The sequence below is a fragment of the Streptomyces adelaidensis genome (assembly GCF_016598475.1).
GTDB lineage: Bacteria > Actinomycetota > Actinomycetes > Streptomycetales > Streptomycetaceae > Streptomyces > Streptomyces adelaidensis.
The window spans coordinates 1-57223 of record NZ_JAEMUX010000042.1; the positions used below are offsets into that span (position 1 = coordinate 1).

The following is a 57223-nucleotide window of genomic DNA, read 5'->3' on the forward strand; positions in this document are numbered from 1 at the left end:
CCAGGTCGGGGCGATCCAGGCAAACGCCGGGGCCCTGATGCTGCCCCAGGCTCATCACATACCGGTCGGTCACGAGCCCGTTCCCCGGATTCAGCGTGCCGGATGCGTGCTCCAGCCCACCAGACTCCGATGCAAGCCGGGCGCGCACGACTCCCTCGGGGGCGGTCCGAGCCGTGTCGTCCCGGGCACCGGGCGTGCCACACCGCACGACCACACCCTCATGGCGTCCCTTCTGAACGGGCGAGGACACCTGCACCGCTGTCCCCGCTGCTGAGGGGTGTGGTCCGGCGTGACCCGCTACGGACTGTCGTCCACGCGCCGTTCGTCTCGGCTCCCTGGACATCGCCGTCGCCCGCCTCGTCCTCGATCGCGGCCTGGACGAAGTACGCACTATTCCTGACTTCTTCTGGATCGGCCCGGCGTACAAGGAATTCACGGGCCGGGCACAGGTGAATCGGGCGGCATGGTGCTGTGTCTGTGATCACTCCGGATCGCCGTTTACATGTTCCGCCACCTGAATACTAATACGTTTACAAGAGCGAACGTTGTTCGAGGACCAGAACGGGGGCAGCGTGATATTCCGCTTACAGCTGCTGGGAAAACTCACCCTCAGCTACGACGGTGAAATCATCGACATCCCGGGGCGTCAGCTTCAGGTGCTGCTGGCACTGCTGGCGATCAACGCCAACCGGCCGGTGTCCAAGGGGTGGCTGACCGGCGAGATCTGGGACAACGCATGCGACGTCAGATCCAACGCACTGCACGCGCTCGTGTTCCGGTTGCGCAAGCTCCTCGCCGGTCGGATCAGCGAGGACTTCGCGGCCCGACGGCTCGTCACCTCCAACCGCGGCTACCAACTCTGCCTGGAGGAGGGAGAACTGGACATCACCACGTTCGAGACGCTGGTGAGCCGGGCGCAGCGCGACAAGGCCGTCGACCCCGTCCTCGCGCTGGCCCACGCACACGCCGCCCTGGACCTGTGGCACTCCCCGGCGCTGGAGGACCTGCGGGCCGGGGAGTGCCTGAGCGGGGTCGCGGCCCGGTTGGAGGAGCAGCACCTGTGGGCCCGTGAACTCCAGGTCGACCTGGCCATCGAAGCCGGGCGTTACGCGTCCGTCCGGGGCGTGCTGCGGGAGCTGACGCTGCGGTATCCGTTCAACGAGCGCTTCTCCGAGTGGTACATGCTCGCGCTGTACCACTCGGGCCGGCAGACCGAGGCACTGGGCGAGTTCCGCCGTATCAGCCGGGCGCTCCGCAGCGAGCTGGGCCTCGAACCGTGCCCGCCCCTCAGGGAGTTGCAACAGGCGGTGCTGCGGCACTCGGTGCCGGTCGCGTACCAGGGCTCGCTGGTGGAGGGTGGCACGGCTTGATCAGGTCGTGTCGAGCGACAGCGGCAGCTCCTGGCATCTGCGGAACGTGACACCGCGGACGGGCGGCAGCTCGACCTCGGTGCACCGGATGCGGGAGGACGCGCCCAGCAGCGCCTCCAGCGCGATCTCCACCTCGGCGGTGGCGAGCCGGCTGCCTGGGCAGCTGTGCCGCCCCCGTCCGAAGGAGAGACCGGCCCGCTCGGGGCGCCGGGGCACAAAGGCGTCCGGATCGGCGAAGACCTCCGGATCCCGGTTCGCCGCAGCGAAGTTGACCTGTACGGCGGCCCCTCGAGGGATCGGGACCGAACCGAGTTCGGTGTCCCGGACGGCGTAACGCAGCGTGAAGTGCAGCGGAGGTTCCCAGCGCAGCACCTCGCGCACGAAGTCGGCGACCGGGAGCGTCCCGGCCCGCAGGGCCGCCTCCTGCTCGGGAAACCGCAGCAGGCACAGCAGGGCGTTGGACAGCGTGCACACCGTCGTTTCCGTGCCGGCCGCCAGCAGCAGTGCGACGGTGCGGACAACCTCGTCCTCGCCGATCCCTTCCGGGGCTCGCGGGGTCGTACGGCCGAGCAGTCCGCCACGCGCCGGGCAGCCGCGGGCGGTGCGCACCTCCCGTACGTGGGCCTCCAGTTCCTCACGTGCGGCGAAGGCCGTGCTCAGCGGGGCGTCGACCCGGTCCAGATAGGCGATCACCGGCCGCATGAGCCTCGCCAGCCGGGCCCGGTCGGCCTGGTCGAGGCCGACCAGTTCGACCGCGACACGGAAGGGCAGTTCCATGGCGTAGTCGGCGACGAAGTCGGCCTGGCCCCGGCGGGCCAGGCCGGTCGCCAGGTCCTCCGCGACGGGACGGACCACGTGCTCGATCAGGTCCCGCACCCGGCGGCCGGTGAGGTCCTGGTTGACGAACGGGCGCAGCCGCGTGTGGTCCTCGCCGTCGCTGTCCACGAGCGTGGGACCCAGCACCTGCCGGCTGCGCCGGAAGAGATTCTCCACCGTGAAGTCCGGGCCCCTGAGCACCTCGTCGACCAAGGCGTGCGAGTGGACGAAGAAGCAGCGGCCCGGCTCGGACCAGCTCACCGGCCGATGGGCGCGGAACCAGTCGTAGTACTTCCAGGGGTCCTGCCGGTAGGCGGCCGGATCGAACTGCTCGGGCCCCGGCGGCCTGGGAGCACTGACCGCGGTCGCTCCCATCACACGTCCATTTTCAGCGGGCCGCGGCCGGCCAGATAGTCGTGCAGCCCGCAGGCCTCGCTGAGCCGGATCCCGCCGCGTACCGCGTCGCGCAGCTTCTCCTCCTGGCTGCGCAGCAGCCGGGCCGCGTTGAGGACCGGCGACACGCGGTCGGCGCGTACGGCCACCACGGCGTCGTCGTCACCGAACAGCCAGTCCCCGGGGGAGAGTTCCAGCGGGCGCGGGCCGTCCGCGCCGACGACCGGCACGGTGACGCTCATCGGCAGCTCGGCGGCGGGCACCTGTGCCGTCTTCGCCGAGATGATGTTGACCTCGGTCGAGAACACGGGGAGCCCCAGCTCCGCGATGAACCCCAGGTCGCGTACCGCCCCGTGGACGACCAGCCCGCCGAGCCCCTGGGCCACCGCGGCTGTGCTCAGCACATCTCCGGCGAGGGCCTCGGAGTACTCCGCGGTATTGGTGGCCAGCAGCACGTCCCCCGGCGCGGCGGCGTCGAGGGCTTGAAGGACGGGCAGCATGTCGTTGGCCGTGGCGACCGGGTAGACCGGGCCGGCCAGGTGCAGGCCGGGAGTCCGGCTGACCAGGGGCCAGGCGAGCACCTCGACGTAGTCGGGCGCGGCGTCCCGCAGCTGGGCGCAGCCCAGCTCGCGGAAGGTCTCACGGATGCGTGCGACGCGGGAGTCGGCCGGGGGTGCGGTGGTGGACGTCATGCTGCCTCTTTGGCGAAGTAGGAGTCGTAGATGCGTTCCATGGTGTGGAAGTTGCGCAGTGAGTCGGCGGTCAGCGTGATCTCCTGACCGGTCAGCTCCTCCAGGTGGATCAGCAGTTCCACCATGGCGAAGGAGTCGAGATGGCCGAGGTCCCAGAGGTTGTCGTCGGGCGCGGGGTCGGGGAATTCACGAGGGGCCCGGATGGTCCTCAGGATGCCGCTGAACGTTCGGTAGAAATCCTGGCGTTCCACGATGTGTCACTCCTCGTCCGTTTGGTCGTCGTGGGTGTCACCGAGCGATTCCAGGGCCTCGGTGAGCAGGTCCAGTGCCGAGGCGAGCTGCTCCGGCGGAATGGTCAGGGGTGGTGCCACCCGGATTCGCCGGCCGTCGTGGCCGCCGGTGAACACCAGGACGCCGCGCTCGACGCAGCGGTGCACCAGTTCGCCCGCCCGGTCATGGCCGAAGGACAGGGTCGGCCCGGTCAGATGGACGTCCCGCGTTCCATACAGGCCGGAGGTCTGCTTGGCGTACTTCTCCAGCGCCGTCGCGACGCCGTCGGTGAGTTGGGCCACCGGGGTCCGGTCCAGCCAGCGGCTCACCGCGGCGGCGGCCCGGTAGGCGGGCACCGAGGTCTGGAAGGTGTGGGCCAGTGCGAGGTCCTGCCCCACCGCCCGGTCGAACGCCTTGGGGTACACGACGGCCGACAGCGCCGCGAGCCCGTTGGTGAGGGACTTGCTGAAGAGATGGATGTCCGGCTCCAGGCCCGCCGCTCGGGACGGGCTGAGGGCGCCGTGCCGGTGGAAGCCCGCCTGGATCTCGTCGGCGATCACCACAACGCCCTGGGCCCGGGCGGCCCTGACGAGCCGCTCCAGCCACACCGGGTCCACCGGGACGTATCCGCCTGCTCCCTGGACCGGTTCGAACAGCAGGCAGGAGATGCCGTCCAGGTCGGGGACCGGCCCGCCGGGGGCGACGCGCTCGATCCAGCGGTCCGTCTCGGTGACCCAGGGCGTGTTGTGGAGAGCGAGCTGCCGGTGTGTGCTGGTGGCGGCGAGGGTGTCCACGCCCAGTCCGTGGAAGGCGCCGTCGAGGACGAGGATCCGGCCCTGCCGTACCCGCTGAGCCAGGGCGAGGGCGCTCGCCACCGCGAAACTGCCGCCGACCTGGTAGAGAACGTGGTGGTCGGGGGTGCCGAGCCGGTCGGTCAGCCAGGCGGCGACCTCGTACGCCTCCTCGGGATAGACCCCGCTGACGAGGTCGGCGTCGAGCCCCTGATGGGCCGTGATGTCCGGGTTGAGATGCCCGAAGTTCACCGCCCCGTAGGAGCTGGTCAGGTCCGTGTACCGGCGTGTGGTGCCGTCGTCGTCGAGCAGGAGGGTGGCGTTGCGGGCTTCCCGGACGATCAGCCGCCGGCCGAGAACGCGTGATTCGTCGAGGGGGCTGATGTGGCCGGCCAGGACACGGGAGCGACTCAACTGGTCTCCTTGGTGGTTGCCGGGAGCAGGGCCAGCCGCTTGCGGTCGACCTTGCCGTTGGCGGTGACGGGCAGGGAGGCGGTCGTGCGGATCTCGCCCGGGACCATGTACGACGGCAGCACGTCGGCACACCACCGGCGCAGTTCGGCCGGGTCGGGCCCGATCGTGCCGGGCACCGGTACGACCACCGCGCGCAGTTCCCGGAGTCCGGCCTCGCCCTGGACGGTGAGGGCCGCCTCGCTGATTCCCGGGTGGGCCGCGAGCCGGTGTTCCACCTCCTCCAGCTCCACCCGGTTGCCCCGGATCTTGACCTGGAGGTCGGCGCGTCCCCGGTAGCGCAGGAGCCCGTCCTCCCCGGTCTCGGCGAGGTCGCGGGAACGGAACACCAGCTCTCCGTCGTTCGGGCGCAGCGGATTGGGCACCAGGGCGGCCCTCGTCGCGACGGGGTCCCGCCAGTAGCCCGAGAACAGGTTGTCCGCCCGCAGGTACAGCTCGCCCACCTGACCCGGCCGGGTGACCGGCCGGCCGCTGTCGTCGACGAGCAGCAGCTGTGCTCCCGGGTGGCCCCAGGAGAAGGGCAGGGAGGCCAGGTCGTCAGGGAGCGGTGTCGGCAGGTCGTGGAACGAGCACGCCACCGACTCCGAGTGGCCGAAGCAGTTGATGACGCGCAGTCCCGGTACGGCCTCGGTCAGGCGGCGTAGTTGCTCCACGGGAAACGCCTCACCCGCGAAAAGCACGGTCCGCAGGCGGGTGGCGCGGGACAGTTCGCCGGGTGTGTGCCGCAGGACCGCGGACCAGATCGACGGGACGCCGTTCATCTGGGTCACCCCGTGCCGGCCCATGTGGTCGAGCATGCGGCGGGGCTGTTGGTAGAGGTACCGGGGGACCAGTACGACGGTGGTGCCCGAGCCGAGGGCCAGCCCGTAGTCGAGCAGCGAGAAGTCGAACTGGAGGGGGGAGATGCTGCCGACCCGCGCCTGCGGCCCGAGTGCGCAGTGCGCGACGAGCGCCCGCCAGAAGGCGAGTACCGCACGGTGGCTCATCATGATGCCCTTGGGTTCGCCCGTGGTGCCCGAGGTGAAGATGAGGTAGGCGAGGTCCCGCCCGATCGTGGCGAACCGGACGCCGGAGCCGTCCGGAGCGCGGAGCTTCGCAGGCAGCCGTAGGCCGTCGGGGGTCAGGGTGGCGTGGGGCACCTGGTCGGCCGGCGACGAGGTGGTCGTGTCGGCCGGCGATGTGGTCGTGTCGGCCGGTTCGTCGGCCCGGATCAGCAGGACGGCGTCGGTGCGCGCGGTGATGGCGGTGAGCCGGGACGGGGGGCAGTCGGGGGCCAGGGGGACGAACACCGCGCCGGTGAGCGAGCACGCGCACAGCAGGGCCAGCGCTTCCGGGGAGGGATCGAGCTGGAGCACGATCCGGTCGCCGTTGCCGACGCCCCAGTCGAGCAGTTGGTCCGCGTACACGTGGGCCAGTGCGGCGAGTTGGGCGTAGGTGAGGGTCGACCGTTCGCCGACGACCGCCGGGTGGTCGGGGCGGTCGGCGGCGTGGCGCAGCAGGAAGTGGTGGAGCAGGGTGTCGTCCGCTGCCGTGCCGGGCTGTGCACGGGAGGGCGGCGAACCGGGAGCCGGCGGGCCCGAGTTCATGCTGCGGCCTCCAGGACGGTGGCCCCCCATTGGCTGGGGCCGGCGCCGAGGAGCATCAGGAGTTCTCCGGCGCCGACGGGCTGGTCCCGGAGGGAGTCGACGAGATTGATGACGGGGTCCGAGGCCATGGCGTGCCCCAGGCGCGGGATATTGCCGACATGCACCTGCTCGAACTCGAATCCGGAAATTCTGGTGATGCCGCGATTGACCCGCAGGTTGTAGTTGTTCGACAGCACCCGCGATATCTGGGAAGCGGTCAGGCCGACATTCTTCAGGGCGAGCGTGGAGGTGGCGGAAATTCCTTTCGAGAATCCGGCCATGTACCGCATGAAGTTGTCCTGGGGGCGCAGTGCGGCGAGCTGGAGGTCGTTGGTGATCGAGGTGTGCAGGAACCTCAGCGCGACGGACGACGGTGACCTCGTGACCAGCAGGCTCGAAGCGGCGTCGCTGTGCACGGAGATGTCGCCCGTGACCAGCCGCGGGCTGCCCGGCTCGCACGTGTCGACGCAGACCACGAGGACGTCCTCCGCCTGGCCCGAGTGGATCAGGCCGGTCGCCAGCTGGACGGCGGCGTGCAGGTTCGCGCAGTAGAAGCGGGAGACGCCGAGGAGGGCGGCGTGGTCCACGCCCAGTCGACGTAGCATGGCGCCGAGTTCGGTGGCGGTGGTGTGGGCCGCGTCCCAGGTGTTGCTGGTGGTGTACAGCACGTGGCTCACGTGCCCCCGGCGATCCGGGACCGCGGCGAGGGTCCGGGCGGCGGCCTCCTCGGCGAGGGCGACGGACGCCCTCCTGGTCGAGCGGAAGGTCCTCAGCCCGACCTCGCGCAGATCCTGCCGCAGTTCCGGGGTCAGCGAGGGGAGTTCCTCCAGGGTCAGCTCTTCCTCTCCCAGCTCGTACGCGAATGCGTCGAGCCACACGGGCGGTGCGGACATGCGGAGACCTCCCTTTCCTGGATGGGTCGAGTAAATCCCCGGTATCCCGGAGCGTCTAGAAGGAATTTGTCCCGAATTGCCTCGTATCGATCTCTCGATGAGCTGCGTGAACGGGCCGCAGAATACTCGTGTAAGCGTCATGAAAGCGCTTTGGGAGACTATTGAAAGGCGAGCACATTATTTTTTTCTGCAACGACCTCCCGGGTTTTCCCGGACTGAATACGGGGGCGCCGGAACGGTTCGGGAACGTGTGTGAGAGGGAGGCTGTGGCCGGGTGGAACCAGGGAATGCGGTCCACGGAATTCTTGACGCGGCGGCCCGCCGGTTTCCGCAGGCCCCCGCGGTGCGCGACGCGCTCGGTGGCTGGACCTACGAGGAGCTGTCCCGGGCCGGCGCGGCGATCGCGGCCTGGCTGGGGCGCCGGGGTGTCCGGGCCGGTGACCGGATCGTCACGCTGCTGCCCGCCGGCCGTGAGTTCACCGCCCTGGTCTACGCGGCCTCCCGGGCCGGTGCCACCCTGGTCCCCCTCGCCCCGACCACGACCGCCTACCAGGTCACCCCGATCGTCACGGAGACCGAGGCCCGGCTGCTGATCGCCGAGGACGGGGCGGACGTACCGGAGTTCTGTGCGGTGGCCGACGCCGGGGAACTGTTCGAGGCGGCCCGGCCGGTGGGGGTGTCCGGCGGCTCCGAGACCGTCCACGGGACTCCGTCGGATCCGGACACCCCCCGAGCCCCGGCCCTGATCATCTACACCTCGGGCACCACCTCCCGCCCCAAGGGCATCGTCTGCCCGCACGACCGGGTGCTGTTCGCGGCTCGCGCCATCGCGGGACGCCTCGGTTACCGCCGCGACGACGTGGTCTTCTGCCGGCTGCCGCTCTCCTTCGACTACGGCCTCTACCAGCTGTTCCTGTGCGCCCTCGCCGGTGCCGAGCTGGTCCTGGCGGAGGACGGCAGCGATGTCACCGTGCTGCGGCAACTGCGCCGGTGCGGGGCGACGGTCGTCCCCCTGGTCCCCTCTCTGGCGTCGATGCTCGTCACGCTCGCGCGGCGGGAACACTCACCCGGCGGGGCCGGTCCTGTCGTACCCGCCGAGGTGCGCCTCTTCACCAACACCGGAGCGGAGCTCACGCCCCAGGCGGCCCACACCTTGCGCGAAGCGTTTCCCGGAGCCCAGGTCTGCCCGATGTACGGCATCTCCGAGTGCAAGCGGGTCTCCATCCTGCTGCCGGAGGAGGCCGCTGCCCGCCCGGGGTCGGTGGGCCGCCCCCTGCCCGGTACCACCGTGAGCGTGCTCGGACCCGACGGCACGGCTCTGCCGCCCCGCGCGGTGGGGGAGATCGTGGTCGACGGGCCGCACGTGATGGACGGCTACTGGCGCGACCCCGACCGGACCGCGCGGATGTTCCGGCCCGTGCCCGGCACCTCCCGGTACCGGCTGCACACCGGGGACCACGGCTACTTCGACGAGGAGGGATACCTCTACTTCTCCGGGCGGCGCGACGAGATCTTCAAGCGGCGGGGCGTCCGCATGAGCACCCTGGAGATCGAGGCCGCCGCCGAGTCGGTCGCGGGTGTGCGGGAAGCGGTGGTACTCGTCCCGCACGAAGAGCGCGACCTCGCGCTGTTCGTCACCGGCACCGCCCGGCCCACCGTCGTGCTCACCGAACTCGCGGCCCGGCTCGGTCCGGCCCGCACCCCTACTCGCTGCACGGTGCTCGACGCCCTGCCGCTGACCGCGAACGGAAAACCCGACAGGCAGGCCCTGCGCACCCTGCTCGACGCCGGAGCACCGCACGTCGGCTCGTCGTCACGTCCCGAAAGGTAAGGCCCTCATGCCCGAGTCGGCCACGTCGGCTGCCCCACTGTCCGGCGGTGACTTCGATGCCCTCGCCAAGGCGTACGGCACACCCGCCTACGTGTACGACCTGACCCGGACGGAACAGGCGTACACGGACCTTGCGGCGGCCCTCCCGGAGGGCTCCCGCATCTACTTCTCGCTGAAGGCCAACCCGCACCCCGCACTGGTCCGCCACCTCGGCGGTCTCGGCGCCTGTCCCGAGGTCAGCTCGGCCGGAGAGCTCGACGCCGTGCTGGCGGCCGGCCGGCCGGCCGGGGACGTGCTGTACACCGGGCCCGGCAAGACCTCCGCGGAACTCGACCGAGCGCTGTCGGCGGGCGTCCGGGTCCTGTCGGCGGAGTCCTTCGCCGACCTGGAGCGGATCGGAGCCGCCGCCGAGCGGCACGGCGTGGACGTGGACTGCCTGCTGCGGGTCAACGCGCCGGACGCGGCCGGCGGCAGCGGACTGCGCATGACCGGCACCTCCTCCCAGTTCGGCTTCGACTACGACCGGCTGGTGGAGGGCTGGCCCGCCTTCCGGCCGCCCGCCCGGGTCACCGTGCGGGGCTTCCACTTCTTCCCCCTGACCAACGCGCGCGACGAGACGACCCTGCTGGGTGAGATGGCCCAGAGCGTGCGCTGTGCGGCTGAGCTCTCGCGGCGGCTGGGCATCCCGCTGGAACTGCTCGACCTGGGCGGCGGGTTCGCCGCGCCGTACGCGGGCCCGGGCACCCGCCCCCGCTACCCGGCCCTGCGCGCCGGCCTGGAGCGGGTGCTCGACGAGCACCTGCCCGACACCGACCGGCGACCGGTCCTCGCCTTCGAGTCGGGGCGCTACCTGGTCGCCGACTGCGGCACCTTGCTGACCACCGTCGTCGACGTCAAGGAGAGCAAGGGCCGGATGTACGCCGTCCTCGATGCCGGCATCAACGCGCTCGGCGGACTGTCCGCCACCGGCCGGGTGCTGCCGGCCGACATCGGCCCGGATGTCACCGGCATGAGCGGACCCGAACGGACCGCCGACCTCGTCGGACCACTGTGCACGCCGCTGGACCGGCTGGCTCGGCGGGTACGCCTGGACGGCCTCGCCCCCGGCGACGTGCTCCGCGTCCCGAACACCGGTGCCTACGGCCTCACCGCCAGTCTGCTCGGTTTCCTCAGCCGGCCCGTCGCCGCCGAGGTGGTCACCGTGGCCGGCCACGTCGTGGAAGCAAGCCGCCTGACGCTCGTCCGCACGACCGAAGGAGAGATACAGCCATGACCGTCCCCTGGGACGAACGCTTCGAGAGCGTCGTACGCCCCAACCTGCCCCTGCTGGAGCCGGAGGCCCCGCTGGCACCGGACGCCGTCTTCGCCGCACTGGGGCTCGACTCCATGCAGACGGTGAGCCTGCTGGTCGAGGTGGAGGAGGCGTACGACATCGTCATGCCCGACGACGCGTTGGCTGTGGAGACCTTCGCCAACCCGCTCAGCCTGTGGCAGCAGGTCTCCGCCCTGCTGCCGGCCCCTGCCACCGGGGCCGACCAGTGAGTTCGGTGCCGGAGCGGCTGGCCGAGGTGCTGCCCGTGGTACGGGACCACGCCGACCGGTGCGATGCCGAGGCCCGGTTCCCGAGCGAGAGCGTCGACGCCTTGCGGGCCGCCGGGCTGATGGGCCTGCTGGTGCCGAAGGAACACGGCGGATTGGGCGCCGATCTGCGGACGTTCGCCGAGACCGCCCAGACACTGGCAGGTGCCTGTCTGTCCACGGCGATGATCTGGGCCATGCACGGGCAGCAGGTGGACGCCGTGGTTCGGCACGCCGGCCCGCGGCTGGCCGGGGAACTGCTGCCCCGCATCGCCCGGGGCGAGGTGTACCTGGCGTCGGTGACCACCGAGCCGGGCAAGGGCGGCCACCTGCTCAGCGCCGACGCCGCGCTCACCGCGGAGCGGCAACTGCTCCACTTCGACCGGACCGGCCCCGTGGTCACCGGCGCCGAACACGCGGACGGCTTCCTCATCACCCTGCGCGCGGCCCCGGACGCCCCTTCCAACCAGGTGTCCCTGGTCTACGCCGAACGGGAACAGACCGTCGTCGAACTCGTCGGCGACTGGAACCCGCTCGGTATGCGCGCCACCCAGAGCACCGGGATCCGGCTGAAGGGGACCGTGCCGGCCGACCGACTCGTAGGCGGCGCAGGTGAGTTCCGCACGGTGGCCATCGACAGCATGGTCCCGGTGGGTCATATCGCCTGGGCCTCCTGCTGGCTGGGTGCGGCCCGCTCCGGATACCAGCGGCTCGTGCGCCTGCTCACCTCGCGCGAACGGCCCCGTGGCATCGACCTCACCTCCCCGCTGACCACCGAACGACTGGCCCGCATCCGTACGGACCTGGAACTGGTCAGCGGCTATCTGCACGGAGTGATCGCCGAGATCGACCAGACGCGGGCCACCGGCGCCGACGCCGCGGATCCGGCCGTGCAGATCCACCTCAACACGCTGAAGATCGCCGCCTCCGAGCTGGCGTTCGGCGCCACCGACCGCATGGTGCAGCTGGCGGGCCTGACCCTCGGGTACCAGCGGGACTCGCCCCTGAGACTGGAGCGGCTCTTCCGCGATCTGCGGTCGGCGGCGCTCAACTACGCCAACGACCGGCTGTTGACCTCCAACGGCAGCCTGTGCCTGCTGGACCGGGGCGTCCGACTGCTGTCCGCGCCCCTCGGTGGCCTGACTTCCGAGCAAATGAGCCCATGACCGCCGACGCACCGGACACGAACCCGGAGCGGCCCACCGGGGACGCCACTGCCTCCTGGCGCCAGATCGCCCGCTGGGAGTGGCGGCTGCTGCGCCCCGAGCGGCGCCTCCTGCTCGGCTGGGTCGGCGGAGTCGCCGCGGCTGCCGTCCTGTCCGTGCTGTCGGCCCAGCGCACCGGCGACTTCATGAACGCCCTGGCCGACGGGGACGGCTTGCGGAGCACGCTGGAGACCGGCGCGGCCGTCGGGCTGCTCGCCGCCGCTGCCGTGCTCGCCCGCTGTCTGGCCGTGTTCTGCGTCGACCTGGCCATCGGCCGGAGCTGCGACGCCCTCGGCCTGACGGTCTTCGACGAACTCCAGCACAAGGACATCACCGCCTGCGAGGCCATGGGCTTCGACGAGCTGTACCACCGCCTCACCGACGGGACGGAGCGCATCAGGGAGGCGATGCGGCTGCTCCTGGCGGAGTTCACGTTCTACGCGCTCTCCGCCTGCCTGGCTCTCGTCGTCATGGTGCGTGTCGACCCCGTGCTGCCCCTGATCTGCCTCGCCGTGTACCTGCCGTACATCGGCTTCCGGCTGCGGTTGCTGCGCCGGTTCAACGAACGCTGGAACGGCCACCTCGCGGAGTACCCGGCGCTCTCCCGTGTGGTGCGCGAAGCGATCGAGGGTGTCCGGACCATCAAGATCTATTCGTCGGTGGAGCGCGAGACGGTACGTCTGGAAGGAGCACAGCGCCGGTATCTGGAGGCGTTCCGCAGTCATCAGCGGCTGCTGGGCTCGGGCAGTTTCCTCAACCACGTGATGTTCCTGCTGCCCGAGGGCCTGGTCTACCTCTACCTCGGCCGGCGCATCCTGGACGGGGCTGTGCCGCTGGGCGGGCTGTTCACGATGACGGTGCTCTTCCCGCTGCTGCGGCAGTTCGTCTGGCACGTGTCCCGGCTCGCGGCCCATCGGGGCGAGCACGGAATCCCGCTGGCACGGCTGGAGGAGGTGCGGGGCCTTCCCGAGGAGCCCTACGACGACAGCGTCGGCGGCGGGACCGGTGCGGCGGTGTCCGGGCGGCCCCGGGGGCGGATCGAGTTCCGCGACGTGTCCAAACACCTGGACGGGGTCCCCGTGCTCGACGGTCTGGACCTGACCATCGCCCCCGGCAGGAGGATCGGTGTCGTGGGGCTCAGCGGGGCCGGCAAGTCCACACTGGCCAACCTGCTCGTGGGACTGCTCGCCCCGGACAGCGGCGAGGTCCTCGTCGACGACCGGCCGTTGGCGCACTGGTCCATCTCCACGCTGCGGCGGGCGACCGCCTACGTCAGCCAGGACGCCTACCTGCTCAACGACACCGTGCGCGCCAACCTCGGCTACGGCATCGAACAGCCCCCGGAGGACCGGCTGTTGTGGGCCCTGGGCCAAGCGGACCTCGGTGACTTCGTGGCCGCTCTGCCCGAAGGACTCGACACCGTCGTCGGCGAACGTGGCATCCAGCTGTCCGGGGGCCAACGGCAGCGACTGTCCCTGGCACGGGCCTTCCTGCGCGAGCCGGCGATCCTCGTCCTCGACGAGACCACCAGCGCCCTCGACGCGGCGGCCGAGGCCCGGGTGCACCGGGCCCAGCAACGACTCGGCGAAGGAGTCACCACCCTGATCATCGCCCATCGCCTCGTGACCGTGCGCGACGCCGACGCCATCGTCGTCATCGACGAAGGCCGGGTACGGCAGCACGGAACCCACGCCGAACTGCTGCGCGACGACGGCCTCTACGCGAGGCTGCACCGTGCCGCTGCGGTGCCCACGGCCGGGGAGGTGTCGTGAGAAGCGTGCCGGAAGCCGTGGAGCGGACCCGCGCCGGTGACGTCCGTGCGGGAGAGGCCCGTATCGCCCATGGCAGCCCCGCCGCCATGTTCCTGCTGATGGCCCTGCACGAGTCGGCGGCGCTCGCCCTGCCGCTCGCGGCCGGGCAGGCCGTCGGGCGTCTGCTGGCACGGGACTGGGACGGGTTCCTGGTGTGGGCCCTGCTGATGATCGCCCTGCCGCTCGTCGAGGGGCTCCTGCTGTGGGCCTGGGAATGGACGCAGGGCTGCGGCGCCGAGGAGGCGGGCACCGCACTCCAACGCGGGGTGCTGGCGAGGATGCTGAGCACCTCCGTCGGCTGGTTCGTGCCACGCCAGACCGGCGTGCTCGTCACCCGGGCCACTCAGGACATCCGTTACCTCGTGGACCACGACCGGGTGCGGTGGCAGGCGGTCCGCTCGGTGTTCGCGCTCGCAGTGATCTGCGTGGTGCTCGCCCAGTACCACCCGTTGCTCACCCTCGCCGCACTGCTGGCGGCCGTGCCCCAACTGGTCCGACTGCGCTGGGCGGCCCATGACGCACGGCGGGTGGCCGCCGACGTGGTCGCCGGTACGGAGACCGTCAACGAGTACCTGCGGGAGCGCCTGGACTTCCTGCGGTTCACCAGGTCCAGTGGCGCCGGGGCGTGGGAGCACCACCAGTACGACCGGCTGCTGCGCCGGACCGTGGGACCGGCGCGGGAAGCCCGGGCCCGACTGGACGCACGTACCGCGGCGGTGAGCGGCGGACTGCAGACCTTCGGCACTCTCACCCTGATGGCCTCAGGCAGTTGGCTCGCCGCGCGAGGAGCCATCGGCGCCGACGGTTTCGTGGTGGCGTTCGGCTATCTGGCGCGAATCGGCGTCGCCGCCGCGGACTGGACCGCGTGGTTCCGGCGGGCCGCGCAGGCCGGACAGCGCCGGACCCGCATTGCCGAGATCATGGCAGCGCCACCGGAGCCGGCGGGCAGCGGGACGCCTCCGAGCCGGGTCGACCACATCGAGATCCATGACCTGACTTTTCATCACCCCGGCCGCCCGGAGGTGCTGTCCGGCATCAGCTGTACGCTGCGCCGGGGCGAGGTGACCGCCCTGGTGGGGGCGAGCGGCAGCGGCAAGAGCACGCTGTGCGACCTGCTGAGTGCCCTGACCCGCCCGGCCTCCGGCCGCATCCTGGTCAACGGGGACACCGACCTCGCCGACCTCGGTCCGCAACGCTGGCGCTCACGCGTCGTCTACGTCGCGCAGTTCCCGTACTTCTTCACCGGGCCGCTCGACGACAACCTTCACCTCGCCGATGTGGCGGACGCGGACATCGCCCGTTTCGTTCGCGTGCTCGGGCTGGAAGGTGTCATCGAGCGCATCCGGCGGCAACCTGGCGAAGAGCTCGTTCCCGGCAAGCTCTCCGGTGGCCAGCGGCAGCGGCTCGGGCTGCTGCGCGGCGCTGCCCGCGCCGCGGCGGATCGCCCGGTGCTGGCCGTCTTCGACGAGCCCACCTCGGCCGTCGACTCCCTCACCGAACAGCAGGCCATGCGCGTGGTGACCGAGCTGCGGGACGTGACCCCCGTCCTGCTCGTCGCCCACCGCATGTCCACGGTCCGCCACGCCGACCGGGTGCTGGTCCTCGACAACGGCCAGATCGTCGAGGACGGCCCGCCGGACGAACTGGCGGCCCGCGGTGGGGCCTTCGCCAGGTTGCGGGCGCAGGAGGAGACGGCCACGTAAGCCTTGGCGGCACGACGACGCAAGGGGACCAGCGGGTTGGAGAACGCCTTGGACAGGACATCGGGAAACGGTGCGACCGGTCGCTGTGGCCGGGGCGGCCGGATGCGGGGGCCGGCCTTACACGGTTCCTGTCGGACGGTCCGGTCCCGGTCCCGTGCCCGGTCCCGTGCCCGTGCCCGTGCGTACGGCGAGGAGCAGCCCGCTCGCCCAGTCCAGACGCACCGTGCGGAAGTCACGGCGGGTGGTGAGGGCCGCCAGCAGTCGCTCCACGGACGCTTCGTGGCCCTCGGGCCAGCCGGGCTGCGGGAGGAGATCGTCGATGAGGTAGGTCCCGCCGGGAGCCACCAGGCCCAGGGCGATGTCGAGGTGCGTGAACTTGCCGGGCCAGGTATCCGCGAAGACCAGGTCGAACGGCTCGCCGTCGTAGTTCTCCAGCCAGGTCCCCCCGTCCTCCGTGACGAAGGTGACCCGGTCGTCCGCGCCGGATCCGGTGCGGGCCACGGCCTGGAGAGCGCCGTCGAGCTCGACGGTGACGAGCTCTGCGGCGTCGTCCATCCCGCTGAGGAGCCAGGCGGTGCCCTCGCCGACACCGGTGCCGAGCTCCAGGATCCGCCGCGGACCTCCGGCGGCCAGGACGGCCAGGAGGCTGCCCGTCCGTTCGTCGCACGACATGGTGAACCCGGCCTCACGCGCGGCGATGCGCAGTTCGGGCAGGCGGGCGGGCAGCTGTTGAGGGGTGTCGTCGAACACGGATGTCTCCGTCCCTTCGAATAGGAGCAAAAATGGATAAAATGACGATTCACTTCGAGGGCAAGCGCGACGCGACCGCCCCCCTGGCGTGGGCCCAGCGGAGGACTTGGCGAGGTTCTCGCCTCAAGTACCGGCCGTTCGTACACGTCCAACCCATCCCGTCAGGGAAGGATATCCGTGACGTCGGCGACGTCGTCAAATGGGCGTACGAGGAGTTTGAGTCCCTTCGAACCATTTTCCCGCTGCATGCCAATGGTGACCCCTATCAAGAGGTCGATAAATGTGGATCGGTGGAGATCCCCATAATTTCGACCGGGGAATCCACCGTGGAAGCGGATATTCAGAGTGTCATGCAGCGCTTCAAGGGAGAATGCTTTGATACCGTAACCGAGTACGGGGCCTTGTTCGTCGTAATGACGTGCGTCGACGTGCCGACGCACCTTATCTGTCTGGTTTCCCATCTTGCGGTTGATGCTCATGGTTGCAGGGCACTCGGAACAGCCATCGATGGCCGCTTTTCAGGGGAAAGTGATGGGCTGTTTTCTCCTCCGATGCAGCCGGTGGACCGAGCGTACCTGGAGCAGTCGGCGAAGTGGCAGCAGAAAAGTGCCCGCTCCCTCGAATACTGGAAATCGGTTCTGGAAAAACTGCCGCAAGACGAAAGTCGGTCGGCGGTGATTGAATCCCGCGCGCTGACGGCTGCTATTTCAGTCATCTCGGAGAAGTGCGCGGTGAGTACATCCGTCGCCTACCTGGCTGCGGTTTCTGTGGTTACCGGTGCCCTCGTCGGGCGGAGCGAAGCCTCCTTTCTGTTGCCGGCCTCCAATCGTATGAACCTGGAAGAGCGTTCGTTCGTCGGGGAGCTTGTGCAATTTGCCCCCGGGGTGCTGGAATCGCTCGATACACCCTTCGGGGCAATCGTTCGTGATGCTTGGAAAGCGAGTGTCAACGGTTACAGATATAGTCTGTACGACGAGCAGGCCCTTCAAGTGATGCTCACCGACCTCGACGAAGGCAGGGAGTGCAAGAGAGCGTTCGACTTTTCATTCAATGACGTGCGGAATTCCGCAGGAGGTGAGGTCTTCTGTGGAGCGGCAGGGGACATTCGTCATCTCGCGAAACAGACGAAAATCGACTCGCGTGAGCGTGTATATCAAGGAGGGGCGCGTTTTCTGTCGTTCGCTCTCTGGGGCGACAGCAGTCAAATGCTCTCGATCAGTGTTCACGGATCGTATTTCCCGGAGGTTCCTGTCGAGCGCATCTTGCTGGCAATCGAGGCTCTGGCGGTCGGGGTGGCTATGGAGGATGCGGAGCCGCTTAATTTTCCCATGCGATTCGCGCATGCCCGGGTGCATGCTGATCAGGGTCGCCTGTGAGCTGTCCCGTGCAGAGTGGATCATCTCGGGGGTGTCGGAGCCGCGCGCGTGTCGAGCCGGGTCCGTGGGGCGTTGGTCGTCAGGCGTCGGCCCGGTGGGTGTCCGGTGTCGGGAAGGTGTTGGTGGCTGCCAGGACCTCTTGCGTCGTGATGCGGAGTAGGCCCGGGTCGGGGTGGTGGCCGTGGGGGTCACCGGCGGGGCCCGGGTGCCACAGGGTGCGGTGGCGGGGGGTTGCCGGGGGGCCCCAGCGGCTCGGGGGGACGGGGCCGAAGAGGGTGATCGATGTGGTGGCGTGGGCGACCGCCAGGTGGGCGATGCCCGTGTCGCCGCTGATGACCGCGTGGGCCTCGGCGACGAGTGCGGACAGTGACGAGAAGGGCAGGCCACCGGTGAACAGGTCGGTGTCCGGCAGTTCCGCGCGCTGCGCGAGTGAGGCCACCAGGTCGTCCTCCGCCGCTCCTCCGGTGACCACCACCCGGTGGCCGCGTTCCCGCAGGGCCGTCGCGACGGCCGCGTAACGGTCCACCGGCCAGCGGCGCGAGGGGGCCCCGGCTCCTGGGTGCAGTACGACGGCGCCGGGAGCGGGGGAGGGCTCGCGCGGGGGCGGCAGCAGCAGGTCGGCCGGGTCGGCGGGGATGCCGTAGGAGGTCAGCAGCCGGCACCAGCGGTGCCGTTCGTGTTCCTCGGCGCGCCACTCGGGGCCCTCGATCTCCGGCGTCTGCGGGTGGGCGAAGGCGAGCAGCCGCCCGGGGCGCAGTGCGCTCAGCAGCCGGTGGCTGGGCGGTCCGTCGCCGTGCAGGTCGACGGCGATGTCCGGCGGCGGGCCGTCCCAGTGGAGGGTGCGCGGTACGGCGCGGCCCGGGGCCGAGGCGGGCAGCAGCCGGTCCACGGCGCCCGTGGCCGCGGCGACCGGGGCCAGTTCGGCGGGGGCCGCCAGCACCAGTTCGTGCCCCGGGAAGGCACCGCGCAGCGCGCGCAGCGCGGGTACGCCGGCCAGCATGTCCCCGAGACCCAGCGCCCGCAGCACCAGCAGGCGGGGCGACCCGGCGGATCCGGAGGGCCGGGCGGATCCGGCGGACCCGGCGGATCCGGTCACCTGGTGTCTCCAGGGCCTGCCGCTCCTGCCGTGCCTGCCGCTCCTGCCGTGCCTGCCGCTCCTGCCGTGCCTGCCGTCGCCCGTGCCATCAGCGCCGTGGAGGAGCGTCCGTCCAAGTACGGCAGGAGCACCGCCTGTCCGCCCCACTCCTCCAGCAGCGCCGCCTCGGGCAGCTCCGCGCCGGTGTAGTCGCCGCCCTTGACCCATACGTCGGGGCGCAGCTCGGCGATGAGGCGTTGGGGGGTGTCCTCGTCGAACACGGCCACGGCGTCGACGCAGGCCAGCGCCCGCAGCACGCGGCGCCGGTCGGCGAGCGCGTTGACCGGGCGGCCTGCGCCCTTGCGGCGCCGCACCGACGCGTCGGAGTTGACGCAGACGATCAGGCAGTCGCCGAGTCGGCGGGCCGCCTGGAGCAGTCCGACGTGTCCGGCGTGCAGCAGATCGAAGCAGCCGCCCGCCGCGACGACGGTGCCGCCGCTGGCCCGGACACGGGTGACCAGGTCGGTCAGGTCGCCGTCGGGACGCGGCTCGTCACCGGCCGAGGGTGTGGGCGTAGAGGCACGCGCACCGGCACCGTCCGACACCGCCGGCGTCCAGGCCGGCGCCCCGGCCCCGCCCGCCGCGACGAAGGCGGTCGCCGCGGTGACGGCGCCCGCCACGGCCTCCTCGACCAGCGCGCCGTCGGCGAGCAGTCCGGCGGCCGTGGCGGCGAACCGGTCGCCGGCGCCGCAGGAGTCGCCGCCGTGGGCGGCGGGCGCGGGGACGAGCAGGGGATGGTCGCCGTACGACAGGAGGGCTCCGCCGGAGCCGAGGGTCACCGCGACGGAGGCGGCCCGCCAGTGCCGTACGAGCCGGGCGGCTTCGTGGGCGGCGTCCCGCAGGTCGTTGTCCTGGTGGTCCGGGTGGGGGTCTCCGTTCCCCGGGGCCCGGCCGTTCGTGGCGGGTTCGATCGCCGCCGCGAAGGTGCGGGCCTCCGACCGGGCGGGGGTGACCAGGCGGGTGCCCGGTACCGGGGGTCCGCCGCGTGGGTGGGGGTCCCAGACGAGGGGCCGCCGTTCGCCGAGGACGTCCCGGAGGGCATCGGCGGCGCCTCGGCCGTAGTCGGAGACCAGGACCGCCGGCGCGGAGCGGACGGCCGCGCGCGCCTCCCGCGTGGCCTCGCGGACGCGGCCGGTGCCGCGGTCCAGGCGGAGGACCGGTTGGCCCTGGGCCAGGACGCGGGTCTTCTCCGGCAGCGGGCCGGTCACCGGCAGCGCGACGATACGTATCCGTGGTTCCAGGAGCCGCCGCAGGGTGCGGGCGGCCGGGTCGTCGCCGAGACCGGTGATCAGGGTGACGTCGCGGCCGTCGAGGGCGGCGAGGTACGCGGTGAGCGCGGCGCCGCCCGGGCGCAGCCGTTCCGTGCAGTCGGCGACGACCGGGACGGGCGCGTCGGGCGCCAGCCGGTCGGCCCGGCCTGTCAGGTCGCGGTCGAGCAGGGCGTCGCCCACCACCACGAGGGGTCCTTTGCCGGCCATGTCACCTCCGGTTCCCTTCCGCTGGCTGTCCGTCAGCGGGTGCCCGTCCGGATGGCTTTCCGGATGGTTTTCCGGACGGTGAGGTCGTGTCCGCGACGTGCCGGTTCCTCGGTGAGGCGGGCCACGTACACGTTCTGGCCCCCGGCGTCGACGCCGCCGAGCGCGGCGAGCGGGCTCGCGTGCTCGGACATGGCGATCCTCATCGGGTCACCTCCTTCAGCAGCCGCTCCCAGTCGTCCAGGAAGCGGGACAGCCCGTAGTGGGCGAGCGCCGCCGCGCGTGCCTTCTCGCCCGCCGCGCGGGCCCGAAGCGGGTCGGCGAGCAACTCCCGTACCGCGTCGGTCAGTACGTCGACGCGGTTGGACACGACTCCGGCGCCCTCGGGCACGGCCTCGCGGACCTCGGTGGTGGCGAGGGCGACCACGGGCATGCCGAGGTGCATCGCCTCCAGCAGGGAGAGGCCCAGGGAGGTCCAGCGGACCGGGTGGACGTACACGCGGCGCCGTGCCAGCGCCGCGTGCAGGTCCCGCTGCGCCAGCTCGTGGGAGCGGCAGCGGTCTTGCGGGACGCCGAGGTGGTCGGCGAGGCCCTCGGTGCCCATCCCGAAGACGTCGAGCGGGGCCGCTTCGGCGAACGCCGGCAGCAGGTCCGTGCCGGTGGTGCGGCCGCGCCGTACCGGCTCGTTGACGACCACGGCGGCGTGCGGGAGTTCGCCGGTCCACCGCGGCCCGGGGTCGACGATGCCGTGTTCGATCACGGTGGTCGGGGTGCTTCCGCCGTCCCACATCAGGCGGTTGAAGTGGGTGACGTGGCAGAGGGTGACGCCGGGCAGGTCGGCGGCCGGATGGCGGGTGTCGGGGACGTCTCCGTGCGGGGCGTTGTGCTCCAGGTACACGGCCGGGACGTCCCGGCCGGGCCTGCGGCCCAACCACCGTTCGGCGAGGGTGAGTTCGTGCGCGCGTTGGAGGACCACGACGTCTATGTCCGTGTCCCGCAGCCGCTCGGGCGGGAGTTCGACGACGGAGTCCGGCCAGTCGAAGGTGCGGGCGCGGCCGAGGCCGTCGGGTCCGCGGTCCGGGGTGACAGGGACGACGTACGTGTGGGGGCCCTGGACGAACGCCGTCGTCCAGGATCCGTGCACGTGCCAGAGCAGGATCCTCATGGCAGCCTCACTTCTCTCTCCCCGTTCGCCTTCTCGCCGTTCGCCTTCTCGCCGATCGCCTTCCGCTCGATCGGCCTCCGCTCGATCGGCTTCTGTTCGATCGGCTTCTGCTCGATCGTGTTCTCCTTCTCCCCGATCAGCTTCTCCACGGCGGTGCGCACGTCGGTGGCGGTCACCGACTCCAGGCACGGGTGGCCCGGTACGGGACAGTCCCGGGCCCTGCTGTCCGCGCAGCTCGCGTGCTGATCGCCGAGCAGTACGTACGGCACGCCGTACGGCCGCCAGCGTTCGGCGGGCACGACCGGCGCGAACAGGCAGACGACGGGGGTGCCGACGGCGGCGGCGAGGTGACTCGGGCCGGTGTTGCCCGTGACCACGGCGTCGGCGCCCGCGAGGACACCGGCCAGTTCGGTCGCGCCGGTGCGGCCGCCGAGGTCGAGGGCGCGCGAGCCCGCGACGTACGCTGTCAGGTCCCGCTCACCGGGCCCGCCGGTCACCACGACGCGGTGCCCGGCGGCGGTCAGCTCGCGCACGGCCTGCGCGCAGCGCTCGGGGCTCCAGGCGCGCGCCGGGACGCTGGCGCCGGGATGCAGTACGACGTACTGTCCCGGGCCGGTCAGTCCGGGGGTGCGGGGCGGCGGCAGTACGCGCGGCCGTCCGTCGTCCTGCCGCGGGAAGCCCGCGGCCTCGGCGAGGTCGAGCATCGCCTCCACCTCGTGGGCGTACGGCGCTCGGTGGTGGCGTACGTCGAGAAGGGAACCGGGGTAGTCCTCGCTGTCCGCGGCGATGTGCCCGACGCCGGCCAGGCGCAGCAGCAGCGCGGTCGGCAGGGGCGACTGGTGGAACGAGGTCAGGATCAGGGCGGTGTCGGCGTCGATGGTGTCGATCAGCAGCTCGACCTCGCCGCGGCCGACGGGCGGGGGCGTGAGCCCCACCCAGGGCGCGTCCCAGACGAGGATGTCGTCCACGCCGGGCAGCAGGCGCGCGGCGGGTGCGCCCCGCGGCCCGCACAGCAGCGTCACGGTCTCGGCGCGCGCGGCGACGGCACGGATCGCGGGACCGGCGAGCAGCACGTCCCCGAAGCTGTCGAGACGGGTGACGAGCGCTCTCACCGCGGCCTCCGGGTGATCCCAGGGGCGGCTTGGGCGGGCTGCGCGGGGGTGCCGGGGGGCGGGGTCACGAGGGTGTCGGCGGGGGCGGGCAGCGCGGGGTTGATTCGGTTCACGGGGCCACCTCGCGCCAGGGCCGGGCGGTTCGGTGGCGCCAGTGGCCGGTCAGCCGGTGCCAGGTGGCGGCGGGTGGGATGAGCGCGCTGGTGAGGAGCATGGTGGTCACCTCGTGGCGGGTGCGCGGTCCCGGCGCTATGCGCGCCCACGCGAACTCGCCGGTCCCGGCCAGCCAGCCCAGCGCGGCGGCCCCGGCGGCCCGGCGGCGTCCGGTGGCGGCGAGAACGCAGGCCGCCGCTCCCGTGGCCGTGAGGACGAGGTGGGAGCGGATACGGCCGCGCGGCGCCACCGCCTTCTCCCACCAGCCGGGTCCGTGCAGTCGCCGCATCAGGGCGTCGTCGGCGTTGCCGCGCTGGGCGCGCAGGGACACCCAGCGGTCGGCGGGCCGCACGGGGTGGCGGGTGGTGCGGCGGCCCCGCCGGATGCCCCAGCCGGTGTCCAGCAGACGCAGCGCGATGTCGGCGTCCTCGCGGAACGCGCGGCGGAAGCGCTCGTCGAAGCCGCCGGCCTGCTTGAGGGCGGCGGTGCGGTAGGCCATGTCGGCGGTGATCCACCGGGCCCCGGCGAGACCGGCGGTGCCGCGCTCCCAGTCGGTGGGGCGCCGCTCGCCGGGCAACGGTACGGCGATCACGCCCTGCACGCCCGCGGTGTCGGGGGCGGCGTCGTAGAGGTCCTGCGCGAGCTGGTCGCACCAGTGCGGGCCGACCTGGACGTCGTCGTCGAGGAAGGCGACCCAGGGTGAGGTCACGGCACGCCAGCCGGTGTTGCGGGCGGCGGCGGGACCGCGCCCGCCGCTGGTCAGCACGGTGGTGCGGTCCCGCAGCTCCCCCAGGACGGTGAGCGGGTGCTCCAGGGCGCCGGGGTCGGGGCGGTCGTCGACGAGGACGATCTCGCGCGGTTTCGGGCCGGTCGCGGCGGCGAGTGCGGCGAGGCAGTCGGCGAGCGTGTCGCGGGCGAGGGTGGGGATCACCACGGCGTAATCGGTCACGGGATTCACGTAATCGGTCACGGGGTTCTCGGGATCGGTCGCGGGGTTCTCGGGATCGGTCAGGGAGTCCTCGGTCATGGGCGCTCCCTCCCGCTGCCGCCGTGGAAGCGGTCCGCGAGGTGCGAGGCGGCCTCGCCGCGGCCGTCGATGACCGGGGCGGCAGCCGGATCGTGGAACAGGGCGTTGATACCGAGGATGCGCATGAGGGCCGCTCCATCATGGTTTGTTGTATTGCTTTGTGGACATTCGTGCGGATTCACTGCCGTTCGAGCGCGTCGTCGAACGCCTCGCAGAGCATGTGGACGGCCACGAGGTGCAGTTCCTGCACGGTGGCGGAGGTTGCCGCTTCGACGCACAGGGGCTCGTCGGCGGCGCCCGCCAGGGGGTTCGGTGCCGGTCCGGTCAGGGCCCATACGGTCAGGCCGAGGCGGCGGGCCTCGTCCGCCGCGACGAGCAGGTTGGCGCTGGCGCCGCTGGTGGACAGCAGGGCGAGGACGTCCCCGGGGCGGCCGTGCGCCGCGACCTGGCGGGCGAAGATCTCCTGGACGCCGTAGTCGTTGGCGATGGCGGTCGTGGAGGAGGTGTCCGCGTGCAGCGCGAGGGCGGAGAACGCGGGACGGTCCTCCCGGTAACGGCCCACCAGCTCGGCCGTGAGGTGCTGGGCCTGGGCCGCGCTGCCGCCGTTGCCGGCGACGAGGAGGCGGGCCCCCGCGCCGAGACGGGTGGCGAGGGAAGTGCCCCAGCGCCGCACCACGGGCCCGGCGTAACCGCGGAATCCTTCGAGTGCCTTCATCAGGTCGTCGCAGTGCGTGACGTCGGTGGCGAGTTTCATCGCAGGACTCCCGAGAGCGAGGGGACCGAGGAGACGGCGCTGTAGGCACGGGTGACGCCTTCGGCCACGCGGTCCCAGGTGTAGCGGGCCAGGACGCGGCGCCGCCCGCTCGCGCCGTAGCGGGCGAGGAGGTCCGGGTCGGCCAGGAGGCGGCGGACGGTCGCGCTGATGTCGTGGTCGTCGTCGGGGGGCACCAGGACACCCGTGACGCCGTCCACGACGGTGTCGAGCTGCCCGCCGACGGCGGTGGCGAGGACGGGCGCGCCGCAGGCCATGGCCTCGACCGGAACGATGCCGAACGGCTCGTAGCGGGGCAGGGACAGCACCAGGTCCGCGCCGCACATCAGCCCCGGCATCCGTTCCCGGCTCACCCCGCCCAGCAGGGTCACCCGGTCGGCGACGCCGCACTCGTCGGCGATCGCGCGCAGCCGCTCGGCCTCCGGCTCGGCGAGGAGCAGGGCGGCTTCGGGCCCGCCGGCGATGAGGAGTTCGGCGTCGGGGACGTCGGCCAGGGCGCGGATCGCGCGGTCGAAGCCCTTGCGAGGGACGAGCCTGCCGACGGCGAGCAGCCGCCGGGGCGCGGACGCCGGCCCGCGGGCCGCCGTGACGGGGGCGAACCGCACGGGGTCCACTCCGCAGGGGACGACGCAGATGCGCCGCCTCGGCAGCCCCATGGCCTCCAGTTCGGTCACCTCGTCCTCGCAGGTGGCGATGATGCGGTCGCACTCCCGGCCGACGGCGGTCTCGATCGCGACGCGGTAGGGCGGGCTGGTGTCGGCGGCGCCCTGGTGGCGCTTCTTGACGGTGCCGAGCGCGTGGTAGGTCTGCACGACGGGCACGCCCAGGCCGCGGGCTCCGGCGAGGGCCGCCCAGCCGGACATCCAGAAGTGGGCGTGCACGACGTCCGGTGGCTCCGCGGCCCACTCACGGGCCAGGAACTCGCCGAACTTCGGTATGTAGGGCGGGAGTTCGTCCTTCGGGATCGGGGCCGCCGGTCCGGCGGGCACATGGACGACCTGGAACCCGTCGGGCGTGGTGACCCGCTCAGGCGGCCGGGGGTCGTCACGGCGTGTGTACACGGTGACCTCGTGCCCCCGGCGGACCAGTCGCCCGGCGAGTTGCGCCACGTACACGTTCTGCCCGCCCGCGTCCGGCCCGCCGAGCGCGGCCAGCGGACTGGCGTGCTCGGAGACCATGGCGACACGGCCGGCCGAGGGGTGGCTGGTGCTCATCGGGTGACCTCCTTGATCAGGCGCTCCCGGTCGTCCCGGGACCGCCGCTCTCCGTGGCGGGCCTGGTCCGCGGCCTTGACGGCCTCCCCCGTACGGACGAGTACGTTCATGGGGGCCTCCCCGAGCAGCTTCAGCTTCCGCACCGCGGCGACCACGTCCTGGGCCGTGATCTCGCCGAGGAGCCGGCCCGGCACGCCGTACGGCGCCCACGGCTCCGCCGGGTCCTCCGGGTCCTCCGGGTCCTCCGGGTCCTCCGGGTCCTCCGGGTCCGCAGGGTCTGCAGGGTCTGCCGGGTCCTCCGGGACCGGAGCGCACAGGGACACGACCGGTGTGCCGACGGCCGCCGCCAGGTGGGCGGGGCCGGTGTCGCCGCACACCACGGCGTCGGCGGTGCGCAGGACGTCGGCCAGGGCGCGCGGGCCGGTCCTGCCGCCGAGGTCCACGGCCGTGTCGCCGCCGACCTTCCGGGTGAGGCCGGCCTCGTCGGGGCCTCCGGTGACGACGACCCGATACCCCGCGTCCGCGAGCGCCCCGACGGCCTCGGCGCAGAGCACGGGACTCGGGGCGCGGGCGGGCGCGCCGGCGCCGGGGTGGACCACGACGTACGGGCCGTTCCCGGTCAGCGCGACGGTGTCGGGCGGCGGCAGCACGCGCAGCCGGCCGTCGTCCCCGGGGTCCGGCAGGAAGCCCATGGCTGCGGCGGTGTCCAGAGCGGCCTCGGCCTCGTGGCGGCCGGGCGGCCGCCGGTGCCGTACGTCGAGGAGGCGGCCGGGATGGCCGACGCTGTCGGCGCTGTCGGCTCCTGTGCGCCGGACGCCGGCCAGGCGCAGCAGCAGGGCGGTCGGCAGGGGGCTCCGGTGGAACGGGGTGAGGACGAGCGCGGCGTCGAACGTCGCGTCCTTCAGGTCCCGTACGAGGTCTACGAGGTCTACGAGGCCGTCGGTGTCGCTGTCGGTGTCCTGGACGGTGGGCGGGGCGAGGCCCTCCCACGGCGCTTCCCACAACGCTTCCCACGGCGCCTCCCACACCATCACGCCGTCCACGCGGGGCAGCAGCCGCGCGGCGGGTTCGCCGCGGGGGCCGCAGACCATCGTGACGTGGCGGGAGTGCGCAGCCACCGCCCGGACCGCGGGTCCGGCGAGGAGCACGTCGCCGAAGGAGTCGAGGCCTGCGGCCAGGGTCTTCACGGGTGACCTCCTCGCGCCTCGGCGAGGATCCGCCGGACCGCCGTGAGCAGGTCGGGGGCTGTGGTGGGCGCTGCCTCGACCTCCGCCGGCAGGGTGGCCGCGTTGGGCACGAGCACGCCTCGGGCGCCCGCGGCGCGCGCGGCCTGGACGTCGGCCGCGATGTCGCCGATCACCACGCAGTCCGACGGGGCCACGCTCAGCCGGCGTGCCGCCTCGACGACCAGTCCCGGCCGGGGTTTACGGCAGCCGCAGCCGGCCTCGGGCGGGTGCGGGCAGTAGACCCAGATGTCGAGCCCGCCGAGCAGGGCGTTCGCCCGGTCGTTGACGCGGCGGACGTCGGTGTCCGTGAGCAGTCCGCGGCCGATGCCCGACTGGTTGCTGACGACCCCGGTCGGGAGGCCGGCGGCGCGCAGTAGGTCCAGTGCCTGCCGGGCGCCGGGCAGTGGGTGTACGCGGGTGGGGTCGCCGTTGTAGGGGACGTCCTCGACGAGGGTTCCGTCGCGGTCGAAGAGGACGGCGGCGACGCGACCGTGCCGCGAGGGCCGAGGGCGCGGTTCGCCGGCCGCCTCCGGGGGCGGTGGGCCGGTGGGCTGGCGGCGGTCGTCCACCACGGCGACCCGCTCGGGCGGCCGGTCGTCCACCACGGCGACCTCCCCGGTCGGGAGGCCGGCCGCGGCGAGCGCACGCGGGCGGTCGGCGCGGCGGGCGCGCCCGGTCGTCGGGATGACGCCGGAGACGGAGGGGGCGGGAGCGCCCGTCATGCGAACACCTTCTTCCGCCGGATGGCGAACGGTCCGAGCGCGAGCAGGTCCACGGGTGCGGAGCCGAAGCACTCCAGGGCGTCCCGGGGATCGTCGACCATGGGCCTGCCTGCGGTGTTGAGGCTCGTGTTGACGATGACGGGCAGACCGCTGCGGCGCTCGAATCCGTCGATCATGCGCGCGACCAGGGGTTCGTCCTGGCGGTCCACGGTCTGGACGCGGGCCGTGCCGTCCACGTGGACGACGGCCGGGATGCGGTCCCGCCACTCCTCGGCGACGTCGTGCACGAACAGCATGTAGGGGCTGGGCAGCGGCCCGTCGAACAGCTCCGCGGCCCGCTCGGCCAGCACCATCGGGGCGACCGGACGGAACTCCTCCCGGCCCTTCACCGCGTTGAGGCGCTCCAGGTTCTCCGCGCGACCGGGATGAGCGAGCAGCGAGCGATGGCCCAGTGCCCGGGGCCCGAACTCGCCGCGCCCCTGGAACCAGGCCACGATGCCGTCCCCGGCGAGTTCGGCGGCGACGGTCTCGGCGATGTCGCCGGGCTCGTCGTACGGCACGGCCGCGCGTTCCAGCCAGGCGCGCAGCTCGTCGTCGCTCCAGCCCCGGCCGAGGGCGGCGGTCGGCATGGCCTCCACGGCTTCCTTCTGGTGGGCGACATGGAGCGCGGCGCCGAGCGCGGTGCCCGCGTCCCCGGCGGCGGGCTGCACCCAGACGCGACGGAAGGGTGTCTCCCGGTACAGGCGGGTGTTGGCCACACAGTTCAGCGCCACCCCGCCCGCGAGCGTCAGCACCTCCTCACCGGTACGGTCGTGCAGCCACCGCGCCAGACCGAGCAGGACCTCCTCCAGGCACGCCTGCGCGCTCGCGGCGAGATCCGCGTGGTCCCGCGTCCAGGCGCCACCCTTCGGACGCGGCGGGGCCAGCGACGCCCACGGGACGGGACGGGCCCGGAAGCCGCCGTGGCCGTCCGGGTGGACGTACTCGCGCAGCCGGTCGAGGTGGCGCGGCTCGCCGTAGGAGGCCAGCGCCATCACCTTGAACTCGTCGCTGCTGCGCAGGAACCCGAGATGCTGGGTGAGGTCCTCGTAGAACAGGCCCATGGAGTCGGGGAGCGGCTGTGAGCCCAGCACGGTGAGTTCGCGGTTCGCGTAGCGGCCGGCGAGGTGGGAGCCGCATTCGCCGCGGCCGTCCAGCACGAGGACGGCGCAGTCCGGGTAGGGGGAGGCCTGTCCCGCCGAGGCGGCGTGGGCGACGTGGTGGGAGACGAAGCGGACCTTGGCCGGGTCGAGTCCGGGCAGGGCCTCGGCGAGGAACTCCGGGGCGCGGCGCGCGTACTCCTGGCGGAGGTGGTCCCAGGGGTCTTCCAGGCCCAACCGGTCTGCGGGACGGGCGAGTTCGGGGTCGTACGAGTACGCGACCGCGTCCAGGTCGGACGGGTCGAGCCCGGCCTGCTCCAGGCACCATCGGGCGGAGAGTTCGGGCAGTTCCCAGGCCGAGAAGGGGAGGGGCCGCTTGCCGTGCTTGCGTCGGCTGAAGCGTTCCTCCTCCGCCGCCGCCACGATCCCGCCGTCCATGACGAGGGCCGCGGCGGGGTCGTGGAAGAGGGCGTTGATTCCCAGGACACGCATGTCACACCTCCGGGGCGGGCTCGCGAGCCGGAAGCGCCGTGGCGGCCGGAAGCGCCGTGGCGGCCGTGGGGGCCGTGGAGGACATGGCGGTCGCGGAGGACATGGCGGCCGTGGAGAAGTAGGCGATGGTCTGTTTGATGCCTTCCTCCCAGGGCACGCGGGGCGCCCAGCCCAGCAGCTCGCGTGCCCGGCCCGTGTCGGGGCGGCGCCGCTGCGGGTCGTCGGTGGGGCGGTCGACGTACACGATCCGGGACGAGGATCCGGTCAGCTCGACCACGCGGTGGGCGATCTCGCGGACCGTGACCTCGTCGCTGCCGCCGATGTTGACGGGGCGGACCGAGTGGCCGGCCGCCGCGGCCAGCAGGACGCCGTCGACCGTGTCGTCCACGTAGCACAGGGACCGCGTCTGACGGCCGTCCCCCGCCACCGTCAGCGGTTCGCCGGCCAGTGCCTGGCTGACGAACGTGGGGACGGCGCGCCCGTCGTGCGCGCGCATCCGCGGACCGTACGTGTTGAACAGGCGCACGATGCCCGCGTCGGTGTCCCTGGCGTGTACATGGGCGGTGACCAGCGCCTCGGCGAACCGTTTGGACTCGTCGTACACGCTGCGCGGACCCACCGGATTGACGTTGCCCCAGTAGTCCTCCCGCTGGGGATGGACCAGGGGATCGCCGTACACCTCGGACGTCGAGGCGAGCAGGAAGCGGCCCCCGTCCCGCTCGGCCACCGCCAGCATGTTGCGGGTGCCCAGGCTGCCGACGTCGAGCGTCTCCAGGGGAAGGCGGAGGTAGTCGGCGGGTGAGGCGGGGCACGCGAAGTGCAGGACCAGGTCGTACGGCCCCGGCAGGAGCTCGGGGGCCTCGGGCGCCGACACGTCGCACTCGACGAACCGGAATCCGCGGCGGCCTTCGAGGTGGGCGATGTTCTCGCGCGATCCGGAGGACAGGTTGTCCGCGCAGTCGACTTCGACATCCGAACCCAGCAGGCGGTCGCACAGATGACTGCCGAGGAAGCCGGCACCGCCGGTCACCAGGGCGCGGTGCCATGTGCGCGTAGAGATATCAGCGATATCGGTCATGGGGCCTCCTTCGTCCGCGCACGGAGGCGCCAGGGAGCGGCGCGCCCGACATATCTCGTTCGGCGCGATACAAGAGGTTTGAGTGAAGAACAGGTCGAGTCGCGGACGGCGTGATCAGCGCTGCCGGCCCGGCGGTCGCCTCTTCCCGGCGCCGCACTGACCTGGGGTTCCCGATGCAGTTGGTTTCACGGGTTGGTTCTTACTATGCGGCTGCCAGGAGAGAGGCGCGACTTCTGTGTGACCCCGCCGACCGCGGGAAGAAGGACTGACCCCGCCGACCGCGGGAAGAAGGACTGACCCCGCCGACCGCGGGAAGAAGGACTGACCCCGCCCGGCGGGACCGCAGTGCGGTCCGGTGCCGCCCGAGGGCTGTGAGCAACCCCACTCGATCAGGCAAATACGGGACATTTCCGGGTGGTTGACCCCGGGGCGGCGGCGCGGCGGCGGCAGGTGTCGTCGGCTCTGGAGCACCGTCTGCCACGATGGTCAGGGCCGAGACCGGCGCCGAGACCGACTCGGTGGAACCGCCGCGCAGCGCAGCCGGTGAAGCTCCTTCCCCCGGTCCTTCCTGACTCCTCCTCCTGGATGTCGAGTACCGCACTGTGTCCTTCACCCCTGCCCTGCCCCCGCCTGCGCCGAAATCCACCTCGGTGCCGTCCGGGGGAGCCCCCCGCTCGCCCTGGCGGTCGCTGAGATACCGCAGCATGCGCTGGTGGTCCGTCGCCAACTTCTTGTCGAACGCCGGCACCTGGATGCAGCTCACGGTGCAGAACCTGCTCGTCCTGCAGATCACCGGCTCCGCCGCGGCGACGGGTCTTTCGATGTCCGTCCAGGCGGCTCCGGCCCTGTTCATGAGCCTGCTGGGCGGCACGGCCGTGGACCGCTGGTCCCTCAAGCTGACCGCCGCCGTCAGCCAGGCGCTGCTCGGCGCGGTCGCCTTCACCACGGCCGTGCTGGTGGTACTGGACCGGCTCGATCTGACGTCCCTGATGGTGCTGGCCGCCGTGACCGGCATGATCGCCACCGTCGACGGACCCGCGTGCGCCCTCCTGGGAAACGACCTCGTCCCCGTGGAGGACGTCCCCTCCGCCATCGGTGTCGGCGCCCTGATCCACAACGCGGGCCGGCTCGTGGGGACCGCCCTGGCCGGTGTGACGGTCGGCTTCCTCGGCACGGGCGCCGCGTATGCCGCGAACGGCCTGTCGTTCCTCTTCGTCGCTTCGGTCATCCCGTTCCTGCGCCCGGCGCCCGGCGCGGTCCGCCACGCCGCCCATGTGCGCGCCGCACCACACCGGGAGCGCGCCGGGTCCGGCCCCGACATGACCGTGCGCCAGGGCCTGATCTTCTTCGTGCGCCGTCCCCGCCTGGTCGCGCTCGCCGCGATCACCGGGATCAGCTCGGTCTTCGGCCGCAACTACGGCCTCACCCTGGCCGTGCTCGTCACCGGACCCCTCGCGGGTGGCGCGGGCTCCTTCGGGACGGTCTCCACGGTGCTCGCCGGCGGCGGCATCCTGGGCGCGGTCCTCGGCGCCCGCCTCCGGCGGCCCTCGGTCCGGCTCGTGGGCACGCTGGCGGCCGCGGGCGGCCTGCTGCAGGTGGCGGCGGCCCTGTCCCCGTCGCTGGTGGTGCTGCTGGTCCTGGTCCTGCCGATGGCGGTCGTGGAGTCCGTCTCCGACACGGCCGGGACCGCCGTACTGCAGACAGACCCGCCCGCTCACCTGCGGGGACGCGTGCTGGGGGTGTGGAGCAGCATCGGCACGGTCTGGGGCCTCGGCGGCCCGCCCGCCCTCGGCCTCCTGATGGAACTGGCCGGGGCGCGCGGCGCCCTGGTGACGGGCGGACTGATCATCGCGACCGCGATCGGAGCGGGCATCGTCCTGCACACCCGCCGCACACCGGTCCCGGTGACCCTGCCGACGAGGGACGGCGACGTCACGGGACGGGCGAAACTGGGCACGGCCGCCTGACGCGCCGGGCGTGACCCGGGTCGAGCCGACGTGTGCCGTTGTCGCGCCGATGCCCGCAGGTTGTCGCGCCGATGCCCGCAGGTTGTCGCGCCGACGTCTGCCGCGTTGTCGCGCCGACGTCTGCCGCGTTGTCGCGCCGACGTCTGCCGCGTTGTCGCGCCGACGTCTGCCACGCTGCTGCGCCGACCTGGCCGACCCCGCGATGGCTACCGTGCCCAGCCGCTACCGAGTCCGGGTGAACCTGGGATCGGTAGCGGTGCCGGCGGGGACAGGCTCGTCGGATGGACGTACAGAGGATGCTCGCGCTGTGGTGGGCGGTGCCCGCCGGGCTCGCGTTGTTCGGGTACGGGTGTTCGCTGGCCGGGGTGACCCGGCCGCAGCGGGCGGTGTGGGTGACGGCGCGGGTCGTGGAGGTGCATCCGCCGGGGCACGGGGACTCCAAGAGACCCGGGATACCGGTGACGGTCGCGTTCCAGGACCCGGCCACCGGGCGGGAGCTCAGGCTGCGGCATGCGGGAAAGCGTGGCCACGTGGTGGAAGCGGCATGGGTGGGACAGACGTTCCCGGTGCGCTATCCGCGGGGGCGGCCGGAGCGGTCCCGGCTCATGCTGGACCTGGTGGGGGAGACACGGGGGCTGGGCGGGCCGAACTGCATGGTCTTCCTGCTGCTGGTGGGGATGGTCATCCACGCGTTCGTCGTGTGGGGTCCTCCGACCGGGCTGATCTGTCTCGGCGGTCTGCTGTTCGTCATCGTCGCGATCAGCCGGGACGACCGGCACGCGCGTGACCGCGCCGCCCTGCTGGACGCGGCCGTCGCCGTCCCGGGCCGCGTGGTGGCCGTCACCAAGGACGTCTACACCGACGGGGAAGGCGACGAGATCGTCAACCACGCTCCCGTAGTCACCTTCACCACCCACCAGGGCATCCAGGTCACCACGCTGTGCCGCGACGGCATCCCGGAGCCCAGCCGTTCCCTCGACCGCGAGCTCACCATCCACTACGCGCCCACCGACCCGTCCGTCCTCACCCCCGACCTCGACCACGACCGCCGCGAACGCGCGGCGGCCGTCAGGTTCGTCGTCCGCCTGCTGCTCGCCGGGATCGCGGCGGTCGCCGTGGGCGTGATCTTGCTTCTCCGCCTCTGGCCCCTCACCTGACGATGCAGGTCAGGGCCGCCCAGAGCAGGGGGGAGTGTTCGATGCGGTGGTCGGTGCGCCAGCGGTCGAGTCGGTGGCGCTGCCAGCGGGCGAGCCGGTGTACGGGATCGGGGTCGTCGTGGGCGGTGTCCACGGCGATGACGGCCTCCGTGAGGGGGCGTACCGACTCGGGCAGGCCGGCCAGGCGGTGGAAGGCGAAGCTGGTGGGGAGCACCCAGCGGGTGGCGGTGACCAGCTCGGCGCCGTTGTGGATCATCGCCGTCGCCAGGCCGAACGACTCGGCGAAGCGGAGATCGCCGCCGCTCTCGCAGGCGATCAGCGCGACACGCGGCGGCGCGGGCCACAGCCGCGCTCCCGCTGCGCCGTCCGCGCGCAGGGGGAGCGTGCCCAGAAGGAGGTCCTTGGCCGACAACGGGCGGTGCGTGCGGACCGGTTCGGTCAGGCCCGCCGTCTCCGGGCCGCAGGACAGGTGGAGGGTCACGTCCTCGCTCTGGCCGCCCTCGACCGGGGCGCCGCTCACATGGCCGACGTACATCAGACGGCGTGCGCCCTTGCGCAGTGCCTGACTCAGCCAGTTCCGGTCCAGGTCCGTGCGGCGCAGTGCCTCGGCGGGCTTGGTCATGGGGGGTACGACGGTGCCCGCGTCGAGGTGGTTCTGTACGAGTGAGAGGAGGGCGGGGTCCGTGCCGGGTGGGCCGAGGACCGAGCCGAGGGGGGAGTCGGCACGGAAGCCGGGTATCCGGGGGTCGAGGATGAGGACGACCGCGTCCGAGTCTCTTCCGGGCGGCGGTGCCTGATCGGTCGCGGCGGTGGGGCGGCGTAGGGATGCCGGGGCCGTGGTGGCCATGTCCGCCAGGTCTATGAGGCGGATGTCGCGGTCGGCGTCCACGGTGAGGAGTTCCCACGGGACCTGGGCGACCCTGGGCGACGGCTGGAGCCGTATCAGCGGGCGGCCCCGGTGTGCCGACACCTGGCGGATCTGGTCGGTCAGGCCGGGGGGCCACAGTGCCTCGGACAGTACGCGCGCGAGGCGGCGTTCGGTCTCGTACGTGGTCAGGGCCCCGGACTCGAACGCGCGCCGCATTCCCGCCGCGCCCTCGGCTCCGCCCGGCAGGGCGGCGGTCAGCTCGCCGACCGCCTCGTCCACTTCCCGCGCGGGGGCGTACCCGGTGCCGAATCCCTGGGCGCCGTGGGTCCATGTCCAGGTCATGTGCAGGTCACCGGCGTCGGCGAGTCGGACCTGCACCACCGGAGGGGTGGGGTTCGGATTCGGATTCGGATTCGGGTTGGGGTTGGGGTCGGGGTTCGTCAGGTCGTCGGTGACCAGAACGGCACCTCTTCCTCGCTCACGATCCGCCGCTGGTAGCGGAATTCGGCCGCCTGGATGTACTCCTGGAGCGCGATACGGCCCGTTTCCGCCGACATCAGCACCCTGGGCGGCGGCGCGACCCGCAGGCCGACCGAGGCGGCGGCCTCCGCCGCCACGCCGCCCAGCGCCATGGGGCCGTCGGCGGTGGTCGGTGGGTGCGTCGCGTACGTCTTCATGGCCGTGTCGGGGAAGACCGCTGCCTTGCCGGGGGTGGGCGACTGCGTGCGGTCCGGGTGGCTCAGGGCCAGTGAGGCGCCCGCGCAGCGGTGTTCCACCAGTTCGAAGATCAGGCCCTGGTCGTTGCGGCGCAGGGCCAGGCGGAAGGCCAACCGCATGGCGTCGTCGGCCAGTTCCAGCCACTGGCTGCGCGCGTGGGCGGTGGCGAAGTCGTAGCGGGCCGCCTCCAGTGTCAGAGCGGCGGGCAGCGCCAGGTTGAGGGCGGTGGCGATCGACGTCGCCTCGTGGTCGCCGTGGTCGGTCTGGTTCAGGTTGTCCTCAAGGGTCTTCGCCAGCATGAGGTCCACCTGTGCGCAGCGCTCGTACACCCCGCGCTCCTGGTAGACGTCCCGCGCGCTCTGGGCGAGCCGCTTCATCTCGTCGATGTCGCCCTGTTCGTACGCGTGCCGGGCGCCCATCAGCATGGTGTCGGCGGCGGCGATCGAGGCGCCGAGCCGTTCGAAGCGGGCCAGGCTCGACGCCGTCAGGTCGTTCGCGCCGGTGACGTCGCCGCGGTGCTCGGCGAAGGCGGCGCGGGCCTGTTCGCAGACCGCCAGATCCTCGAACAGGCCCTGCCGTTCGAAGACCGCGGAGGCCTCGGCGTACAGCTGTTCCGCGCGGTCGAGGTCGCCGGCACGCATCGCGGCGTACGCCCGGTGGGAGATCAGCTGCCGGCGTCCCGCGTTGTGGCCCAGCGCGAGGTAACCGTCCTCCGCACGGGCGAAGTAGTCCTCGGCCAGGTCGAACCGCCCGGTCGAGGCGCAGATGACACCCAGGCAGTCCAGCAGATGCGGTACGACCGCCTCCGCCGTGGGGGTGGGGGTGCGCGTGGTGGCCAGCATCCCCGAGGCCAGTTCCTCGGCGGCTCCCCACTCGCTCCGGTCCAACAGCAGATGCACCCTGGTCAGGCCGATCTCGGCGGTGCGCAGCCCCTCGGGGTCGTCGAACTCGGTCAGCAGGGCCGCCGCCTCGTCGACCGCCGCCCGCGCCTCGTCCAGGTTCCCGGTCCTGCGCATCAGTTCGGTCCTGGCCAGCAGCGTCTTCAGCAGGACTTCCAGCCACAGTTGGCGGCCGCGCGGCCCCATCGGCACGGACGCGATGCCCCGCACCAGGCCGAGAGCCCGCTCGATGGAGACGGCCGCGCCGGGCAGATCCGTGGCCGTGAGCTGGACCGTGCCGATGTCGGACAGCAGGTGCCCGCGCAGGAGCCGTACGTCGGGGGAGTCCTCGGAGTCCTCGAACGACTCGGCGAGGGCGAGCAGTTCCTCGTAGACGGCCTGTGCGGCGGGGAGGTCCGGGGTCAGTTGGTGGCGTTCGGCGAGTTCGAGGCCGCTGTCGAAGGGGTCGCCGTAGCCGTAGTGGAGTCCGGCTGGTTGCTCTGCCTGGGGTTGGGGTTCCGCTTCGGTTTCGTCTTTCGGCATGGGCTAGAAGTCCTCCCCTGCGGCTGTGGCAGCGGCGGCGATCTCGGCCAGGAAGGGCTGTGCGTACGAGTCCTGCGAGTCCTGCGGTGTGGGCATCGCCGCGGTGGTCAGCCGGTGTCGAGCCAGGGCGCGGACCGCGTCGCGGGTGGCGCGGGACGACGTATCGGGGTCGGGGCCGGGGTCGAAGCCGGGCAGCAGGACGCCGACTTCGATACGTGGCGGTAGCGCGGCGGCCGGGATGTCGAGGTCGGCCCGGCCGGTCCATGCGTCGTCCCGGCCGGCGAGTCGTACCCGGGTCGGCGGGCCGCCGTTCACGGTGACCTCCGCCGCGAGGTGTACGCCGCCGACGGGGGCCGCGACGTCGGCGACGACCTCGACCTCGATCCGCCGCCCGGCGCCGACCGCCGACGCCGTCCAGGACACCGCGTTCTCCGCCGCGTCGACGAAGCGGGGTGGGTAGCGGCGCCAGTCGTTGGTCCCCGAGCCCCGGGCGATCACCCGGCCGCCGGTGGCGAGGGGTTCGCCCGCGGCGAGGGCGTAGCCGCGGCGTCCTGCGAACAGGGTGCCGAGGTCGAGTGGGGCGCCGGCGGGCGGACCGCTGTCCTGCTCCAGGGACGAGCGGAGCAGGCGCAGTGGCTCGCCGTCCAGTCCGGCGTTGTCGGCCGCGTCGTCGATGAGGCGGAGGACGTGGTCCAGTTGGAGCACCACGGGGAGCACCGGGTGCGTCGGGTGCGTCGGGTGCGCCGGGTGTGTCGGCTGCCGTGCGTCGCGCCACCAACGGATCAGCGGGGCCAGTGCGGCCTGATGGTCGGCGATCAGTTCGGCCGCGTTGTCGTCGGGCTGGTCCCCCTGGTCCCCCGCGTCGTCGAAGAGCTGCTGGCACTCGTGGGTCAGTGCGGCCAACTCCAGGCCCAGTACGTCCTGTTCGAGTGCCGGTATGCCGTCCAGGTACGACGCCGGCCACCAGCGGGCCGCCCAGTGTCCGAGGGCGAGCCGGGCGGCGCCGGCCGCGAGGGCGGTCACCTGTTCCGTCAGTGGTGCGGCGTCGGTCGGCCGTCCCGCCGTGTGGGCGTCGGAGTAGGTGTGGGTGTGGGTGTGGACGGTTGCGGCGGTGCGTTCGCCGTAGAGCGCCCACAGCCATTGCTGCGCCCGCTCCACGTCATGGATCTCAGCCGTGGGCAGGCCCGGGGACCCGAGGACGGGCCAGGTCAGGGTGGCGCCCGCGACATCGAGTACGGCCCGGGTGAAGGCGGGCTCCTGGGGGCGTGCAGGCGCGCCGGCGATCCGTACGGTGCCGTCCTCGGCCCGTGCGACGTGGACCTCTGCCTGCCGCTCCGGCATCACGCGCTCCTCGGTTCGGCCGCCCGCGTGGCGGTCTCCGACAGGGTGCGCAGCGCCGTCCGGACCCTGGCGCGGTGGTCCATCATCACCGAGCGGGCGACCCCGTCGAGCACGGCCCAGGCCGACGCCGCGTCGTGCAGCGCCGCGTCGCGGACGTCCCGCCCGTGCAGCCGCACCCACAGGCGTCGCATGTACGCCGCCCAGGGGGTACGCAGGTCATGGGCGAGGGCTTCCAGTACGCCGCCGTCGGGGTCCGGGCGGGGCGAGACGGTCATCCGGCGGGCTCGCAGGACCGAAGCCTCCCGTTGCCAACGGCTGTTGACGACGCGATGCGCCGCCGTCGTGCCCGGCACGGTCTTCCCGCCGCCCAGCGGGTCGAGGCCCGCCGCCAGCCGGCCGCCGAGGACCACGGCGACCCGCAGGCTCTCGTCGTCCAGCCCGAGTGGTGCGCAGCTGCGGCCGACCTCCCGTCGGACGAGTTCCGGCACCGCCGGCAGTTCCTCGCGGTGGGCCGATGCCTGGAGGACGGTGAAGAGACGTTCGAAGAGCGTGCGGTCGAGCGGTGCCGGGAGGGTGGCCGTCGACGCGCCTCGGCCGACGCCGGGCCGGGGCGGCATGGGGTGCGCGGTCAGGCCCAGGTGCGTCGGTACGTCGTCACGGCCCCAGACGCTGCCGCTGCCGCCGGTGTGCGCCCACAGGGCCTGTCCGAGCAGGGTTCCGTGTCCGGCCCGGACCATGGACGCGAAGGCCGGCGCGTTCGTCTCCGCACCCGCACCCGCACTCGTACCCGCACCCCCACCCGCACCCGCGCCGCAGGCGTCGAGGACCTCGGTCGCCGAACCGACTGCCATGTCTACGCCCGCGTCGGGTGCCGGTGCCGGTGCCGGCACCGGCCGACGGGTCTCCCAAGCGGTGGCCAGTTCCTCGTCGAGCCAGGAGCGCCGGGCGGCGTCGGCCAGGTACTCCTTCAACGCCTCCACCGTGCGCCCGCCGCTCACGTCCGCGACGTCCTCAACAACGGTCCTGGCCAGCATCTTTGCACCGGCCGAGGGGGCGCCGTACTCGGTCGCCAGCTCGAAGCAGCGCTGGAAGTACAGGTCCTGGGGGTTGCCCGCCACGATTCCCAGCGACCGGCGGGTCTTCTTGAGCAGCGTGAACCACTGTGCCGTCGCCTCAAGAACCGCACCGGACTCCCGGATCAGCGCGTCGAGGCGGGCGGCCTCCCGCGGGCCGAGGAAGTCGGCCGCCAGTTCCGGGTGCAGCGCCGGTCTGACGATCAGCGGCAGCACGATCAGCTTGACCGTCCGGGTCAGCGGTGCGCCACCGGGGCCGCTCAGCGACTCCAGCCGCAGCCCTGGTCCCGGCTCGGACTCCGGACCCGACCCCGGCCCCGCTCCGAGGCCGCGCCAGGCACGGTCGATGACCATGGCCCGCGGACGGCGTTCGCCGGTCGGCGGCTGGCTCGGGGGCGGCATGGGCCGAGAGTACGTCGTGGGGAACAGGTGGTCGAACCTGGGATCGGTAGGCGCCGCCCGGCTCCTAACGTCCACACCATCAGGCGGACGGGGACCAGCGGACGGACGCGACCACCAGCACCGGAAGGGCAGGCACAGTAATGGGAATCTTCGGAAAGGGCCGGAAGAGCCGCGAGGAGCAGGCCGCCAAGATCGCGGGCCAGATGGCCGGCGGCAAGGGTTTCTACGGTCGGCTGACGCGCGCGACCCTCGGCGGCGAGGACTTCGCCCGCGTCCAGCAGTCGATGGGCGCGTACAACTCCGGGATCAATGTGCAGCAGTTGCTCGCCATGGGGGTGCCGACCGTCCCCGCCGTCGTCGTATCGATCAGCGACACCGGCAAGCTGGTCAACTTCGACCCGGTCGTGGACCTGGTCGTCCAGCCGGCCGGAGCGGTCTCGGGAGCCACCACGGACCGGATCGAGCTCCAGACCATCGTCTCGAAGCTCCGCATCCCCCGCGCCGGCGACCAGGTGCTGCTGATCGCCGACCCCGCCCGGCCCGGCGGCTACCTCTACGCCGGGGACGGAGTGACGCCGTGACGACGGGACGGGACGAGGTGCCGGTGACAGGGCCCTGACGAGTCGTCTTCAGCTCCGGCGGGCAAGGGGGCGGCGGTGGGTGTCGTCGGGGTGGCAGTCGTGGAAGGTGCGGCGGTAGGTGTCCGGGGGGACGCCGAGGGTGCGGTTGAAGTGGCGGCGGAGGGTGGTGGCGGTGCCCATGCCGGTGGCCGCCGCGACGGTGTCGACGCTGTCGGTGGTGGTCTCCAGGAGTTCCTGGGCGCGGCGGATGCGCTGGGTGAGGAGCCACTGGAGGGGGGTGGTGCCGGTGGCCGCTCTGAAGTGGCGGGTCAGATTGCGGGAGCTCATGTTCGCCCGGCGGGCCAGGTCTTCCACGGTCAGGGCACGGTCGAGGCGTTCGAGTGCCCAGGGGAGCAGGGCGGCGAGGGGGTGGTTGTCCTGGGTGGGGACCGGGGCGGGGACGAACTGGGCCTGGCCGCCGGCCCGGTGCGGGGGCACGACCAGTCGGCGGGCGATCGTGTTGGCGATAGCGGAGCCGTGGTCGAGGCGGACGAGGTGCAGACAGAGGTCCATCGCGGCGGCCTTGCCCGCCGAGGTGAGCACACTGCCGTTGTCGACGTAGAGGACGTCCGGGTCGACCTCCACCCGGGGGTGGCGGGCGGCCAGCACGTCGGTGTGCGCCCAGTGCGTGGTCGCGCGGCGGCCGTCCAGCAGGCCCGCGGCGGCCAGTACGAACGCGCCGGTGCACAGGGAGGCGACCCGCGCGCCCGCCTCGTGGGCCGCGCGCACCGCGTCCACCAGGTCGGCGGGCGGCGCCACGTCGACATCGGCCCAGCCGGGGACGATCACCGTGTCGGCGAGGGGGAGCCGGTCGAGGCCGTGGTCCGGCTCCAGCCGGAAGCGGCCCACCCGTACGGCGCCCTGACCGCAGAGGACAACCTTGTACCAAGGGGCCACCACCTCGGACACGCCGGCGCCGAAGACCTCGTACGCCAGGGCGAGTTCGAAGTGCAGCATGCCGTCGGTGACGGCAAGGGCGACGGTGGTCGGCTTCGGGTCCGCGGGCATGTCCGAAATTGTACGGGGCTCGTCGTTTCGGACACTCGTGGTGGGTGTGTGCCTTCGACAGGATGGCTGCGGCAGGGCAGGTGGAGAGACGAGCACGGGGAGAAACGATGGGGTCGGGGCGGACGGTCGCGGTGTTCGGGGCGTACGGGCACACCGGGCGTTTTGTGGTGGCGGAGCTGCGGGCGCGGGGGTTCGTGCCGTTGCTCGTGGGGCGTGATCCGGAGAAGCTGCGGGAGTTGGCGGCGGCTTGGCCGGGGCTCGACGCGCTCCCCGCCTCGGTGGACGAACCGGCCTCGCTGGACCGGGCGTTCGCCGGTGCGGACGCCGTGGTCAACTGCGCCGGGCCCTTCGCGGAGACCGCCGGGCCGGTGATCGAGGCGGCGTTGCGCGCCGGGATCCCGTATCTGGATGTGGCGGCCGAGATCGAGGCCAACCTCGACACGTTCGCCGGCTTCGGGGAACGTGCTCGCGCCGCGGGGGCCGTCGTGGTCCCCGCGATGGCCTTCTTCGGCGGTCTCGGCGATCTGTTGGTCACCGCCGCGCTGGGTGACTGGGCGACGGCCGACGAGGCGCACATCGCGTACGGGCTGAGCGACTGGCGGCCCACGGCGGGGACGCGGGCCGCGGGCGCGGTCTCCCGGGAGCGCCGGGGCGGGCGGCGCGTCCGCTACGGCGCCGGGCGGCTGGAGTACCGGGACGACGCGCCGCCGACCCTGAAGTGGAACTTTCCCGAGCCGATGGGGACCCGGGCCGTGATCGGGGAGTTCAGCATGGCGGACATCGTCACCGTCCCCAGCCATCTGTCCGTGCCCGAGGTGCACACCTATATGACGGCCGACGCGGCCGGTGACCTCGCCGCTCCGGACACGCCCGTGCCGACCGCCGTCGACGAGCGCGGGCGGTCCGCGCAGACCTTCCTCGTCGATGTCGTCGTCCGCTCCTGGGGAGCGGAACGGCGGGCCGTGGCCCGCGGCCAGGACATCTACGCCGTCAGCGCGCCGCTCGTCGTCGAGGCGGTCGAGCGGGTGCTCACGGGGCGGACGAAGGCGGCCGGGGTCGTCTCCGCCGGGGCGGCGTTCGACGCGGCCGACTTCCTTCGTGCGCTGTCCGGGCACGTATCGTTCGAGTTGAGTCAGTAGGGGCCTGGGGCTACGCCTCCGGGGCTCGGGCCGCAGCCCGCGCCCCGTCCTGCGTTCCGCTTCCCGTTCCGCTTCCCGTTCCGCTTCCCGTTCCCGGGACGATCAGACCCGTCTCGTACGCCACCACCACGGCCTGGGCCCGGTCGCGGAGGCGGAGTTTGGCGAGGATGCGGGCCACGTGGGTCTTGACGGTGGCCTCGCTCAGCTGGAAGTGGGCGGCCAGTTCGGTGTTGCTGAGGCCGGTGGCGAGGGACTGCAGGACCTGCAGTTCGCGGGGGGTGAGGGGGGCCAGGTCGCGGTGGAGGGCGGGGGTCTCGGGGGTGGGGGAGACGAAACGCTCGATCAGGCGGCGGGTGATGGCGGGGGAGAGCAGCGCGTCGCCGGTGCGGGCCAGATGGACGGCGGCCACCAGATGCTCGGGGGTGACGTCCTTGAGGAGGAAGCCGCTGGCACCGGCGGTGAGGGCGGCGTAGACGTAACGGTCCAGGTCGAAGGTGGTCAGCATGATGACCCGTGGCGGGTCGGGGACCGCGCCGGAGAGGATGCGGCGGGTGGCCTCCAGCCCGTCCGTGCCGGGCATGCGGATGTCCATCAGGACGAGGTCGGGGCGGGTGCGGTGCACCGCTTCGAGAGCCTGCTCCCCGTCCGCCGCCTCAGCCACGACGTCGATACCGTCGGCGGACAGGATCATGCCGAAGCCAGTACGGACCAGCGCCTGGTCATCGGCGATCACGACGCGGGGGCGATCGGGCGCGGCTGTCATGAGCGGTCCTCCAATGGGGCGGCACCCGTCGAAGCCCTGCGCCGCTCCGAAGGGCCGTTCTTCGCGGGCCTGTTCTCGGGAGGCTCGTCTCCGAGAGGTTCGTCTGTGGGCGGCCTGGCCTTGGGGGGCTCGTCTCCGGGCGGACCGTCCTTGGGAGGCCCGTCTCCGCGAGGCCCGTCCTCGGGCGGCCTGTTCTCGGGAGGCTCGTCCCCAAAAGGTCCGTCCCCGGGGAGCTCGTCTCCGCGAGGCCGGTCCTCGGGCGGCCTGGCCCCGGAAGGCTCGTCCCCAAAAGGTCCGTCCCCGGGGAGCTCGTCTCCGAGAGGTTCGTCTCGGGGAAGCCTGTCCTTGGGAAGCTCGTCTCCGCGAGGCCAATCCTCGGGCGGCTCGCCCCCGGGAAGCTCGTCTCCGGAAGGCCCGTCCTCAGGCGGCCTGGCCCCCAAAGGTCCGTCCCCGGCGGGCCCGCCCGCGGCAGGTCCGTCCCCGGCGGGCCCGCCCGCGGCAGGTCCGTCCCCGGCCGCGGCAGGTCCGTCCCCGGCGGGCCCGCCCGCGGCAGGTCCGTCCCCGGCGGGCCCGCCCGCGGCAGGTCCGTCCCCGGCAGGTCCGCCCCCGGCAGGCCCGCCCCAGGAAAGCCCGCCCCCGGAGGGTCTGTCCTTCGAGGGCTCCTCCCCGAGCGGTATGACTGCCTGTACGCGGTAGCCCCCGGTCGGGCGGGGGCTCGTCTGGAGGGTGCCGCCGTGGACGGCCAGGCGTTCGCGGAGGCCGAGCAGGCCGCGGCCGGTGCCGGAGGCGGCCGCCGGGGTCGGGGTGCCGCCGGTGTCGGTGATCTCCAGGCGGACCGCGCTGGGCGTGTGGTCGACGGTGACCCGTACGTGGGCGCCCGCCGCGTGTTTGACGGTGTTCGTCAGGGCCTCCTGGACCACGCGGTACGCGGCCAGGTCGGCGCCCGGGGGCAGCGGCGACGGGGTGCCGGTGACGGTCAGTTCGACGGGGACGCCGGAGGCGCGGACGCGGTCGGTGAGGTCCGGGAGCCGGTCCAGGCCAGGCTGCGGGGACAGGACCGTGTCGACAGCGGGGCCCGCTCCACCGGACCGACCCGCCCCAGCGCATGGACCCGCCGCCGGAGACGGACCCGCGCCACCGGACCGACCCGTCCCCGCAGCCGGGGCGGCGTGGTCCTCGTCGGACATTGTCAACAGGCCCATGACATGGCGCAGTTCGGTCATCGCGGTGCGGCCGCCGGCCTCGACGGCGAGGAGCGCCTCGCGGGCCCGGTCGGGGGCGACATCCATCACCTTGCGGGCCGCCCCCGCCTGGATCACCATCACGCTGACATTGTGGGTGACGACGTCATGCAACTCGCGGGCGATACGGGAGCGTTCGAGGTCCACCGCCAGGCGCGTCGCGGTTTCCTGCTGCTCCTGGAGGGCGTGTACGCGCTGCTTCCAGGTGTGGATCGCGTTGGCGCCGAGGCCCACGCCGAGCAGGACGAGGAAGGGGATCACAGCCGGGGTGACGTACGGGAAGTTCTCTTCGGAGAACGCCGCGATCAGACCCGCACCCGCCACCACGCTCGCGAAGGCGCGCAGCCGGTACGGGCTGTGCACGGCGGCGCTGTACGCGGCGACCACGCAGGTGAGGAACGTGTACACGGTCGTGTCGGCCGACCCCAGGCGCTGGTTGAACACCATCGTCGTGGCGATCACGGCCCAGAACGCGGCCAGCGGGTAGCGACGCCGTACCGCCAGGGGCAGCGCGGTCAGGGCGGCGAGCATCAACTGCCAGGTGCGGACCTCGCCGAGTTCCTGCCCCGGGTACGGAGGCACGGCCAGGAGCGGGGGCGGCTTCACCGGGTCCACGGGGTCCACCGGGTCCACCGGGTCCACCGGCAGTACCGGTTCGCCCGGTACCTCCGGCAGTACCGGCACCCCCGGCAGCACCGACCCCTCGCCCGGCCCCGGTACCCGCACCTGAGCCGGGAGTTGTGGCACCGCGCTCACGTCCAGCGCCAGCGCGGCACCCACCGTGCAGGCGGCGAGGAGGATGGCGAGGCACGCGTCGGCCGTCCACATCCAGCGGGACGGCCGGGGCAGCGGCCCCGTGGCACCCGACAGTGGCAGCCCCCCGCCCCGCCAGTCCCGCCAGCCCCGCCAATGCCGCCGACCCCGCCCGAGCCTCGCCCACGCGGGCCCGAGCCATGGCGCCCGCCCTTCCGCCGTCTCCGTACGCGCCGCCCCGCCGCTCATGGGGCCCAGTGTGACAAGCGCCCGGCGGCCGTCACATCCGCCACCGTGAGGACGGGCGCTACATCACACGCGTACATCTCAGGGATGACGGTCGCGTCGGGTCCGCCCCCTACGGCAGAACGGTTCGCCGTCGCGGCCGACGACCGGGGCACGGGCGCGTCCCTAGCGTCGTGGCCACACGTCAACCACCAGCCCGAGGAGGCCCCGTGGCCACGACCACGCCCACCGACCCGACCCCCGCCGTCCCTCCCACCACGCCGATCATCGACATCCATGAGGTGAGCAGGGCGTACGGCGGTGAAGGGCCACCCGCGCTCGACGGTGTCTCGCTGCGGGTGCGGGCCGGGGAGGCGGTGAGCGTCATCGGGCCGTCGGGGAGCGGCAAGTCGACGCTGCTCAATCTGATCGCCGGGCTGGACCGGCCGACTTCGGGCGGCGTCACCGTCGACGGCGTACGGGTGGACACGCTGAGCGAGGCCGGGTCGGCTCGGTACCGGCGGGCGAAGGTCGGCATGGTCTTCCAGTTCTTCAATCTGCTGGACGACCTGACCGTCGCCGACAACGTGCTGCTGCCCGCCCAGTTGGCCGGGATGGCCAAGGCCGAGGCCCGCCGTCGGGCCGCGAGTCTGCTGGAGTACCTCGGCATCGACCGGCACTCCGCCGCGTATCCCGGCCGCCTGTCCGGCGGTGAGCGTCAACGGGTCGCCGTGGCGAGGGCGTTGATGAACCGTCCGCCCCTGCTGCTCGCCGACGAGCCCACCGGCGCGCTCGACACCGCCTCCGGCGAGGACGTCCGGGAACTGCTCACCGAACTCAACGCCGACGGCCAGACCATCGTCCTAGTCACCCACGACCTGGGCCTCGCCGAGTCCTGCGCGCAGCGGACCGTGGAACTGGTAGACGGGCGGATCGTCCGGGACGTCGTACGGGCCGCCGCCCCGCGTGCCACGGCGGTGCGGCGATGAGCGCGCTGGGGCGGGTGGTGCGGGCCGGGGTGGGGCGGCGGAGGGTGCAGACCGTGGTGATGGTGCTGACCACGCTCATGGCCGTCACCGCGTCGGTGCTCGCGGCCGGGCTGCTCGTCGCCGCCCGGGCGCCCTTCGACCGTGCCTTCGCCGCGCGGCACGGGGCGCATCTGACCGGGCGGTTCGACGCCGCGAAGGTGACGGCCGCGCAGCTCACGGCGACCGCCGACGCGCCCGGTGTGACCGCCTCGGCCGGCCCCTTCCTGACCCTCTCGGTACGGCCCCGCACCGCCTCGCGGTCGGACTTCGTGCCGGCCGGGGTGGATCTGCCGCCGCTGACCGTCGTCGGCCGGTCCGAACCCGGCGGACCCGTCGACGAGATCGACCTCGTCGAGGGTGTCTGGCCCACCGAGCCCGGCCAGATCGTGCTGGCCGACGGAGCGGCACCCCTCCAGCCGGGCACCCGGTTCACCCTCCCCGACGCGCCGGGCTCCCCGACCCTGACCGTGGTCGGCATCGCCCGCTCGGTGACCGGCACGGCGGACGCCTGGGTGACGCCGGCGCAGGCGGAGGCGCTGGCGGAGGCGCTGACAGAGCCGACGACGGACGAGACCAGTTCAACCGCGCCCTCGTACACGTCCTCGTCCTCGCCCGCGCCCTCCTACACGTACTCCATGAGCTACCGCTTCCGCCAAGCCGCCACCGACGCCCACATCACCCTCGACCGTGCCGCGATCGCGGCGGCCGTGCCCCGGGGGGCGCTGACGGGGGCGCGTTCGTATCTCACCGTGAAGCAGGAGGAGACGGCCAACGCGATGGCGTTCGTGCCGTTCCTGGCCGCCTTCGGTGTGCTCGGGCTGTGTCTGTCGGTGCTGGTGATCGGGATCGTGGTCGGTGGGGCGGTCGGGTCGGCGACCCGGCGTATCGGCATCCTCAAGTCGCTCGGGTTCACGCCGGCGCAGGTCGTACGGGCCTATGTGGGGCAGGCGTTGGTGCCGGCGGCGGTCGGCTGTGTGCTCGGGGTGGTGCTCGGCAACGTGCTGGCCGTGCCGGTGCTGGCGGAGGTCGGGGAGGCGTTCGGCGCGTCGGCCGGGGCGCTTCCGGTGTGGGTCAGTGCCGCGGTGCCCCTCGCCGCGCTCGCACTGGTCGCGGCGGCGGCCCTGGTGCCCGCGCTGCGCGCCGGGCGGCTGCGGACGGTGGAGGCGATCGCCGTCGGGAGCGTGCCCAGGACGGCGGCCGGGCCGGGGACAGGGCGGGGGCGGCCGGTGCGGCGGGCGCTCAGGAGGCTGCCGTTGCCCCGGGTCGTCGCGCTCGGGCTGGCGCATCCCCTCGCCCGGCCGGCGCGGGCGGCGACGTTGGCCGGGGCGGTCGGCTTCGGGGCCGTGTCCGTCACCTTCGCCGTCGGGCTGGCGCTGACGCTGGGGGCGGTCCAGGAGGGCCGCATGCTCGACGCGGCCGCACCCGTCGTGGTGGAGACCGGCGGCGGGCAGGGGCCGCCCGGCGCCGAGGTGGTTCCCGCCGAGGGCCCGGACGGTGGGGGCGGCGACAGGGCGAAGGCCGATCCGGAGGCGGTGAGCGCCTTGCTGCGCGCGCGGGAGGGGACCGGACGGTTCTACGGCACGACCCAGGCACAGGTAGCCGCGTCCGGGATCACCGGTACGACGACCGTGGTGGCGTACGAGGGCGACTCGGCGTGGGGCGCTCCCGAGCTGGTCTCCGGTGACTGGCTCGACGGGCGGCCGGGCGAGGCGGTGGTGACCTCGCGGTTCCTGAAGGCCGCCGGGATACGGGTCGGGGAGACCGTGACCCTCACCGAGGAGGGGCGGCGGGCCACGGTCCGGATCGTCGGCGAGGCCTTCTTCACCGAGGGGCAGGGCATGCTCCTCCTCACCTCGACCGCCACCCTCACCGAACTCGGGCTCGGCGCCGACGCGCGGCCCGCCCGGTTCCACGTACAGACCGAACCGGGCACCGATCCGGCGCGGTACCTCGACTCGGTCAACCGGGAGTTCGACGCCGCCGGCCTCGGCGCCTTCGCCCGTACCGGCACCGACGGCTCCTCCAGCGTGATCGTGGCCATGGACGCGCTGATCGGGATGCTCACGCTGATGCTCGTCGTGGTAGCCGGGCTCGGCGTCCTCAACACCGTCGTCCTCGACACCCGCGACCGCGTCCACGACCTCGGCGTCTTCAAGACACTCGGCATGACACCCCGCCAGACCGTCACCATGGTCCTCACCTCGGTCGCCGGGATCGGCCTGCTCGCGGGCCTCGCCGCCGTACCGGCCGGGATCGCCCTGCACCGCGCCGTCACCCCGCTCATGGGCGACGCCATCGGCATGACTCTCCCGGCCACCGACCTCGCCGTCCACGACGGACCCGTACTGGCGCTGCTCGCGCTCGGCGGCCTGGTCATCGCGGTGGCGGGCGCCCTGCTGCCGGCCGGCTGGGCGGCACGCACGGGCACGGCCACGGCGCTGCGGACGGAGTGAGGGACCGCCGCACCCAGAGGGGAAAGGCCCGTCCCCTCACCCCTTGACCGTCCCCGCCGCCAACCCGCCCACGATGAACCGCTGCAACACGGCGAAGACGCAGACCACCGGGACGCTGATGAGGGTGGCGGTGGCCATGAGGGCGCCCCAGGCGGTGCCGTGGGTGCCGACGAAGGCGTTGAGGAGGACGGTGACGGGCTGGACGGCGGGTTCGGAGGCGAGGGTGAGGCCGAAGACGAACTCGCCCCAGGCGATGAGGAAGGAGAGCCCGGCGACGGCGACCACCCCGGGAGCCATGACCGGCAGGACAACCCGCAGCACCACACCCACCGGACCGCAGCCGTCGACGAGGGCCGCCTCCTCCAACTCCCTCGGCACACCCCGCAGTACGGGCCGCAGCACGATCACCGCGAAGGGCAGCGTGAGGGTGGTGTCGGCGGCGATCAGACCGGCGTACGTGTCGTCGAGACCGGCCCGGCGTTCGAGGATGAACAGGGGCGCCGCCAGCACGATGCTGGGCGGGAGCTGGGCGACCAGCAGGGCGAGCACCATGGTTCCGGAGCCCCGCATCCGGATGCGGGCGAGGGCGTAGGCGAGCGGGACGCCCAGGAGGAGGGTCACCGCGACCACTCCGCAGGAGATGACCACGCTGTTGAGCAGGGCGCGCGGGAGGGCGTCGTCGGAGAGCGCCGTCGTGTAGTGCCGGGTGGTGGCCGGCGCGGGGAACCACCGCGGGGACTCGGCCAGGATGTGGTCCGGCCTGGTGAGGCTGATGTTGACCATCCAGTAGACCGGGAGGAGGAAGACGGCGGTGATCAGCGCGGCGACCGCGGTGAGCGGCCACCCCCGCGCCCGCCACCCCCGCACCCGCCTCGCCCGCCTCACGCCGCCTCCCCCTCCCCCCGCAGCCGGCGCACGTACAGCGCACCCGCCAGCAGCGGTACGAGCAGCAGCAACAGGCCCGCCGCCGCGCCCTCGCCGAAGCGGAAGAACTTGAAGAAGATCTCGTAGACGTAGACCGACAGGACACTCGTGGCGTCGACGGGACCCCCGCCCGTCATCACGAAGACGAGGTCGAAGACCTTGAACGTGTAGACGAGGCCGAGGAGGAGGACCGTCACCGAGACCGGCCGCATCAGCGGGACGGTGATCCAGCGGAACCGCTGCCACGCGTTCGCGCCGTCGAGCGCGGCGGCCTCGTGGAGTTCCGGGTCGATGGTGTGCAGGCCCACCAGGAGCAGCAGCATGTTGAAGGGCACGCCCACCCAGACGTTGGCGAAGATCACCCCGGCCAGGGCGGTGCCGGGGTCGGTCAGCCAGTCGTGGCCGAGGGCGTCCGGGCCGATCGCGCGGAGCAGCGCGTTGTAGGCACCGGAGTCCGGTTCGAGCATCCAGCGGAAGAGGGTGCCGCTGACCACCGGCGGCAGCAGCCAGGCGATCAGCAGCAGGGAGCGGAACAAGCCGCCCAGGGGGAACGGCCGGGCGAAGAGCAGGGCCAGGGCGAACCCGATCGTGAACTGGAACAGCAGCGAGCCCGCCGTGAACACCAGCGACAGGCGTACGGCGTGCCAGAAGTCCGGCTCGGCGACGGTGGTCCGGTAGTTGTCCAGGCCCACGAACTCCGAAGAGCCGCCGAGGAGTTCCTGAAGGCGTACGGCGTGCAGGGACGTCCACACGTTGTAGAGCAGCGGATACGCGAGGAAGAGGCCGAGGAAGACCAGACCGGGAAGGGAGAAGACGTAACCGGCGCGCCTGCGGCGGGTGGAAAGGGAAACGGTGGAACGGGGGTTGGCGTGCCGCCTCCCTCTCACCGCTGCTCCAGCGCCTTGTCGATCTTCGTGGCGGTGGACTTCGCGACGGCCGAGGGCGCGGCCGTGCCGGTGAGCACGGACTGTTCGGCCTCGGCGACGGCCTGGGCGGCGTCGGCGTAGCCCGGCCCGTACTGGCGGGGCCGGGCCACGGGCAGCTGGCTGAGGAAGAGCCGCAGGGCCGGGTCGGAGGCCCAGGTGCCGGCGTCGGCCAGGTCCTTGCGGGCGGGCAGATTGCCGACCGCCACCAGGTACGGCACCAGGACCGACGGCCGCTGGGTGTACTCCAGGACCTCCCACGCCTTGTCCTGGTGGTCGCTGCTCGCCATCACCACCCAGTTCTCGCCGCCCAGACAGGTCGCCGACTCCTGGTCGCGGGGCAGCGCGACGACGCCGTACTCCACGTCCTTCTGCTTGATGGTCGGCAGCTGCCACGGGCCGTTGATCTGCATCGCGGCCCGCCCGTTGACGAACCGGGTGTTGACGTCCTGCTGGGTCCAGCCCACGCACTGCTCCGACAGCGAGCCCTTGGCGACGAGGTCGTCGAGGTAGGCGAGCGCGGTCGCGCCGTACGTGGCGAAGGTGTCCAGGTCGCCGCCGGCCTGCCACAGGAACGGCAGGAACTGGAACACCCCCTCCTCCGTCCTGATCGCGCTCATCGCAAGACCGAACCGGTCCCCGCTGGTCAGCCGCTGGGCCGTCACGGTGAGCTGGTCCCAGGTGGTCGGCGGCTCCACGCCGGCGGCGGCGAGCATCCCGGTGTTGTAGTAGAGGGCGAGGCAGTTGCTGTTGTTGGGGATGCCGAGGTTCTTGCCGTCGACCCGGCAGCCGTCCCAGGGGCCCTTGTAGTACTGGTCCGCCTCGCCCCACTCCTCGACCCGCTCGGTGAGGTCGGCCAGCAGGCCGCTGCCGGCGAGCGAGTTCATGGCGACGTTGTCGACGATCGCGATGTCCGGGAGGTCGCCGGAGACCGCGCCCAGGGTGATCTGCCGTTCGAGGTCGGCGAAGGGGAACGTACGCCGCTCGATGCGTACGCCGGGGACCTGGGCCTCGATGTCCTTGATCAGCCGGGTGAAGGCGGGCTGGAAGTTGTCCAGCGTGAAGTAGTCCCACCAGGTGAGGGTGACCGTCCCGCTCTTCTTGTCCGAGCCGCAGGCGGTCAGGGCGGAACCGAGGCCGAGGCCGGCCGCGCCCACGCCTGCGGCGCGCAGAAAGCCACGGCGGTCGACGGGGTAGGACATGCGCTGCTCCCTGTGAGTCATCGAGTCGGGCGTACACATCAGAAGCCGGCGTCCGGAAGATCCGGCAGGTCAGGCAGGTCAGGAAGATTGGGCAGGTCCGGGAACCGGTCGAGGTCCGGGAACTCCCGTTCGGGCTCCGAGCCGGGTACCGGGCGGCAGGGCCCGGTGCTGTCCCGCAGGGAGATCAGGGGTTTGAGGAGGATGTGCCGGGGCGGTGCGTCGGGTCGGGTGAGGCGGCGCAGGATCAGCTCGACGGCCACCCGGCTCATCTCCTTCGCGGGGATCTCGGCGGCCGTGAGCTGCGGCTCCACCCGCTCCGCCCAGCGGCCGGCGGCCACGCCGACGATCGAGAAGTCGCGCGGGACCCTGCGGCCGTGCCGGGTCAGGCCGCGGTAGAGGCCCTCCAGCGCCGCCTCGTTGAGGGTGACGAGCGAGGTGGTCGCCGGGTCGTCCAGCAGGATCTGCTCCAGGACGGCCTCGCCGGCGGTGACGTCGTCGTCGCAGAGGTACGCGTGCGGGCTGAGCACCTGCTCCGCCATGGCCTTGGTGTATCCCTCCAGACCGAGGCGGGCGGAGCCGTAACCGCTGCTGAAGAGCTGTTCGGAACGGTTGACGAAGGCGATCCTGCGGTGGCCCAGGTCGGCCAGGTGGTACACGCAGCCCCGGGCCAGGCCCGCGAAGTCCAGGTCGACCCAGCCGGTCACGTCCGCCCTGCCGTTCCGGCCGATCGTGACGAACGGGAAGCCGGTGCCCGCCAGATACTCCACCCGGTCGTCCTCCAGCTTGATCTCCATCACGATCACCCCGTCCACCCGGCCCCCCTCCACCATCCGCCGGAAGGAGACGTCGCCCGCGTCGTCGGCGGGGGAGAGCAGCAGGTCGTAGTCGTGCGTGGTGGCCGCCTCGGCGACCCCGCCGATGAACGCCAGCTGCATGTTGGTGTAGTCACGGCCCCGGCCCGCGGGGGGAAAGACGAGGCCGAGCGTGTGGGTGCCGGTGGGGGAGGATGTGGGTGTCATCGTCAGTCGACCGGGAGGGGTTGTTCGGCCCAGATGGTCTTGCCGGTGGAGGTCTGGCGGGTCCCCCAGCTCTGGGTGAGCTGGGCGACCATGTGCAGGCCGCGGCCGCCCTCGTCGTAGGCACGGGCACGGCGCAGGTGGGGGGCGGTGCTGCTGGCGTCGGAGACCTCGCAGATCAGGGTGCGGTCACGGATGAGGCGGAGTCCGATGGGGACGGCGCCGTAGCGGATGGCGTTGGTGACGAGCTCGCTCACCACGAGCTCGGTGATGAACGCGGCCTCCTGGAGCCCCCACACGGCCAGCTGCCGGGAGGCCTGCGCGCGGGCGTCCGCGACGATCGCCGGGTCGGACGGCAGGGACCAGGCGGCGACCTGGTCGGTGTGCAGGGCGCGGGTGCGGGCCAGCAGGAGGGCCACGTCGTCGGCGGGGGTGTCGGGCAGCAGCGTCTTGAGCACGGCGTCGCAGGTGACCTCCAGGGAGGGGACGGGCGAGGAGAGCACCTGGCAGAGCCGGTCCAGGCCCGCGCCGATGTCGTGGTCGCGGGCCTCGACCAGACCGTCGGTGTAGAAGGCGAGGAGGCTGCCCTCCGGCAGCTCCACCTCGGTCGCCTCGAACGGCAGACCGCCGACCCCCAGCAGCGGACCCGGCGACAGCTCGACCACACCGACCCTGCCGTCCGGGTACAGCACCACGGGCGGCGGATGGCCGGCGCTGGCGAGGGTGCAGACCCGCGAGACGGGGTCGTACACGGCGTACAGACAGGTCGCGCCGATCTCGGCGGCGGACGGCATCTCCAGGTCCTCGGGGATGGTCTCGTCGTAGGTGAGATGGGTGACCAGGTCGTCGAGATGGGTGAGCAGCTCGTCCGGCGGGAGGTCGACGTCGGCGAGGGTACGGACCGCCGTGCGCAGCCGGCCCATGGTGGCGGAGGCGTGCAGACCGTGCCCGACGACATCGCCGACCACCAGGGCCACCCGGGTGCCGGAGAGGGGGACCACGTCGAACCAGTCGCCGCCCACCCCCGCCCCGGAACCGGCCGGCAGATAGCGGTACGCCACCTCGACCGCCACCTGCTTGGGCAGCTCGCGGGGGAGCAGGCTCCGCTGGAGGGTGAGCGCGTTGGTGCGTTCACGTGTGTACCGCCGCGCGTTGTCCACGCCGACGGCCGCCCGGCCGGCGAGTTCCTCGGCCAGCACCAGATCGTCCTGCTCGAAGGGCTTCGAACCCTTGCGGCGGGCGAAGAACGCCACCCCGAGCGTGATGCCCCGGGCCCGCAGTGGCGCGGACATGACGGAATGGAAGCCGAATTTCTCCACGCGTTCCCGCCGGGTCTCGTCCTGGGTGACCCACCGCAGGTACTCCGGGTCGTCGACCCCGCTGAGCAGCGGTTTCCCGCTGGCCAGCGCACGGGCGGGCGGGGAGAACGGGGGGTAGGCGTCGAGCCCCCCGAGCGGAACGGCGGCCTCGGGCGCGCCCTCGTGCGTGGACTGGTGCGCCGCCCGCCGCAGCGCGACCGTCGTGTCGAGCGGACCGGCGGCCGGTTCCTGGCCGCGCAGTACGGAGTCGAGCAGGTCCACACTGACGAAGTCGGCGAGCCGGGGGACCGCGAGATCCGCCAGCTCCTGGGCGGTACGGGTCACGTTCAGGGTGCTGCCGATGCGGGTGCCGGCCTCGTTGAGCAGGGCCAGCCGCTGCCGGGCCCAGTGCTCCTCACTGTTGTCGAACGTCGCGGTGCCGACCGCGCACACCTCGCCCGTCGCGGGGTCCCGGACCGGCCACATCTCGGTGATCCAGGCCTGCTGCCGCGAGGAGAAGAGGCCCGGCGCGGTCCGCTCGTGACGCATCGGCGCACCCTCGTCCGCCACCCGCTCGACCAGCCGCAGGAACCCCTCCTCGGCCGCCTCCCCGGGCAGATCCCCCGACAGGTCCGGCTCCGGCCGCCACCCCTGCGGCCCCCTGGTGAACATCGACATGGCCAGCGGCGACTGCGCGTGCGACCACTCGACCATCGGCGTCGACATCGGCACCGGCGTCGGCCGGCCGGGCTCCGCCGGGGCGACGTCGGTGGCATCGACGGCTGCGGCGACATCAGCGGCTGCGGCGTCCTCACCGGCTGCGGTGGCCGTGACGACGAAGGCCCGCGTCCCCCCGTCGGCGCCCAGGGACGGTGAACAGCGCAGGGCCACCTGAACAAGGTGACCGTCCCGGTGACGGAGCACCACCGGGCCACCGCCGCCCCACTCCGAGAGGCTGCCCCGTGCGTCGTACGCGTCGTACGAGTCGATCAGCTCGGCCGCCGCACGCCCCAGCACGTCCCCGGCGCCGTATCCCAGCAGCCTTCGGGCCCCCTCGCTCCAGCCCGTGACGATGCCTTCGGGGCTGATGGTGGCCGTGGCCGCGCCGGACGAGTACGCATAGTGACTGGGGGCTTGCTGGGAAACCGGCTTTCTATTGTCCATTCCCGCTCAATTCGCACCGGGTGTGTCACTCGTAGTCCTCAGCGTGCCCGCTGGGACGGAAGCGGACAAGTCGGACCTGCCGGGGTGGCGCCCCCAGGTCCGCGTCGTGACGTGGCCGTGGCGATGCGGTCGGAGGCCCGCCCGCCGATGGCGGCACGGTGGCCGCGATCGGGAGCGCCTCGACCCCTTTCTCGGCGGGTGGGGAGAGTAAGGGGAACGCGGACTCACGCGGACTCACGCGGACTCCGGGCGTCGCGGGTCGACGGGGCCGGCTCCCGGAGCGGGTCGGTGGACCCGGGGACCTGCCACGGCGGGGCGGCATCCGTGCGACCCCGGGACGGCGGTGCTTGCCCGACCGGCCCGGCTCGGCGTTCGGTGGGGCAATATCGCGCTAATTATCTGAACGTGCAGTTCAGCCGGAGATCATCGGAGATCAATGGAGATCAACAGAATTCTGGAATCGGGGATTCTGTAATGGTGGAACAAAGGACTCCGTTGAACCCGATGCGGCTGGGCTGCCGGTCGGGCCGGGTCGGGAAACTCCTGAACAGGGAGAACGGGAAAGGTCGTAAAGGGCGGAAAGCGGAATGGTGACCCGGTTCGTCCGGCGGCGCGGTCCGGTGGGAGCCGGACGGGCGACGATCTTCCTGACGGATACTCAACTTCCTTTACTAATAGTCGAGTTGTGCTCGACAGTACGTGCGAACCGTGGCTAGCATCCCCCTGGGACGCCAGGGGAGAATTCATCCTGAAATTGCTCCAGGCGCTTCCTGTTCTTCGGGGGGAGAGCGTCCTTCGGACGCGTTCTGTCGCACCTCTTCTCCTTCCTGTACGGCCCCGCGCTTATCCGCGTGGGGACCTGCTCGGGGAAGGTTCCAATCATGATCATGCGAAAGATGGCCGCTGCGCTGCTCGGCGCGACGGCTCTGACGGGCGCGGGTCTCGCCACCGCCGCACCGGCACAAGCGGACACGGTCATTGGTATCTTCTACCTGAACTCGAACCACGGCGGTTCCACCTACACGATCACCGCCGGCGGCACCACGTCCTGCACCACCACGACGACTGACTCGAACTTCACCTCAGGCTTCAGCAGCGCCTGGAACGACCAGGCGTCCTCGCACCGGGGCTACGCCAACTGCGACATCAAGGTGTACGAGCACGCGGGCCAGGGTGGGGCCTCGTTGCCCTACTACACCTCGATATCGAGCTACGGCGTTCTCAACGACCAGGTGAGCTCCGCCAGATACTCCTGACGGATCGGATCGAGTGGTGCCGGGAGCGGGTTTCAACCCGCTCCCGGCACCGCGTTCGCATGTACGGCTGTACGGGGACATCGCAGATGCACGGACGCAGGACGCACCGATGCAGACGCACGGATGTAGGGGAGAGCGATGCGGGCACGGACCGGTGTCAGTGGGGTCGCGGCGGTAGCGGCGATATTAGGTCTCGCCGCCTGCACGGGCGGCGACGGCGGGGACGAGCCGCCGGAGCTCGGGACGGTTCCGACGGTGAAGAGCTCGGCGGATCTTCCGACCCTGCCGATGGAGCAGTACGTGTTCAGCGGGGATGATCTGCGCACCTACACGCAAGCCGGCGCCGTGCTCTCGCGGCGCTGCATGGAGCGCTTCGGCATGAACTGGATCTCGGACGAGGACGCCACCCGCGACCTTCCCGACCTGACCGTCGACCCGACCCGCTACTTCACGATCATCGACGCGCGGACCGCCCGCGAGCACGGGTACGGCGATCCAGGCGCGGACGGCGGGGATCAGCAGGAGAAGACAGGCGGCTCCTACGAGCCGACCGCGGCGGAACGTTCGGTGTACGACGGTTCGGCGAAGGACGTCACCGACACCGCAGGACGCCGGCTCGGCGAGGGCGGCTGCGCGGCCGAGTCGGACGGCCAGCTGGAGAAGGGCGGGGTGAAGGGCATCGAACCGCTCAAGGTGGGCAACGAGTTCTACACCCTGTACGGAGAGGTCCAGCGCGACAGCCGGGTGACCGAGGCCTTCGAGAAGTGGTCGGAGTGCATGAAGAAGGAAGGCTTCTCCTACGCCACCCCGCTGGACGCGGCGAACGACTCCGAGTGGGCGTCGGGCGGCGACACGAAGGCCGCCATCTCGGTGGCGACGGCGGACGTCGCGTGCAAGCAGCGCCTCAACACCGTCGGCACCTGGTACGCGGTGACGGAGGCGTACCAGCGCGCGTACATCGACGAGAAGGCCGAGCACT

General features: G+C 72.4%; 47 protein-coding genes and 1 pseudogene (1 of these 48 cut by a window edge). 16 read left to right on the plus strand and 32 right to left on the minus strand.

Features of this window, described 5'->3' with window-relative positions; genetic code table 11:
• Window positions 1-572: 572 nt before the first annotated feature.
• Window positions 573-1370, plus strand: a complete 798-nt coding sequence (locus I8N67_RS23395; RefSeq protein ID WP_200305148.1) for an AfsR/SARP family transcriptional regulator — start codon at window positions 573-575, stop codon at window positions 1368-1370.
• Here the strand turns inward: I8N67_RS23395 and I8N67_RS23400 are convergent, their stop codons facing one another.
• The 6 genes from I8N67_RS23400 to I8N67_RS23425 are packed head-to-tail and all read right to left on the minus strand — an operon-like array spanning window position 1371 to window position 7321.
• On the minus strand, window positions 1371-2561 hold the full coding sequence (locus I8N67_RS23400; RefSeq protein WP_200305149.1) for a cytochrome P450: 1191 nt from the start codon (window positions 2559-2561) through the stop codon (window positions 1371-1373). It lies immediately after the preceding gene.
• Complete coding sequence (locus I8N67_RS23405) at window positions 2561-3271, minus strand: RraA family protein (RefSeq protein WP_200305150.1); 711 nt, start codon at window positions 3269-3271, stop codon at window positions 2561-2563. The genes I8N67_RS23400 and I8N67_RS23405 overlap by 1 nt, the downstream gene beginning before the upstream one ends.
• Complete coding sequence (locus tag I8N67_RS23410) at window positions 3268-3522, minus strand: acyl carrier protein (protein ID WP_200305152.1); 255 nt, start codon at window positions 3520-3522, stop codon at window positions 3268-3270. The genes I8N67_RS23405 and I8N67_RS23410 overlap by 4 nt, the downstream gene beginning before the upstream one ends.
• A 6-nt stretch (window positions 3523-3528) precedes the next feature.
• Complete coding sequence (locus I8N67_RS23415) at window positions 3529-4746, minus strand: aminotransferase class III-fold pyridoxal phosphate-dependent enzyme (RefSeq protein ID WP_200305154.1); 1218 nt, start codon at window positions 4744-4746, stop codon at window positions 3529-3531.
• Window positions 4743-6389 carry an AMP-binding protein gene (locus I8N67_RS23420; RefSeq protein ID WP_200305156.1) on the minus strand — a complete coding sequence of 549 codons (1647 nt, stop codon included), beginning with the start codon at window positions 6387-6389 and terminating at the stop codon, window positions 4743-4745. Before I8N67_RS23420 ends, I8N67_RS23415 begins: the two co-directional genes overlap by 4 nt.
• A complete protein-coding gene (locus I8N67_RS23425; RefSeq protein ID WP_200305158.1) occupies window positions 6386-7321 on the minus strand; it encodes a 3-oxoacyl-[acyl-carrier-protein] synthase III C-terminal domain-containing protein in 936 nt (311 codons plus the stop codon). Before I8N67_RS23425 ends, I8N67_RS23420 begins: the two co-directional genes overlap by 4 nt.
• Before the next feature lie 274 nt (window positions 7322-7595).
• On the opposite strand from I8N67_RS23425, the gene I8N67_RS23430 reads away from it, so the two are divergent.
• The 6 genes from I8N67_RS23430 to I8N67_RS23450 are packed head-to-tail and all read left to right on the plus strand — an operon-like array spanning window position 7596 to window position 15449.
• Window positions 7596-9152: a class I adenylate-forming enzyme family protein gene (locus tag I8N67_RS23430; protein ID WP_307835334.1), complete on the plus strand. Its 1557-nt coding sequence runs from the start codon at window positions 7596-7598 to the stop codon at window positions 9150-9152.
• 7 nt (window positions 9153-9159) lie between these two features.
• Window positions 9160-10425: a type III PLP-dependent enzyme domain-containing protein gene (locus I8N67_RS23435; protein ID WP_234046161.1), complete on the plus strand. Its 1266-nt coding sequence runs from the start codon at window positions 9160-9162 to the stop codon at window positions 10423-10425.
• Entirely contained in the window at window positions 10422-10694 is a 273-nt protein-coding gene (locus I8N67_RS42840; protein WP_234046162.1) for a phosphopantetheine-binding protein, read from the plus strand. Before I8N67_RS23435 ends, I8N67_RS42840 begins: the two co-directional genes overlap by 4 nt.
• Complete coding sequence (locus I8N67_RS23440) at window positions 10691-11896, plus strand: acyl-CoA dehydrogenase family protein (protein WP_200305160.1); 1206 nt, start codon at window positions 10691-10693, stop codon at window positions 11894-11896. The genes I8N67_RS42840 and I8N67_RS23440 overlap by 4 nt, the downstream gene beginning before the upstream one ends.
• The gene (locus I8N67_RS23445) at window positions 11893-13707 is read left to right on the plus strand and encodes an ABC transporter ATP-binding protein (RefSeq protein WP_200305162.1); all 1815 of its coding nucleotides are present in this window, start codon (window positions 11893-11895) and stop codon (window positions 13705-13707) included. The genes I8N67_RS23440 and I8N67_RS23445 overlap by 4 nt, the downstream gene beginning before the upstream one ends.
• The gene (locus tag I8N67_RS23450; protein WP_200305163.1) at window positions 13704-15449 is read left to right on the plus strand and encodes an ABC transporter ATP-binding protein; all 1746 of its coding nucleotides are present in this window, start codon (window positions 13704-13706) and stop codon (window positions 15447-15449) included. Before I8N67_RS23445 ends, I8N67_RS23450 begins: the two co-directional genes overlap by 4 nt.
• A gap of 117 nt (window positions 15450-15566) precedes the next feature.
• Here the strand turns inward: I8N67_RS23450 and I8N67_RS23455 are convergent, their stop codons facing one another.
• Window positions 15567-16199: an O-methyltransferase gene (locus tag I8N67_RS23455; RefSeq protein ID WP_307835335.1), complete on the minus strand. Its 633-nt coding sequence runs from the start codon at window positions 16197-16199 to the stop codon at window positions 15567-15569.
• A gap of 32 nt (window positions 16200-16231) precedes the next feature.
• On the opposite strand from I8N67_RS23455, the gene I8N67_RS23460 reads away from it, so the two are divergent.
• Window positions 16232-17575: a condensation domain-containing protein gene (locus I8N67_RS23460; RefSeq protein WP_200305165.1), complete on the plus strand. Its 1344-nt coding sequence runs from the start codon at window positions 16232-16234 to the stop codon at window positions 17573-17575.
• A gap of 79 nt (window positions 17576-17654) precedes the next feature.
• Here the strand turns inward: I8N67_RS23460 and I8N67_RS23465 are convergent, their stop codons facing one another.
• From I8N67_RS23465 to I8N67_RS23520, 13 genes and pseudogenes are all read right to left on the minus strand, one after another.
• The gene (locus I8N67_RS23465; protein ID WP_200305236.1) at window positions 17655-18575 is read right to left on the minus strand and encodes a glycosyltransferase family 9 protein; all 921 of its coding nucleotides are present in this window, start codon (window positions 18573-18575) and stop codon (window positions 17655-17657) included.
• A gap of 92 nt (window positions 18576-18667) precedes the next feature.
• On the minus strand, window positions 18668-20188 hold the full coding sequence (gene rfaE2 / locus I8N67_RS23470) for a D-glycero-beta-D-manno-heptose 1-phosphate adenylyltransferase (RefSeq protein WP_200305167.1): 1521 nt from the start codon (window positions 20186-20188) through the stop codon (window positions 18668-18670).
• 74 nt (window positions 20189-20262) lie between these two features.
• Window positions 20263-20391 (minus strand): annotated as a pseudogene (locus tag I8N67_RS23475) (glycosyltransferase family 1 protein); the annotation flags it as partial.
• Window positions 20388-21350, minus strand: coding sequence for a glycosyltransferase (locus tag I8N67_RS23480; protein WP_200305168.1), 963 nt, complete (start codon window positions 21348-21350; stop codon window positions 20388-20390). The gene I8N67_RS23480 and the pseudogene I8N67_RS23475, both read right to left, overlap by 4 nt.
• Entirely contained in the window at window positions 21347-22462 is a 1116-nt protein-coding gene (locus tag I8N67_RS23485) for a glycosyltransferase family 9 protein (RefSeq protein WP_200305170.1), read from the minus strand. The genes I8N67_RS23480 and I8N67_RS23485 overlap by 4 nt, the downstream gene beginning before the upstream one ends.
• A 109-nt stretch (window positions 22463-22571) precedes the next feature.
• Complete coding sequence (locus tag I8N67_RS23490; protein WP_307835340.1) at window positions 22572-23564, minus strand: glycosyltransferase; 993 nt, start codon at window positions 23562-23564, stop codon at window positions 22572-22574.
• Between the two features lie 74 nt (window positions 23565-23638).
• Complete coding sequence (locus I8N67_RS43910; RefSeq protein WP_267912815.1) at window positions 23639-23767, minus strand: hypothetical protein; 129 nt, start codon at window positions 23765-23767, stop codon at window positions 23639-23641.
• Window positions 23768-23820: 53 nt separating this feature from the next.
• Window positions 23821-24396 (minus strand): D-sedoheptulose-7-phosphate isomerase, encoded by a 576-nt coding sequence (locus tag I8N67_RS23495; RefSeq protein WP_200305174.1) that lies wholly within the window; start codon window positions 24394-24396, stop codon window positions 23821-23823.
• Window positions 24393-25628 carry a glycosyltransferase gene (locus I8N67_RS23500; protein WP_200305176.1) on the minus strand — a complete coding sequence of 412 codons (1236 nt, stop codon included), beginning with the start codon at window positions 25626-25628 and terminating at the stop codon, window positions 24393-24395. The genes I8N67_RS23495 and I8N67_RS23500 overlap by 4 nt, the downstream gene beginning before the upstream one ends.
• Window positions 25625-26815, minus strand: coding sequence for a glycosyltransferase family 9 protein (locus tag I8N67_RS23505; RefSeq protein WP_200305178.1), 1191 nt, complete (start codon window positions 26813-26815; stop codon window positions 25625-25627). Before I8N67_RS23505 ends, I8N67_RS23500 begins: the two co-directional genes overlap by 4 nt.
• Window positions 26812-27576 carry a D-glycero-alpha-D-manno-heptose-1,7-bisphosphate 7-phosphatase gene (locus tag I8N67_RS23510; RefSeq protein ID WP_372443787.1) on the minus strand — a complete coding sequence of 255 codons (765 nt, stop codon included), beginning with the start codon at window positions 27574-27576 and terminating at the stop codon, window positions 26812-26814. The genes I8N67_RS23505 and I8N67_RS23510 overlap by 4 nt, the downstream gene beginning before the upstream one ends.
• Window positions 27573-29207 (minus strand): carbamoyltransferase family protein, encoded by a 1635-nt coding sequence (locus tag I8N67_RS23515; RefSeq protein WP_200305180.1) that lies wholly within the window; start codon window positions 29205-29207, stop codon window positions 27573-27575. Before I8N67_RS23515 ends, I8N67_RS23510 begins: the two co-directional genes overlap by 4 nt.
• A 1-nt stretch (window position 29208) precedes the next feature.
• A complete protein-coding gene (locus tag I8N67_RS23520) occupies window positions 29209-30285 on the minus strand; it encodes an NAD-dependent epimerase/dehydratase family protein (RefSeq protein ID WP_234046163.1) in 1077 nt (358 codons plus the stop codon).
• A 650-nt stretch (window positions 30286-30935) separates the two neighbouring features.
• On the opposite strand from I8N67_RS23520, the gene I8N67_RS23525 reads away from it, so the two are divergent.
• The gene (locus tag I8N67_RS23525) at window positions 30936-32252 is read left to right on the plus strand and encodes an MFS transporter (RefSeq protein WP_307835341.1); all 1317 of its coding nucleotides are present in this window, start codon (window positions 30936-30938) and stop codon (window positions 32250-32252) included.
• Between the two features lie 281 nt (window positions 32253-32533).
• On the plus strand, window positions 32534-33409 hold the full coding sequence (locus I8N67_RS23530; protein ID WP_200305182.1) for a DUF3592 domain-containing protein: 876 nt from the start codon (window positions 32534-32536) through the stop codon (window positions 33407-33409).
• On the opposite strand, the gene I8N67_RS42845 is transcribed toward I8N67_RS23530, so the two are convergent.
• The 4 genes from I8N67_RS42845 to I8N67_RS23545 all read right to left on the minus strand — a co-directional run bounded on the left by I8N67_RS42845 (window position 33402) and on the right by I8N67_RS23545 (window position 39231).
• Window positions 33402-34655: a CHAT domain-containing protein gene (locus tag I8N67_RS42845; protein WP_307835336.1), complete on the minus strand. Its 1254-nt coding sequence runs from the start codon at window positions 34653-34655 to the stop codon at window positions 33402-33404. The two genes, I8N67_RS23530 and I8N67_RS42845, sit on opposite strands and share 8 nt — an antisense overlap.
• A gap of 62 nt (window positions 34656-34717) precedes the next feature.
• Window positions 34718-36415, minus strand: a complete 1698-nt coding sequence (locus I8N67_RS42850) for a hypothetical protein (protein ID WP_234046165.1) — start codon at window positions 36413-36415, stop codon at window positions 34718-34720.
• Between the two features lie 3 nt (window positions 36416-36418).
• A complete protein-coding gene (locus tag I8N67_RS23540) occupies window positions 36419-37756 on the minus strand; it encodes a hypothetical protein (RefSeq protein ID WP_200305184.1) in 1338 nt (445 codons plus the stop codon).
• Window positions 37756-39231, minus strand: coding sequence for a hypothetical protein (locus I8N67_RS23545; protein ID WP_200305186.1), 1476 nt, complete (start codon window positions 39229-39231; stop codon window positions 37756-37758). Before I8N67_RS23545 ends, I8N67_RS23540 begins: the two co-directional genes overlap by 1 nt.
• Before the next feature lie 140 nt (window positions 39232-39371).
• On the opposite strand from I8N67_RS23545, the gene I8N67_RS23550 reads away from it, so the two are divergent.
• Entirely contained in the window at window positions 39372-39812 is a 441-nt protein-coding gene (locus I8N67_RS23550; RefSeq protein WP_200305188.1) for a hypothetical protein, read from the plus strand.
• A 48-nt stretch (window positions 39813-39860) separates the two neighbouring features.
• Here the strand turns inward: I8N67_RS23550 and I8N67_RS23555 are convergent, their stop codons facing one another.
• On the minus strand, window positions 39861-40859 hold the full coding sequence (locus tag I8N67_RS23555; protein ID WP_200305190.1) for a helix-turn-helix domain-containing protein: 999 nt from the start codon (window positions 40857-40859) through the stop codon (window positions 39861-39863).
• Between the two features lie 107 nt (window positions 40860-40966).
• Between I8N67_RS23555 and I8N67_RS23560 the strand changes: the two genes are divergently transcribed.
• Complete coding sequence (locus I8N67_RS23560; protein WP_200305191.1) at window positions 40967-41998, plus strand: NAD(P)H-binding protein; 1032 nt, start codon at window positions 40967-40969, stop codon at window positions 41996-41998.
• Window positions 41999-42008: 10 nt separating this feature from the next.
• Here I8N67_RS23560 and I8N67_RS23565 read toward each other — a convergent pair whose 3' ends face one another.
• The gene (locus I8N67_RS23565) at window positions 42009-42761 is read right to left on the minus strand and encodes a response regulator (RefSeq protein WP_200305193.1); all 753 of its coding nucleotides are present in this window, start codon (window positions 42759-42761) and stop codon (window positions 42009-42011) included.
• Window positions 42758-45004, minus strand: a complete 2247-nt coding sequence (locus I8N67_RS43915) for a histidine kinase (RefSeq protein WP_267912816.1) — start codon at window positions 45002-45004, stop codon at window positions 42758-42760. The genes I8N67_RS23565 and I8N67_RS43915 overlap by 4 nt, the downstream gene beginning before the upstream one ends.
• 206 nt (window positions 45005-45210) lie before the next feature.
• On the opposite strand from I8N67_RS43915, the gene I8N67_RS23575 reads away from it, so the two are divergent.
• Both I8N67_RS23575 and I8N67_RS23580 read left to right on the plus strand, forming a co-directional pair.
• Window positions 45211-45969, plus strand: coding sequence for an ABC transporter ATP-binding protein (locus tag I8N67_RS23575; protein ID WP_200305195.1), 759 nt, complete (start codon window positions 45211-45213; stop codon window positions 45967-45969).
• On the plus strand, window positions 45966-48461 hold the full coding sequence (locus tag I8N67_RS23580) for an ABC transporter permease (protein WP_200305197.1): 2496 nt from the start codon (window positions 45966-45968) through the stop codon (window positions 48459-48461). Before I8N67_RS23575 ends, I8N67_RS23580 begins: the two co-directional genes overlap by 4 nt.
• A gap of 36 nt (window positions 48462-48497) precedes the next feature.
• Here the strand turns inward: I8N67_RS23580 and I8N67_RS23585 are convergent, their stop codons facing one another.
• The 5 genes from I8N67_RS23585 to I8N67_RS23605 are packed head-to-tail and all read right to left on the minus strand — an operon-like array spanning window position 48498 to window position 54988.
• Window positions 48498-49346 (minus strand): carbohydrate ABC transporter permease, encoded by an 849-nt coding sequence (locus I8N67_RS23585; RefSeq protein WP_307835337.1) that lies wholly within the window; start codon window positions 49344-49346, stop codon window positions 48498-48500.
• Window positions 49343-50272: a carbohydrate ABC transporter permease gene (locus tag I8N67_RS23590; protein WP_200305198.1), complete on the minus strand. Its 930-nt coding sequence runs from the start codon at window positions 50270-50272 to the stop codon at window positions 49343-49345. The genes I8N67_RS23585 and I8N67_RS23590 overlap by 4 nt, the downstream gene beginning before the upstream one ends.
• Window positions 50269-51510 carry a sugar ABC transporter substrate-binding protein gene (locus tag I8N67_RS23595; protein ID WP_200305200.1) on the minus strand — a complete coding sequence of 414 codons (1242 nt, stop codon included), beginning with the start codon at window positions 51508-51510 and terminating at the stop codon, window positions 50269-50271. The genes I8N67_RS23590 and I8N67_RS23595 overlap by 4 nt, the downstream gene beginning before the upstream one ends.
• Window positions 51511-51548: 38 nt before the next feature.
• A complete protein-coding gene (locus I8N67_RS23600; protein ID WP_200305202.1) occupies window positions 51549-52529 on the minus strand; it encodes a LacI family DNA-binding transcriptional regulator in 981 nt (326 codons plus the stop codon).
• A 2-nt stretch (window positions 52530-52531) separates the two neighbouring features.
• Window positions 52532-54988, minus strand: coding sequence for an ATP-binding SpoIIE family protein phosphatase (locus tag I8N67_RS23605; protein ID WP_200305204.1), 2457 nt, complete (start codon window positions 54986-54988; stop codon window positions 52532-52534).
• A gap of 881 nt (window positions 54989-55869) precedes the next feature.
• On the opposite strand from I8N67_RS23605, the gene I8N67_RS23610 reads away from it, so the two are divergent.
• Both I8N67_RS23610 and I8N67_RS23615 read left to right on the plus strand, forming a co-directional pair.
• The gene (locus I8N67_RS23610) at window positions 55870-56244 is read left to right on the plus strand and encodes a hypothetical protein (protein WP_200305206.1); all 375 of its coding nucleotides are present in this window, start codon (window positions 55870-55872) and stop codon (window positions 56242-56244) included.
• Window positions 56245-56382: 138 nt separating this feature from the next.
• A protein-coding gene (locus tag I8N67_RS23615) for a hypothetical protein (RefSeq protein ID WP_200305208.1) crosses the window boundary here: on the plus strand, window positions 56383-57223 show its 5' portion. Its footprint extends 71 nt past the window's final position; the window shows 841 of its 912 coding nt (coding positions 1-841); its start codon is at window positions 56383-56385; the stop codon falls past the right edge of the window.

Coding starts and splice junctions, on each gene's coding strand:
- I8N67_RS23520 (WP_234046163.1), bottom strand. CDS start 30,285: ATGACCGATATCGCTGATATCTCTACGCGCACATGGCACCGCGCCCTG.
- I8N67_RS23480 (WP_200305168.1), bottom strand. CDS start 21,350: ATGAGGATCCTGCTCTGGCACGTGCACGGATCCTGGACGACGGCGTTC.
- I8N67_RS23555 (WP_200305190.1), bottom strand. CDS start 40,859: ATGCCCGCGGACCCGAAGCCGACCACCGTCGCCCTTGCCGTCACCGAC.
- I8N67_RS23580 (WP_200305197.1), top strand. CDS start 45,966: ATGAGCGCGCTGGGGCGGGTGGTGCGGGCCGGGGTGGGGCGGCGGAGG.
- I8N67_RS42840 (WP_234046162.1), top strand. CDS start 10,422: ATGACCGTCCCCTGGGACGAACGCTTCGAGAGCGTCGTACGCCCCAAC.
- I8N67_RS23550 (WP_200305188.1), top strand. CDS start 39,372: ATGGGAATCTTCGGAAAGGGCCGGAAGAGCCGCGAGGAGCAGGCCGCC.
- I8N67_RS42850 (WP_234046165.1), bottom strand. CDS start 36,415: ATGCCGAAAGACGAAACCGAAGCGGAACCCCAACCCCAGGCAGAGCAA.
- I8N67_RS23560 (WP_200305191.1), top strand. CDS start 40,967: ATGGGGTCGGGGCGGACGGTCGCGGTGTTCGGGGCGTACGGGCACACC.
- I8N67_RS23610 (WP_200305206.1), top strand. CDS start 55,870: ATGATCATGCGAAAGATGGCCGCTGCGCTGCTCGGCGCGACGGCTCTG.
- I8N67_RS23465 (WP_200305236.1), bottom strand. CDS start 18,575: ATGCTGGCCGGCGTACCCGCGCTGCGCGCGCTGCGCGGTGCCTTCCCG.
- rfaE2 (WP_200305167.1), bottom strand. CDS start 20,188: ATGGCCGGCAAAGGACCCCTCGTGGTGGTGGGCGACGCCCTGCTCGAC.
- I8N67_RS23425 (WP_200305158.1), bottom strand. CDS start 7,321: ATGTCCGCACCGCCCGTGTGGCTCGACGCATTCGCGTACGAGCTGGGA.
- I8N67_RS23515 (WP_200305180.1), bottom strand. CDS start 29,207: ATGCGTGTCCTGGGAATCAACGCCCTCTTCCACGACCCCGCCGCGGCC.
- I8N67_RS23435 (WP_234046161.1), top strand. CDS start 9,160: ATGCCCGAGTCGGCCACGTCGGCTGCCCCACTGTCCGGCGGTGACTTC.
- I8N67_RS23445 (WP_200305162.1), top strand. CDS start 11,893: ATGACCGCCGACGCACCGGACACGAACCCGGAGCGGCCCACCGGGGAC.
- I8N67_RS23405 (WP_200305150.1), bottom strand. CDS start 3,271: ATGACGTCCACCACCGCACCCCCGGCCGACTCCCGCGTCGCACGCATC.
- I8N67_RS43910 (WP_267912815.1), bottom strand. CDS start 23,767: ATGCGCATCCTCGGTATCAACGCCCTGTTCCACGATCCGGCTGCCGCC.
- I8N67_RS23605 (WP_200305204.1), bottom strand. CDS start 54,988: ATGGACAATAGAAAGCCGGTTTCCCAGCAAGCCCCCAGTCACTATGCG.
- I8N67_RS23420 (WP_200305156.1), bottom strand. CDS start 6,389: ATGAACTCGGGCCCGCCGGCTCCCGGTTCGCCGCCCTCCCGTGCACAG.
- I8N67_RS23600 (WP_200305202.1), bottom strand. CDS start 52,529: ATGACACCCACATCCTCCCCCACCGGCACCCACACGCTCGGCCTCGTC.
- I8N67_RS43915 (WP_267912816.1), bottom strand. CDS start 45,004: ATGAGCGGCGGGGCGGCGCGTACGGAGACGGCGGAAGGGCGGGCGCCA.
- I8N67_RS23595 (WP_200305200.1), bottom strand. CDS start 51,510: ATGTCCTACCCCGTCGACCGCCGTGGCTTTCTGCGCGCCGCAGGCGTG.
- I8N67_RS23565 (WP_200305193.1), bottom strand. CDS start 42,761: ATGACAGCCGCGCCCGATCGCCCCCGCGTCGTGATCGCCGATGACCAG.
- I8N67_RS23510 (WP_372443787.1), bottom strand. CDS start 27,576: ATGACGGGCGCTCCCGCCCCCTCCGTCTCCGGCGTCATCCCGACGACC.
- I8N67_RS23540 (WP_200305184.1), bottom strand. CDS start 37,756: ATGCCGGAGCGGCAGGCAGAGGTCCACGTCGCACGGGCCGAGGACGGC.
- I8N67_RS23530 (WP_200305182.1), top strand. CDS start 32,534: ATGGACGTACAGAGGATGCTCGCGCTGTGGTGGGCGGTGCCCGCCGGG.
- I8N67_RS23495 (WP_200305174.1), bottom strand. CDS start 24,396: ATGAAACTCGCCACCGACGTCACGCACTGCGACGACCTGATGAAGGCA.
- I8N67_RS23460 (WP_200305165.1), top strand. CDS start 16,232: ATGGATAAAATGACGATTCACTTCGAGGGCAAGCGCGACGCGACCGCC.
- I8N67_RS23500 (WP_200305176.1), bottom strand. CDS start 25,628: ATGAGCACCAGCCACCCCTCGGCCGGCCGTGTCGCCATGGTCTCCGAG.
- I8N67_RS23400 (WP_200305149.1), bottom strand. CDS start 2,561: ATGGGAGCGACCGCGGTCAGTGCTCCCAGGCCGCCGGGGCCCGAGCAG.
- I8N67_RS23545 (WP_200305186.1), bottom strand. CDS start 39,231: ATGCCGCCCCCGAGCCAGCCGCCGACCGGCGAACGCCGTCCGCGGGCC.